This window comes from Brevundimonas aveniformis DSM 17977, assembly GCF_000428765.1.
GTDB classification, from domain to species: Bacteria; Pseudomonadota; Alphaproteobacteria; order Caulobacterales; family Caulobacteraceae; genus Brevundimonas; species Brevundimonas aveniformis.
Genome location: NZ_AUAO01000001.1, coordinates 667149 through 721723, shown reverse-complemented (window position 1 = coordinate 721723; position 54575 = coordinate 667149). Strand labels below are relative to the sequence as shown.

Genomic DNA, 54575 nt, shown 5'->3' with positions numbered 1-54575 from the left:
CGTCTCGGCCCGACCCAGCGCCCAGCGGAGTTCGTTCAGGCTGGCCCCGCCGAACAGGGACCCGATGAACAGGCCATCGGGCCGTAGCGAACGGCGGATCTGGCTGAGCACGCCGGGCAGATCATTGGTCCAGTGTAATGACAGGAGGCTGACAACAAGGTCGGCAGACCCTTCAGCCAGCGCAGGAACCTCGTTGTCCTGAAGAGAATCCAGCCCCTCGCCAGTCTGATCCATCCGCCGCCACTTGCAAACCCGCGCCGCGCCGCCGGCCTCGGCCAATGCCCGCTCAAACATCCGGTCACGCGCCGAAAGATCGACTCCTTCGGGAAAGTCTCGCACGATACCCATCAGGGTCGAGGCCATGTCTTCGGCCACGCGACGACGCAGAAAATCGGCGGTATGGTTTCCGCGCATCGCCCGCTCCAGGCGGCCGCGGCGCAGGGTCCAGTCGAATAGTTGAGGGGGCGCGCTCATGGTCGGCATGGATGGCGGTTTTCTCGCTGGAATGAAACCCGGCCCACGTATGCGGGCGTTCGGACGAGGTTTGCTGGACGTCATCATGCCGCCGGTCACCTTTGATGGTGGGGCACCGCCGCAGGTGTCCGGCCTGTCCGAGCAGGCCTGGGCGCGTGTGACCTTCCTGGAGGAGCCGGTCTGTGACGGCTGCGGTATCGCTTTCGAACATGACCCAGGTGCCTTGGGCGAGCCCCGCTGTCCGGCCTGTCTGGCCCAGCGGCATGTGTTTGGTCGGGCACGGGCGGCCTGCGTCTATGATGAACATTCACGCGACCTGATCCTGGCGTTCAAACATGCAGATCGCCTTGAGTATGCGCCGGTATTCACCCGCTGGCTCAGCCGAGCGGCGGCACCGCTTCTGGAAGACGCCGACGCCCTCGTCCCGGTGCCGCTTCACTGGACCCGACTGATCGGGCGCCGGGCCAATCAGGCCGCCGAGTTGGCCAGACCGCTGGCGCGCCTGTCTGGCCGGGCCTATCTGCCCAGCGCGCTGGTGCGGACGATCCGCACCCCCACCCAGGGCGGCAAGTCAGCCCGCGGACGGCGACTGAACGTAAAGACTGCCTTCGCCGTCGCGCAGGAGGCGGCGAAATCGGTTCGCGGACGTCACATCCTGCTGGTCGACGATGTCCTGACCACGGGGGCCACCGCCGACGCCTGTGCGCGTGTCCTTCTGGACGCAGGTGCCCGCGCCGTCGACCTGGCCGTCATCGCAAGGGTGCGTTCGCGACGCTGACGGCCTATCTTCCTGGAAGGACACGCGTTCGGAGCTTCGCCCTTGGCCAAGGTCGTCATCTATACCAAGCCGTTCTGCCCCTATTGCGCGAGGGCTGAGAGCCTGTTGAAGGCCAAGGGCGTCGACTTTGAAGAGATCATCGCCTCCATGGACCCAGAGAAACGCGAGGAGATGCGTCAGCGGTCTGGTCGCATGACCTATCCCCAGATCTTCATCGGCGAAACGCACGTCGGCGGTTTTGATGACCTCGCCGCACTCGAGCGGGACGGCAAGCTGAACGCGTTGCTGGCCGGCTGATGGACCCACTGCGCGTCGCTCTGATCCAAACCCGAACCCCCGCGACGCCGGGCGCGGCGTTGGCCCATGTGCAGCCGTTGGTCGAGCAGGCGACGGTGGGGGGGGGCAAGCTGATTGTCACCCCCGAGGCGACCAATCTGATGGAGCAGCGATCCAAGAAGAAGGTGGAGCTGATCGCCGACATCGGAGCCGATCTCGTGGTTCAGGGCTTGAAGGCCCAGACCGCCGAGCGAGGCGTTTGGATTCTGATCGGCTCGGCAATGGTGCGGTCGGACGACCCAGACGATCCCCGCGCGGCGAACCGATCAATCTTGATCAATGACCGCGGCGAGATTGAATCCACCTATGACAAGCTGCACGTCTTTGACGTCGATCTGCCCAACGGGGAGCGGCACCGCGAATCCGCCGGCGTTCGTCCGGGCGACCGGGCGGTCGTGGCCCACACGCCGTGGGGCGGCCTGGGCCTGACGGTTTGTTACGACCTGCGCTTCCCCGGCCTGTTCCGCAGCCTGGCTCGCGCCGGAGCGGACATCATCACCGTGCCCGCCGCCTTTACCCGCCCAACCGGTGAGGCGCATTGGGAAACCCTGCTGCGTGCCCGAGCCATCGAGACGGGTTGTTTCGTGCTCGCCCCGGCCCAGGGCGGCGACCACGAAGACGGGCGTGCCACCTGGGGCCGCTCCATGGCCATCGATCCCTGGGGTAAGGTCATCGCTGCGCTGGATCACGACGAACCGGGCGTCCTGTTCGCCGAGCTGGACCTGTCCGCCGTCGCCCGCGCCCGCGCCGCGATCCCGCAGCTGGTTCACGAACGCTCCTTCGCCGATCCGAGGCCACGCGCATGATCCGCTATGCGCTGCAATGTGACCACGATCATGCCTTTGAGGCCTGGTTCGGCTCGTCCGCAGACTACGACACCCAGTTTCAGTCCGGTCGCCTGGAGTGCCCCTTCTGCGCCAGCCGTCAGGTGACCAAACAGATCATGGCCCCGGCGGTGAGCACCTCCGCAAGCGCCCCCGATACGGCCCGACGCGACATGATGCTGGAGGCCGCCGGCGCCATTCGGAAGAAGATCGAAAGCGATTTCGACTATGTCGGCGACGCCTTCGCCCGCGAGGCCCGCGCCATCCACGAAGGCGACAGCGAAAAACGATCCATCTACGGTGAGGCGACCGCCGCCGAGGTCAAGGCCCTGGAGGCCGACGGCGTGCCCTGCACACCGCTTCCGAGTGCCCTGTCGCCCCGGCGCAGGGATACGCTGAACTAGGGCGCGCTTGCCTCGCGGGCGCTCGATGGGCTCAATGCCCCGCATCTGGGAGGACCGCCATGCACAGACGTTCGTTTCTCGCCGCCCTGCCCCTGGGCGTGATGGGGGCCGGCGCGGCCATGGCCCAGCCGTATCCGAACGTCGGCATGGGCGACCGCATCACCGGCGAACGGTTCGCGGGGCGGTCGACAGTGTGGGGGTCGCAGGGCGCGGCGGCGACCGCCCACCCGATCGCCACCCTGATCGGCATCGACACCCTGCGGCGCGGCGGCTCGGCCATCGACGCCGCTATCGCCATCAATGCGGCCCTGGGCTTTCTGGAGCCGGTCGCCAACGGCATCGGCGGCGACGCCTTCGGCCTGTTGTGGGACCCGGCGCTGGGGCGGGTGGTCGGCTTCAACGGCTCTGGCAACTCCCCCATGGGCCTGTCGCTCGAGACCGCACGCAGCCGCGCGGTGGACGGCTATCTGCCGCGCTATGGGGCGGTGACGGTCAATGTGCCCGGGACCGTCGACGCCTGGTGGAGCGTCCACCAGCGCTACGGCAAGCTGCCGTGGGCGGAGGTGCTTTTGCCGGTGGCTGAACTGTGCGAGCGCGGCGCGCCCGTGCCCCAGGTCATCGCCTACTATCTCGAACGAAATATGGCGAACTTTCAACGGCCTAATGCGGGCATCGAAGAGATTGACAACGCACTGTCAGTTTATACCACGAGCGGCCGCACGCCGCGCGAAGGGGAGATGTTCCGCAATCCCAACCTCGGGCGCACCTATCGGATGATCGCCGAGGGCGGCCGCGACGCCTTCTATGACGGGCCGATCGCCGAACACATCGAAAGCTATTTCCGGCGCATCGGCGGCTGGATGACGCGCGCCGATCTGGCGGCGCACCAGACCGAATGGGTCACGCCCCTGATGACCACCTATCGCGGGGTCGAGGTTTACGGTCTGGGTCCGAACACCCAGGGCCTGTCGACGCTCCAGCTTCTGAACGTCGCGGAGCAGTTCGACCTGCGGACCATGGGCTTCCAGTCCGCCGCCTCCATCCACCATCAGGCCGAGGCCAAGCGGCTGGCGTTCGAGGATCGGGCGCGCTGGTTCTCCGATCCGCGCTTCACCGAGATCCCGGTCGAACATCTGTTGTCCAAGGCTTACGCCGCCGAACGCGCCGCCCTGATCCGGCCGGACCGCGTGATGGATCACGTCTTCCCCGGCGATGCCCCGACGCAAGGCGACACCACCTATTTCTCCGTCGCCGACGCCGACGGCATGATGGTCAGCTGGATCCAGTCCAACTATCGCGGCATGGGTTCGGGTCTCGTTCCCGACGGCCCGGACGGGTCCACGCTCGGCTTCATGTTCCAGGACCGGGGCGAGCTGTTCGCGCTCAGGGACGGCCACCCCAACCTCTATCAGCCGGGCAAGCGGCCGTTCCACACCATCATCCCCGGCTTCGCCTGTCGCGACGGCCAGCCGTGGATGGCCTTCGGCGTCATGGGAGGCGGGATGCAACCGCAGGGCCAGGCCCAGATCATCATCAATATGGTCGATTACGGCCTCGGCCCCCAGGAAGCCGGCGACGCCCCGCGCTGGCAGCACTACGGCTCGTCCGAACCGACCGGACAGCCCGCTGAAGGCGTGGGCGTGCTGCATCTGGAATCCGGCGTCCCGGCGGTGAGCCGCGCTGGTCTCGAGGCCATGGGCTGGACCCTGGGGCCGCCCGACGGCGGTTTCGGCGGCTATCAGAACGTCATGCGTCAGATCAACGCCGACGGCGGCTGGACCTATGGCGCGGCCACCGAAATGAGAAAGGACGGGCTGGCGCTCGCCTGGTGATGACGGAGGGGCGGATCGATCTCAGCGGGCGTTGGTCGGGCGTCTACTTCTTTCCGACCGATTCGGAGTTGAATCCGGGCGACGATTGGCCTCCGACGCCCTTTACGGCCTATCTGGTGGATAGGGGAGGTTTCATCGAGGGGCGCACGGAGGAGAACAGCTTCGACGCCGACGGCGTCGCGATCGTTTTCGTTCCCGCCACCTTGGAGGGATCGCACCAGAACGGCGTCCTGACCTTCACCAAATCACCCCAGGGCGGCGGTCACATCCACACCATTGACTATGTCGGGACGATTTCCGGCGACGGAAACAGCATCGCTGGAGACTGGATCATCTATGGCGATTGGTCTGGAACCTTTCGCATGCAGCGCTCCGAGGTCGCCGCGACCGCAGCCGTCGAGCGGGAGGCCGCCATATGACTCCTGACGAGGTCGAGTCCCTGATCCTGTCATTCCCCGAGGTCGAGCGCTCGACGTCATATGGCGAGCCATCGTTCAAGGTTCGGGGCAAGTTCTTCACCTGGCTGCGCCCGCATCTGGATGACAGCGTGGCGGTCCACCTGACCAGCCTCGACGAGCGCGAGCTGCTGATCGAGATGGATCCCGAGGCCTTCCACTTCACCGATCACTACCGGAACTATCCGATCGTCCTCGCCCGGCTGGCTTCGGTCGACCCGGCGTGGCTGAAGACCATGCTGGGCCGCCGCTGGCGCCACGCCGCGCCCAAACGCCTGTCGAAGGCGCATCCCGACATCGGGACGGACTGATCCCAAGGGGAGGAAGATCATGTTGAGCGTTCTCGGCCTCAGCCTGCTGCTGCAGGCCCAACCCGCTCCCATCGACTGTTCGGACGCCGATCATTCGGCCTTCAACTTCTGGGTCGGTGACTGGATCGTCAGTCCGACGGGCACGGAGGTGGATGTCGCCACCAGCCGCATTGTCTCGGTCGCGAACGGCTGCGCCGTCGAGGAGGCCTATCATCAGACGATGAACCGTCAGGGCCAGCCGCTGGACTATCGCGGCCACTCCTATTCGGCGTTCGACGCCGCCGACGGTCGCTGGAAACAGTTCTATATCGACAGCAACGGCGTGGTGACGATGTTCGTCGGCGACGCGGTCGACGGCGCCATCGTGGTGGTCGCCGGCAACGGCGACAATCTGCAGCGCATGACCGTGCGGCCCATCGACGGCGGCAGGGTGCGCCAGAACGGTGAAAGCTCCAGCGACGGCGGCGCGACCTGGAGCGCGACCTACGACTTCACCTATCGGCCTGCTGACTAGGGCTTGCCTGACGCGGCGTCATCCCGACAGACTGGGTTCCGAAACAGGACGGACCCATGACCGAACCCTTCGTTCGCGACTTTATCCAGCCGGCTGAAGACGGCTTTCCCCTGTCGATGCGGATGACCTCGGCGGCAGAGCCGACGCTGGCGGTGCTGATCTCGGCCGGCACCGGCTATCCCAAGGGCTTCTATGACCGGATGGCGCGGCATCTGGCGGGGCGAGGCGCGGCGGTCCTGACCTATGACTATCGCGGCATCGCCGGGTCGCGCCCGGACGATCTGGCCGCGATGCAGATGGACTATTCCGACTGGGGCCGGCTGGATATGCCCGCCGCGCTGGAGGCCCTGATTGCGGCGGCGCCTGGCGTGTCCATCGGCCATATCGGCCACAGCGTCGGCGGGCACTTCGTCGGTTTCATGCCCAACCACGCCCGCATCGACCGGCACGCCTTTCTGTCGGTCGGCATCGGCTACTGGCGCGCGCACCACCTGTCGAACCAGCCGCTCGAGCTGATCTTCTGGCATCTGTTCGGGCCGCTCAGCCTGGCCCGCCACGGCTATGTGAAGGGCGGCGGCCTGTGGGCCGGGGCCGACCTTCCGCGCGGAGCCTTCGAAACCTGGAAGCGCTGGTGCCTCAAGCCCGCCTATTTCCGCGACGAGCTGGCCGACCGCCTGAGGCCCCATGATTTCGAAGGGGTCGCCGCCCCCATCCGGTCCTGGGTCTTCGCTGACGATCCCATCGCCAATGCGGTGACAGCGCCGGAGTTGTTGAAGATCTATCCTGGTGCCTCGACCGAGATCGTCGCACGCCAGGCGTCGGACTACGGCGTCAAGCGCATCGGCCATGACGGCGCCGTGCGCCGCAGCATGGAGGCTCTGTGGGACGAGGTCTTCGACTGGCTGAAGGCTTGATAGAGCGGCCGCACGGAGCCACAGTCGGGTCAGGACATCCCGGAGCCGGGAGGCGCCCATGGGAACGCTGCTGCGATTTGATCCGGTCGACCCGGCCGACGCCGCCATCGGGGCGCGCCTGAAACGCTGGCGCGAAGCGCGCGGCCAGAGCGTCGAGCGCCTGGCTGAGGCGCTGAGCCTGTCGCCTGAAGACGAACGACGGGCCGAGGCGGGGCGCCTGCACCTCGACAGCCTTCAGGTCGGCGCCGCGCTGAAGGCCCTTCGTCTGCCTCTATGGGCGCTGCATTCCGACCAGCGCGCCGGCTAACGGTACAGATCAGCCCTTGGGGCCGGGTCGCCCGTAGGCGTCGGCGGCGTCAGAGCGCGTGAACTCCATCCGGCCGATGTCCCCGCCCTGATTGTGGCTGACCCCGACGAACGACGTCCCGTCCAGCAGGCCGGTAAAGACGGCGAAATAATCATTGGTGTTGAAGGTGACCAGCTGTTCGCGCTGAACCCACCGGCCGTTGTCGTAGGTGGCGCCGTCATAGGCGTAGATCAGCACCCCGTCCGAGCGGAAATAGAGGGTGGCGTCACGGACCTCTCCATTCGACCAGTCAAAGACGCCGCTCCAGCGGGTCTCGGCCACGGACGGGACCGCATCGGCCGACCGGACCTGGGCCTGAACCGGCGCGGCGATCCAGAGCCCGCAGATCAGCGTGAGAACGGCGATGAGGTGGCGCATGGCGAAATCTCCCTGTTGTGACGCTATCCCGCCCGGCGTGCTCCGCCAAGGTGACAGAACCGGTCCATCGGACTAAGCGGTCGTCATGGCCTACAAGTCCCTGCGCGACTTCATCCAGATGCTCGAAGCCGAGGGCGAACTCGTCCGCGTTTCGGAGCCCGTCGCCACCCATCTGGAGATGACCGAGATCCAGACCCGGCTGCTGCGAAACGGCGGCCCGGCGGTGATCTTTGAAAAGCCGGTCATGCCGGATGGCTCGATCAGCCCCATCCCCTGCCTGGCCAATCTGTTCGGCACGGTGAAGCGCGTGGCCATGGGCGTCACCCTGGGCAAGACATCACGCACCACCGCCGCCCAGATGCGCGAGGTCGGCAATATCCTGGCGGACCTGCGCAACCCGACCCCACCACGCGATATGGCTGGTGCCGTCGAGATGCTGCCCATGGTGTCCACCGCCATGACCATGCGGCCCAAGGTGCAGAAGTCGGCCCCAGTGCATGAGGTGGTGCTGAAGGGCGAGGACATCGACCTGACCGCCCTGCCGATCCAGGGCTGCTGGCCCGGAGAGCCCGCGCCGCTGATCACCTGGGGACTGGTGGTGACCAAGGGGCCGTCGGACGCCCGCGAGGACGACTTCAACCTCGGCATCTACCGGATGCAGGTCCTGGGCAAGGACCGCGCCATCATGCGCTGGCTGGCCCACCGAGGCGGGGCACAACACTATGCCCGGCACAAACAGGCCGGAAAGCGCGAGCCCCTGCCCGCCGCCATCGTTCTGGGGGCCGATCCGGGCACCATCCTGGCCGCCGTCACGCCCGTGCCGGACACCCTGTCGGAATACCAGTTCGCCGGCCTGCTGCGTGGGGCCAAGGCCGAGCTGGTGGCCTGCAAGACCGTGCCGCTGATGGTCCCGGCCCAGGCCGAGATCGTCATCGAGGGCCACGTCCTCCTGGACGAACACGCGCCCGAAGGCCCCTACGGCGACCACACCGGCTATTACAACTCGGTCGAGACCTTCCCGGTGTTCGTGGCCACCGCCATCACCATGCGCCGCGACCCCATCTATCTGACCACCTTCACCGGCCGTCCGCCGGACGAACCCAGCGTGCTGGGCGAGGCGCTGAACGAGGTCTTCATCCCCCTGCTCCAGCAGCAGTTCCCTGAGATCTCCGACTTCTGGCTGCCGCCCGAGGGGTGCAGCTATCGCATCGCCGTCGTCTCGATGAAGAAGGCCTACCCCGGCCATGCCAAGCGGGTGATGATGGGCTGCTGGAGCTATCTGCGCCAGTTCATGTACACCAAGTGGATCATCGTCGTGGACCACGACGTGAACGCCCGCGACTGGAAGGATGTCATGTGGGCCATCTCCACCAAGATGGACCCCGCCCGCGACATCACCGTCATCGAAAACACCCCGATCGACTATCTGGATTTCGCGTCCCCTGAGAGCGGCCTCGGCTCCAAAATCGGCCTGGACGCCACCGACAAATGGCCCCCCGAAACCAAGCGCGAATGGGGGGAGGAGATCCGCATGGATGAGGCGGTAGTGGAGCGCGTGTCCGAGATGTGGGAGCGCCTTGGCCTGCCGGGTGACGGAACACCGATCTGGCGGTAGGGTCGCGCCCTGAGCCAACGGGGGCGGCACTATGAGCGGGTTTGAGTTCTTTTTTGGCTTCTTTGGCCTGATCCTGGGGCTGTCGGTGGTGGAGGTGATCACCGGCTTTGGCAAGGTGTTGCGACGGCGCGAGGCGATCCGGCTGGGCTGGGTGACGCCGCTGCTCGCGCTATTCGTGCTGCTGGATGTGGCGTCGTTCTGGTCGGTGTCCTGGACCCGGATGCAGGACGTTGAGCCCGGTTATCTACTGCTACTGATCGGCATGGCCATCGCCGGGATCTATTATCTGGCGTCGTCGCTGGTGTTCCCGGACGATCTGGACACCTGGCCGTCGCTGGATGAGTTCTATGACCGGCACAAGCGTTGGGTCGTCGGCGGGGTGTGGACGGCCAAGACCCTCTCTCACACGGCGCTCTTAGGCGTGGCCGGCGGTTGGGGGGCGGTGCAGACCTACTGGACTTCGCCGTTCATCCTGATCGTGGCGGTGTGGCTGTTCCCGCTGATGCTGGCGATCTGTTTCGTGCGCAACCGGACCGCCAATGCCGTGATGCTGACCCTGATGATCCTGTTCTACCTGTTCTTTATGGGGGGCGTGGCTTTTCTGAACTAGAGACGGGCTGCCGGGTGACGGAACGCCGATCTGGCGGTAGGGTCATCTTCTGAATCGCTCGGGGAGGGGCCGGTTTGAGCGCATTCGAGTTCTATTTCAGCTTCTTCGGCCTGCTGCTGGGGTTGTCGGCGGCGGTGGCGATGACCGGGCTGGCCGATGCCTTGCGGGCGCGCAAGGCGGTCAAACTGGGCTGGCTGACGCCGATGCTGGCGCTGCTGGTGATTATCGACATCTCGACCTTCTGGGTGACCAGCTGGATCGCCTTGCAGGGTGTGACGATCACCTATGCCAGCATCTTTCTCGGCCTGCTGATCGCCCTGCCCTACTTCCTCGCCGCCTCGATGGTTTTTCCGAAAGACGCCACCGAGTGGGAGACGCTGGACGACTATTTCGACACCCACAAACGCTATGTGCTGGGCGGCGTTCTGTTCGCCAACGCGGTCGGTTTTTTCAGCAGCGTGATGGGAGGCTTGGAGATCCCGCCCTTGAGGTGGGCGCTGATCAGTCTGTTCTTCATCCTGCTGATCCTGCCGATGATCATCCGCAACGGGAGGATCAATCTGGGGCTGATGGGGCTGCACTGCCTGGTCAACATCGCCCCCGCCTTCGTGAGTTACGGATAGGTGGCCATGACCCAGTTTGATCTGCTGTTTGCCCTGTATGGGCTGCTGCTTGGCATGGCCACCGCCGCCCTGGCCCCCTGGCGCAAGGTGGCGGTTGCGGCGCTCATTCTGGTTCTGGCCTATACCCTGTGGAGTGTGGGCGAGAGCGCCGTGTTGGTGTTCGGACAAGGCGGCTGGGAAGCGACGCCGGCGAGCTGAGCGAAGGACAGGCCATGGATCCGACGATCGGCATGACCGACGCCTTCGACTTCATGTTCGGTGTCTACGGCCTCTTGCCGGTCGCCCGGGCGCTGAGCGCCTGTTAGGTCTGTACAGCCGCCGATTTTCAGGTGTCCCAATGAGTGCGTTCGAGTTTTTCTTTTCGTTCTACGGCCTGGTTCTGGGCCTGTCGGTGGCGGTCATGGCGACCGGCGCGGCGCGCGCCTTCAAGCATCGGCGGACGGTCCGGGTCGGATGGATGACGCCGCTCCTGGCGCTGTTTGTTGCGCTGGATATCGCCACCTTCTGGGACTCGGCCTGGAACAGCTTTCGCGCGCTTCCTTACAGCTATGGCCTGATCATCGCCGGCCTGGTCATCGCCGCTGTCTATTTCATCGCGGCGTCCCTGATCTTTCCAGAAGCTGAGGACACGCCCTCCAGCCTGGACGACCACTTCTGGGCCAACAAGCGAACCGTGCTGCTGCTGACGGTCCTGGCCAACGCCATGAGCGTGGGCGTGATCCTCGGGGTCAACGCCGCCCACGGCCAGCAGCAGACTCTGGTCTGGCACTATCTGACGACGCTCGGCGTCTATGTCTTCCTGACGGTTCCGGCCGCCCTCACCCGGCGCCGTTGGTTGTTTGCGGTCCTGGTTGGCCTGCAGGTCGCCGTCTATCTGATCCTCGCGACCCTATCGTTGGCCCTCCCGGAGGCATCGGCCGCGACCGAAGCTCTGACGACCGCCGAAGCCCCAGCCGAAGCCGCGCCCTGATCAAACGCCGCGCTTGCCTCGCCCGGCAAACCGAGGAATGAACCCTGATGCGTTTTCTGTCCGCCTTGGTCGCCTCGGCCCTGTTGATTGCGAGCCCCGCCATGTCCCAAGATCGTCCCGCCAACGCCCAGCCGTGGGATCGGGCCTTCCTGCCGCCCGCGCCGGAATGGGACGGGGCCAGCCGGGACCTGCTGCGGCCAGCCAGTGACCCCTGGGTCACGGCGTTCGAAGCCGACCCGGAGCACGATTTCTCTCCCGACTATGCGGAGACGCGCGCCTGGTTCGACCGGCTGGACGCGGCGTCTGACCTGATCCGAATCGAGGAGTTCGGGGTCAGTCCCGAGGGCCGCCCGATCTATGCCGTCATCGCCTCGCGCGACGGCGCCGAGTTCGATCCGTCCAAGCCGGTGCTGCTGGCCCAGGCCGGCATCCATCCTGGCGAGATCGACGGCAAGGACGCCGGCATGATGCTGCTGCGCGACATCGCCTTCTACGGTCGCGACGATCTGCTGGACCGGGTCAATCTCATCCTGATCCCGATCCTGTCGGTGGACGGCCACGAGCGTTCAGGCGCCTATTCGCGGCCGAACCAACGAGGGCCGCGCATCCAGGGCTGGCGCAACACCGCCACCAACCAGAACCTCAACCGCGATTTCATGAAGCTGGACCAGCCGGAGATGCAGGCCCTGATGGGCTTCATCCACCGCTACCGCCCGGACCTCTATGTCGACATCCATGTGACCGACGGGATCGATTACCAGTACGATGTCACCTACGGCTACAATGGCGAGGACGGCATCTACAGTCGCAGCCCCGCGACCGCGCGGTGGCTCGATTCCACTTTCAGACCAACTGTTGACAGCGCCCTGTCTGCTCAGGACCACATCCCAGGCGAACTGGTTTTTGCGCTCGATGACCGCAATCCGCGGGCCGGTCTCTACGACGGCGGCCTGGGCGAGCGGTTCTCCAACGGCTGGGGTTCGGCGGCGCACATTCCGACCATCCTGATCGAGAACCACAGCCTTAAACCGCACGAGCAGCGGGTGCTGGGGACCTATGTGTTTCTGGAGGCGGCGATGCGGTTGCTGGCCGATCGTGGGCTGGAACTCCGGGAGGCCTGGCAGGCCGATGCGGCTCTGCGTCCGGCTGAGATCCCGGCCAACTTCGCGCCGGCGGAAGCACCGATCGGCACCCGTCAGTTTCTCGGCATCCGCTACGAGACCTATGAGAGCCCGGCATCCGGCCGAACCGAAATCCGCTGGCTGGGCGAGCCGGACCCTGAGGTCTGGCAGATGCCCTTCTACGGCTCGCGGTCGACTCTCAGCCTGAACCGCCCCGACGCCTACTGGGTCCCCTCTTACCGGGCCGACGTCATCAGACGGCTGCGTCTTCACGGCGTTCAGATGGAGGCGCTGACGGCACCACGAACCGTGGAAGTCGAGATGCTGACCCTGCCCGACGCAGCCTTTGCGGCGCAACCGAACGAGGGCCATGTGCCGATGACCGCGGGCGAACCGGTCGTCGCGACGCGCGCCTGGACCTTCCCCACCGGTTCGGTGCGCATCCCGACCGACCAGCCTATGGGCGACATCGTGGTCTTGTTGCTGGAGCCACAGTCGTCGGAGAGCTTTTTCGCCTGGGGCTTCTTCCCCGAGATCTTCAACCGGGTCGAATATATCGAGGCCTACGCCATCGCGCCTCTGGCCGAACAGATGCTCGCGGTCGATCCGGCTCTGCGAGCCGAGTTCGAGGCGCGGCTGGCGTCCGATCCGGCCTTCGCGGCTGACGGTGATGCCCGTCTGGCCTGGTTCTATGAACGAACGCCCTTCTACGATGAGCGTTACCGGCTCTATCCAATCGCGAGAGAAAACTGATGGTTACGATGCCGCCGCTGCTCGCTGCCTGCTTCTGGGCCGGCCTGCTGATCGTGTTGATGGTGGTCCTGTCGTTCCGCGTGACCCTTGGGCGGCGCCGCAATCGCGTGTCTCTGGGCGATGGCGACAATGACCAGATGACGGTTCTGTGCCGGACCTTCGCCAATGCGGCGGAGTATGTTCCGGCGGGAATGGCGGCCCTGATCCTGCTGGCGCTGGTTCAGACGCCGGCGCTGTGGATCCATCTGATCGGCGGCGGCCTGCTGCTGGGACGGCTGATCCATCCCTTCGGAATGAACCGCCCCGCCCCGAACGCGCCGCGCGCGCTCGGGATGGTTCTGACCTGGCTGGCGTTGATCGCGGCGGCGGTCCTGTTGATCCGGTCATCGCTGGCCCTGGTCTAGGTCACCAAATCGCCAAAGTCAGACGTTGATCTATGGCCTCAGCAAGGGGCCTGGAGACACCATCATGATGCGTCGCGCCGCTCTCGCCCTGGCCGCAAGCGCCAGTCTCTCCGCCTGCGCAACCACGGGGGGCGAGTATCCAAACGTCCACTACGCGCGCGCCGCCGAATCCGGGGCTGTTGCCATGCAACTGGCCGGCCGACCGACCCGGGACGACATGGTTCTGGCTGAGGAAAGGTGGGGGCGCGCGATCGCGGATTCCTACGCCTGTCAGATTGATGCCGGAGCGGTGAGCGAAGCGGCCCTCGTCGGAGCCATGGAGCTGGCCGCCATGAGCGCCGCCAGCCGGGGCCGACAGAACCCTTTCGAAGGGGTGGTCGGCTATATGTCCGCACTGAGCCGTCATACCACGACGAGAAGGGGTCGGCCGCCGGCCGAGCGGTGCGGACGCTTGCAGCAATGGGTCACGCAAACCCGCACCGACGGTCGTGAGCTGCTTCTGCGCGAGGCCGAGTCGCGTCTGCTTCCGCCCGGCTGATTCAGGGCGGGTTTGCAGTCCAACGTCCGGTCCGCCATATGCGCACCATGACCGAAACGCCCTTCTCCCTCGACGCCGCCCATGACGTTGTCGCGCGTGCGCTTGCCTCTGGCGCTGACGCGGCCGAGGCCGTGCTGGCTCGCCGCAGCGCCCTGTCAGTCGCCGTCAGGCTCGGTGACCTGGAAGAGGTCGAACGCGAGGAATCCAGAGATCTGGGTTTGCGGGTCTTTATTGGTCGCAAACAGGCCGTCGTGTCTGCCTCGGACCTGTCGGAACCCACCCGCGCCCGGCTGGTCGAGCGCGCCGTGGCCATGGCGCGGCTAGCCCCGGAGGACCGGTTTGCCGCTCTGGCCCCGCAGGACCGCCTGGCCGGGATTGATCGGCCCGATCTGGATCTGTTTGACCCGACTGACCTGGGCGCAGAAGCCCTTGAGGCCCGCGCACGCGAAGCCGAAGACGCAGCCCGAGCCGTTCCCGGTGTCACCAAGTCTGACGGCGGGCAGGCCAGCATCACCACCGGCGACTGGGGCCTGGTGACGTCGCATGGCTTCGAGGGCCGCCATCAGGGGTCGGCCTTCTCTCTCGCCGCAGGCGTTATCGCCGAGCGGGACGGGGTTATGGAAATCGGCGGCGAAGGCCGCTCCACGCGCCATTTGAGCGACCTGCTTTCGCCTGGCGCTGTCGGCACGGAGGCCGGAAACCGGGCCGTTGCCCAGCTCGGCGCACGCAAACTATCGAGCCGAACCGCTCCGGTTATCCTCGAAAACAGAATCGCGACCCAGCTGATCGGACCCCTGATAGGCGCCATCGCCGGGCCCGCGGTCGCGCGGGGCGTGTCCTTTCTCAAGGATCGAATGGGGGATCAGGTGATGTCCGACGCCATCTCTCTGGTCGATGATCCGTTGCGCCCGCGCGCTTTGGGCTCAACCCCCTTCGACGACGAAGGTGTCGCGGTTAGACGACGCTCGCTAGTGGACCGGGGCGTCCTGACCAGCTGGCTCCTCAATGCGTCCTCCGCGGCCCAGCTTGGCCTTGAGACGACGGGTCACGCCTCGCGCGGACTGGCCGGGCCCGCTGGCGTATCGGGGCACAACCTCAACATCGAACCGGGATCACGCAGTCTTGCGGAACTCATGGGCGATGCCGGATCAGGCCTTTTGGTGACCTCGATGTTTGGCCCCTCGCTCAATCCCAATACCGGCGACTGGTCTGCCGGCATCAGCGGCCAGTGGTTCGAGAACGGCCAAATTGTCCATGCTGTGAATGAGGTGACCATCGCCGGAAATCTTTTGGCCCTCTATCAGCGCCTGATTCCAGGGTCCGATCTGGAGATGCGCTCATCCAACAACAGTCCGTCCCTGTTGATCGACGCGGTGGCCATCGCAGGCGCATGACCGATGACCTCAAGCTGATGGTCGAAGCGGCCATGGAGGCGGGCCAGATTGCGCGCGCGCGGCGTCGGGGCGGTCTGGAAGTCCAGTCCAAAGCAGGCGGCTCTCCCGTTACCGACGGTGATCTGGCCGTCAATGCCTTCTTGACCGAGCGCCTCCGAAAGGCCCGACCCGACTACGGGTGGCTTTCTGAAGAGACGGCGGATGACCCTGCGCGTCTGGCCAGGGCGCGCATCTTTGTCGTCGATCCCGTCGATGGGACGGTTGCCTATATCAAGGGTCTGCCGTGGTGGACGGTGGCTCTGGCCGTGGTCGAGCACGGCGAGCCGGTCGCCGCCGTGGTCCATGCTCCCGATCTCGACGAGACCTATACAGCAATTCGGGGCAAGGGAGCCTGGTTGAACGGCGAGGCGATCACCGCCTCCCGCACCGAACGCCTGGCTGGTGCGGCCATTCTGGCCGATCCCGCCCTTTTGGCCCGGCCGATCTGGCGACACCCCTGGCCCGAGCTGCGATTGGAACGGAGAAACTCCATCGCCTACCGCCTCGCCCTGGTCGGAGCGGGCGTGTTTGACGCCGCCATCTCCCTGGGGCCGAAATGGGACTGGGACGTCGTGGCCGGCACATTGATCGCGACCGAAGGTGGGGCCTTCGTCTCGGACCATGGCGGCCGACCGCTGCATTTCAATCGGCCGGTTCCCCAGCAGGCGAGCCTCATCTGTGCCACGCCGGGCCTGTACCCGTTGATCCTTGGCCAATGTGGGCCTATTGCCCTGACCGACCCAAACGACGGAATACCATGAGCCATCGCGACCACGACCACGCCGACGACGACCAGCTGCTTCACATTGTGATCGGGGGTGAACTGCGCCATCTGGGCGAGCCGACCTTCCGGGACCTGTCGCAGATCGAGTTCGTGGGTGCCTTCCCGAACTATGCCGAGGCCCGCAAGGCCTGGAAGGCGCGGGCGCAGGCCACCGTCGACAACGCCCATATGCGGTATTTCATCCTGCACGCGCATCGATTGATCGACCCGCGCGGAGACGCCGATTGAACGCTCTCGGGCCAGAGGGAATTGCGGCCCTCGTTGGGTCGTTGTTGGCCTTGGTCATCTGTTTTCGGGCGCTTCGCGGCGCGCGCGCCTGGCAGCGATTCCAGCGGGGTGATCGAAAATCGACCGCAGCCCTGCGGGTTCAGCCGGCCCGACCTGACGATCCGAACCGCCCCCGCGGCCCGTGGGACCGTCCGTCTGGCGACTGACTATTCGCGCCGCAGCAGTTTGTCGGTCAACAGGGTCGCCCACCAGCCGGCCTGGAATTTCGCCTTGATGGCGACGGGGTCGTATTCATCCGACATCACCCAGTCGATAAAGCTGATCCCACGAGGCTCGACCTCGTTGAGATAGACCTCGAACACATAGTCCAGAACGCCGGTCTTGCCCTGTTTGACGTGAAGCGTGCGCAGGCCCAGTTCGCGCACAGCGGCGCGGATCGGCTCGCCCAGATGAAAGTGCCGGTAGAGCACCGCCATGATCCCGGCCCGGTCCGCCCCGGACTTGCAGTGCATGAGGGCTGGATATTCAATTGTTTCGAAGATTTCCTTGGCGTGCAGCACTCGCTCGCGGCTCGGAACTTCGCGAGAGCCCATCGGGGCATCAACCCAGGCCATGCCGAGATGGTCCACAGCATCTTTTTCGAGCTGGTAGTGGGCGCTCTGCGGGCCGCCACGCAGATTGATGACGGTCTTGAGGCCGCGCTTCTTCCACCAGGCCAGCTGAAACGGCCACGGGTGGTTGGTGCGGATCATATCCGGCCCAATCCAGTGGGCATTGGAAAACCCAAGCCTCAGAAAGGCGTGGTCCCCCCACCAGAAGTCCCAATAGGCGCGGGCACGCCCCCAGAAGGTCGAAAGATCATATCCCGGCATGGGTGGCTGACTAGCTTGAAGCGCCCCACATTTGAAGCGCGCTTGACTTAGGCGCTGCAAGGACCGACCGGAAGACCATGAGTGCTTCGCCCGAGGAAATGCCCAGACGGACGATGTTGTCCCGCATCTGGCGGGACTATCTGAAGCCCCGCTGGGGCGTGCTGGCCCTCGCCCTGCTGTCCGCCGCCGCCGCTGCCGGCCTAACCGCCCGGCTTGCCGCCGAATTGGACCCGGCGGTTCAGCATCTTCTGGTCGACCATGATCGACGCGCGATGATCCTTATCCCCTTGACCATCGCCGGGCTGGCTGTGGCCCGCGGGGTATTTCAGGTGATCTCGGCTCTGTTGGTCAACCGAATCGGGCACGGGATCGTCGGAGATGTCCAGGTTCAGCTCTTCGGGCGGATGATTCGGTCGGATCTGGCCCAACTCCGGTCCCAGCACTCCGGGGCCTATGTCGCTTCGGTCCTGTTCGACGCCAATCTGATCCGGGAGGCCTTTACGCAAGGGGTGGTCAACTATGTCCAGCACGGGCTGATCGTGGTTGCCCTGTTGGCCTATCTGGTCTTCCTGGACCCCCTGCTTGCCAGCATCGTGATCGTCGCGGCCCCCGTCGCCGGCGTGGTTTTGCGACGGTTCGCCAAACGGACCCGCAAGGCCGCCCAAGGGGCCATGGAAGAAACGTCTGCCCTGTCGACGGCTGTGATGGAGAACCTCGACGGGGTGAAGGTGGTCCAGATTGACGGCCGCGAAGATGACGAACAGGCGCGTGTCGCCGCCGTTGTCGCCCGGCGCCAGACCCATGTGATCAAGGGAGCCAATGCCCGGGCGGCGGCGGCCCCGGTCACCGAGAGCCTCACCATGATCGTGGTAGCCGCTGTCTTGGCCTATGCGGGCTGGCGGGCGTCGAACGGCGGGCTGACGGTCGGACAGTTCACCGCCTTCATCGCCTCGCTCCTGATCGTGTCCCAGTCCCTGCGACAACTTGCCAACCTCCAGACGGTGATGAGTGAGGGCCTCACGGCAGCGGCACGGCTGTTCGCGGCCCTCGACGTTCAGCCGACGATCACCGATCGCGCCGGGGCAAAGGCCCTCGCCGCCGGCCCCTGTGAGGTCGCGCTCGCCAATGTGTCCTTTGCCTACGGGCCTGGAGAGCCGGTCCTCGAAAATGTCAGCCTGTCGGTACGGCCAGGAGAGTGCGTAGCCCTGGTCGGTCCTTCAGGTGGGGGGAAATCAACGATCCTGAGCCTGATTCCTCGGTTCTATGACGCCGTGACCGGTCAGGTGACGGTAAATGGCATGGATGTGCGTGATCTGACCCTGGCCTCGCTTCGCGACCATATCGGCCTGGTCACCCAGGAACCCTTTCTGTTCGACGATACGATTGCCGCCAACATTGCCTATGCCCAGCCCGGTGCGACGCAAAAGGAGATCGAAACCGCCGCCCGCGATGCTGCGGCGCATGATTTCATCTCGGCCCTGCCTCAAGGGTATCAGACCCGTGTGGGTGAGGCGGGTGGACGGCTATCCGGCGGCCAACGCCAGCGCGTCGCCATCGCTCGGGCCTTCCTCAAGAACGCGCCGATCCTGTTGCTCGATGAGGCCACCTCCGCGCTCGACACCGAAAGCGAAGCCCAGGTCCAGGCCGCGCTGGAACGGTTGATGAAGGGCCGCGCCACAGTGATGATCGCGCACCGGCTCTCGACGGTGAAGTCGGCGGACCGGATCTATGTGATCGAGGCGGGACGGGTCGTCGAAACCGGAACGCACGCGGCGCTCGTCAAGACGGGGGGGCTCTACGCCCGCCTGGCCCGGAGCCAGTCCCTGGAAGGGTCGGCCGCATGAGGCCGCTCCGGCATCCCTGGGTCCAGGCGACCCTGGCATGGCTGTTTTCCTGCTGGCTTCGGCTGTGTTTGTCAACGACCCGCTGGCAACGCGACAATCAGAGCCCCGTTGACGCTCTGTGGCAGGAGGGCGGCGGCGTCATCGTCTGCTTCTGGCATTCGCGCCTTTCGCTGTCGCCCGCCTGCTGGGATCTCAGCCGCGCCCAGGAGCCCCGCGTCATGGTGTCGTTGTCCCCTGACGGAGAGTTCATCACCCAGGCCGTAGACCGACTCGGATTCCCGGCCATCCGAGGCTCTTCATCCAAGAAAAGCGCGCCGGACAAGGCCAAGGGCGGTGCCGAGGCCTTTCGCCAGGGCCTGCGCTGGCTGCGCGCCGGCGGTGCCCTGGCGATAACCCCGGACGGGCCGCGCGGTCCCGTCGAAACCATGGCTGAAGGTGCGGTCATGCTCGCCCGCGCCTCCGGCGCGCCGGTTCTGCTGGTTGGCCTGGCCAGTGCACCGGCGCTGACGGTCGATACCTGGGATCGGGGCAAGGTACCGTTGCCGTTCGGGCGCGGCGCGATTGTCTGGGCTGACCCCATCCGCGCCACCCGCAATGCCGATACGGCAACGCTCCGAGCCGAATGGGCGGCAAGGCTGTCTGAAGTCACACGCCAGGCGGAGGCTCGCCTGTGAGCCTGGCTTTCAGCCTGTATCGCGGCACAACCACCCTGCTGGAGCCCTTGGTGCCCTTGCTGCTGCGCCGTCGGGCCGCGCGCGGCAAGGAAGACCCAGCGCGGCTCAAGGAGCGACTGGGTCATTCAACCGTTGATCGGCCCGAGGGACCTCTCGTGTGGCTTCATGGGGCCAGCGTCGGCGAAACCTTGTCTGCCCTGCCCCTGATCGAGCGACTGGGCCGAGAAAGACCCGATCTGCATGTGCTTGTGACGTCTGGAACGAGGACCTCTGCCGAGCTTCTGGGGTCGCGCCTACCGGCCTTCGCCCTGCATCAGTACGCGCCCGTCGACACGCCGAACGCCGTCCGGCGATTTCTCGACCACTGGCGACCCGACGCGCTCATCCTGCTGGAGGGCGAGCTTTGGCCCAATCTTCTGACCGAGACAAAGGCGCGTGGCGGCGGTCTGGCCCTGGTCAGCGCCCGTTTCACCGAAAAGACCGCAGACGGATGGCGGCGCCTTCGCGGGACCGCGCGCAGAATCCTGGCCGGCTTTGATCTGGTCTTCCCTCAGGATGACGCCTCGGCTCGCCGGTTGTCGGACCTGGGGGCCTCCGTCACCGGGCTGGCCAATCTCAAGCTGGTCGGCGCGCCACTCGGCCACGACCCGGTCGCTCTGGCCGCCCTTCGCGGGGCCGTTTCAGATCGGCGCGTGATTGTCTCGGCCAGCACCCATCCGGGCGAAGAGCGCCTGTCCGATAGCGCCGTCGCTAGCCTGCCCGACAGACCCCTGCACCTCATCGCGCCGCGCCACCCCGCGCGAGCTGACCAGATCGAGGCAGAGCTGATCCTGACGGGGCGCGCGGTCGCACGCCGGTCACGCGGCGATCCCGTCCAGCGCAGCACCGACGTCTATCTGGCCGATACGCTGGGAGAGCTCGGGCTTTTCTTTGAACTGGCGGATCTGATCCTGCTGGGCGGTGGCTGGGCTGAGGGCGTGGGGGGCCACAACCCGCTGGAGCCGGGGCGATCTGGAAAGGCCGTCCTGTCCGGGCCGTCGGTCAGCAACTGGGCTACCGTCTTTGAAGCCCTGGCAGCAGATCAAGCGGTCGAGATCGTTGCGGCCGATGACCTGGCCCCGGCCCTAGCTCGCCTCTACAGCGGCCCTCGCGAGGTTGCGGCAATGGGACAGCGGGCCCGTCGATTTGCGACCAGCCAGACGGATGTGCTGGATAGACTTTGGCATCACCTCAGCCCCCTGATTCCTCAATGAAGCTCAAGACCCCGCGCTGGTGGTACCGTCGACAGGGCGGCGGGGCGCTGGCCGTCCTCCTTCAGCCCTTGGCCGCCTTGTTCGCCGATCAGACGGCCCGACGGATCGCAGGCGATCCCGGATACGACCCCGGCGTTCCCGTCATTTCGATTGGCAACCTCACTGTTGGCGGCTCCGGCAAGACCCCGGTTGTGCGCGAGGTGTTGCACATGCTGGCCCGTAACGGCGTCGATGCCCATGCGGTTTCGCGCGGACACGGGGGCCGGCTGCCCGGGCCGATCCAGGTCGATCCCGATCGACATACCGCTGACGAGGTGGGGGACGAGCCTCTGATGCTCGCCCAGGATCACCCGGTCTGGATCTCTCGTGACCGGGCCGCCGGGGCCCGCGCCGCCGTCGAGGCCGGGGCTCAGGTCGTTGTGCTGGACGACGGCCATCAGAATCCGTCCGTCAGAAAAACGCGCTCCGTCATCGTGGTCGATGGGGAAACCAGAAACGGTGACTGGCCCTTTGGTGACGGTCGTGTGGTCCCCGCCGGGCCAATGCGCGAACCGCTGGAGGCAGGTCTGGCACGGGCCGATTCTGTGATCGTGATGTTGCCGACGGACTTGGCAACGCCAGATCCTGAACTCCTGGCCGTGTTCGGCGACTATCCCGTCCGGGTCGCACGCCTTGAACCCCTCCGTTCGCCTTCGGCTGGACCCAAGGTGGGTTTTGCCGGAATCGCCAAGCCCTGGCGAGTTGAACAGAGTCTGCGCGCCGCTGGCGTCGATCTAAAGGCCTTCCATGGCTTTGCCGATCACGGCACCTACACGGACCGCGAGCTGTCGGCTCTCGCCCGCGGGGCCGAGGCGCTGGGCGCGGGCCTCATCACCACCGAGAAGGACTGGGTGCGCCTGCCACCCGAATGGCGGCGGCGTGTCGAGTCCTGGCCGGTACGGGTCCGCTTCGAAGATGAAGACGTGATCCTCAATCTGCTGCCCCAAGATCCTCGCGACAGGGATTAGCGCCGGTCACGCCCCAACAGCACGATCAGTGCGCCGTAGTGGACCAGCTCGGCCAGGATCAGGATCGCTAGGCCTGCATGGGCAAACAGAATCAGGCCGTTGGTTCCGCTGCGCCCCAGCCAGCCGTTGACTTGATCGGCCAGAGCCGGCCCGGCAAACGCCCCGAGCGCCAGGGCCAGCGCCGTCAGGATCATCAACAGGGTGATGATGACTCCATGCGCCAGTCGCGTGGCCCGTAATCCAGCCCAGGCCTCGCGATCCGCCTGACTTTGTGTGGGCGTGTCTCGACGCACCAGATTGACAACCAGGCTGACGACAAAGGCCGCGACGATCGACAGGATCAGCGCAGCGGCCAGGTGCCCCCCCAGGCTGGAGACGAACCCTTGACGCGCCAGATCCCCCGAAGCCACGCCCTGGCTGAAGTGGACGAAATAGGCCCCCCAGATCAGGACAGTGGTGATCAGATCACCCCAGGCGCGCAGCTCTCGATTGCTCATTTCGACTCCTGTGTGAGATCAACCATGGCGGCGAGCTTACACACCGTATTCCAGTTGCGCGCGGTGCCCATTCCCAGCAGCCGCGGCTGGGCTTTTTCGGCCATTTTCGAAGTGCCGATGCCATGCGGGTGCCAGAACCAGAGCTCTCCGGCAGAGACTTCGACCGCTTCACCTGCGGTGGCGAAGGCCTGAATAGCCTCCAGGCCCCCCGGGCGGATGCCCGCCTTCATCACCATCACCAGAAGGCGGCTGGGATCGGTGCGCGCCACCTCAGCAAATGGGTTTTCCGTCATCATCCGGGCCCACTGCTCGCGGGTTCGCACGATGGCTTCAATGCGACGGCCGAAGCGTCTTTCCGTTTCCACTTCGATCAGCGCCTCCAGGTCAGGTGGCCCTATGTCGCTGTCAACAACCAGATTCCCGGAGGCCAGAAGAGTTCGCGGGTTCTGAAGGCCCATCTCCAGCGCCATCGCCCGCTGCTCGGTCACCGGGGCTCGGACGCCTCCGGTGTTCATGCCGCGAAACAGGATGATCCGCGCCGACATCAGGACTGACAACGGGGGCAATAGAAGGTCGACCGACCGGACTGAACGATGCGTCGAACCGTGCCGGAACATGCCGGCGTGTGGCAAGCCTCTCCCTCGCGCCCATAGACATCGAACCGGTGCTGGAAATAGCCCTGACCGCCCTCGGCATTGGCGAAGTCCTTCAAGGTGGAGCCGCCCGCCTCGACCGCCTCGATCAGGACTGCACGTATCGCCGAGGCCAGAGTTTCCAGCCGGCGGCCTGAGAGGGAGCCGGCGGCGCTCAAAGGCGATATGCGCGAGCGGTAGAGGGCCTCGCAGACATAGATGTTGCCCAGACCCGCCACGACCGCCTGATCCAGCAGGGCCGTTTTGACGGGCGTTCTTCGGCCCGCAAAGCCGTGTTTGAGATCAACGGCACCGAAGACGTTGGAAAGTGGTTCTGGGCCCAGATTTCGAAACCAGGCGTGACCCTCGACGTCCCTGGTCGCGATCAGCCCCATGAAGCCGAAGCGACGGGCATCTGCAAAGCCGAGCCGCGTCAGCCTGTCACCCGAGCGTGCATACAGAGTCACATGCTCGTGCTTTCCGGCAACGGGTGGCGCGTCCTCAAAGGCTCCGATCTCCTCGCCCTCGAGCGTGAAGCGCCCAGTCATCCCGAGATGAGTCACCCAGGTCTCACCGGTTGAGAGGGGAAACAGGAGGTATTTGGCGCGGCGGTCGAGACGCTCGATGACGGCCCCCTCCAGGCGTTCGGCAAACCGCTCGGGAAAAGGGAACCGAAGATCCGGTCGGTTCTTGCGAACGCGCTCCAGGCGGGCACCCAGAAGCACCGGCTCCAGGCCACGGCGGACAGTCTCGACCTCGGGAAGCTCGGGCATGGCTGTCACATAGGCCGCAGACATACGGCCGCCAAGCCTGTTGGAGAGGCCGGCGCGGGGACAATCCCTTGTCGCCGGGGCCTGCTTTGTGACAGGCTGATCCAGGGGGGCGGCTGCCGGGAGGCGCGGCCATGGTCAGAATCTTGGGTTGGCTGACAGGTCTTGTTGTCCTGTCAGCATCGCCGACCCAGGCCCAACCGACCCCGACCACCACCTATCAGGTTCAGCCTGTCGTGGATCACGGTGCCCTTGTCGGCGTCGATGTCACCCTGGCCTTCAGAGGGGATGCGGACGGACGCACCGAGGTCGACCTGCCGCGAAACTGGGCCGGGGCACAGCGACTGGATCAAGGCCTCGGGGATCTGAGGGTCGAGGGAGCGCGGCTTCGTCGCCGGGGGTCCGTTGTGAGCCTTCGGCATGCCCGGAATGCACCGATCCGGCTGACCTACCGCATCGGGTCGAGCGCCTTGAGCCATCGGACCGGGGCCCCGGCGCGGCCATATCTGCCTTCGATCCAGTCACAGGGCTTCACTCTGATCGGACGCACCGTCATGGCGCGGGTCCGTCACCGCCAGAGCGGATACGTGACCTTCGGTTGGGGCCCCACACCGACAGGCTGGCAGCTGTCTTCGGATCTCGACCCGGTCGTCGGATTGTCGATCTCATTTGACGACCTGGCCGACAGCGTCCTGGTCGGTGGGCGCGATCTGCGGATCGTCGAGCGCCAGGGCCCCAGCGGAACGGTCACGCTTGCCCTGCGGGGGGCCTGGCGCTTTTCGGATGCCGAGCTGGCGAACCTCTATCTTAGGGTGGTCGCGGCGTCCGAACGGTTCTGGGGAGAGCCCGCGGCGGGCTACTTCCTGGCGCTTTCTCCGCGTGAAGACCGCCTCCCGGAAACCAGCCAGGCCGGCTTGGGACTGGGCGACGGCCTGGCGATCTGGCTCCCACCGGATCAGTCGCTTGAGGATCTCGGGCACGTCCTTGTCCATGAACAGCAGCACGGTTGGCTGCCCGACCATTTTGGCGGCCTGACGCCGGGCTCCGGCGAAGTGCTGGATTTCTGGTTCTCGGAAGGGTTCACGGACTACTATGCGCTTCGTCTTGAACTCATCCTGGGTTTAATCGAGCCCGAGGCTTTCATCGCCAGCCTCGATCAGGCGCTGGAGCGTCAGGCCAACACGCCGTTCCGGGTAGAGAATTCGGCAATCGCGCGGGCCTTTTTCAGCGATCCGGCCATAGCCGGAATTCCCTACCATCGGGGGCTGTTGCTGGCCCTTATGCTGGATGATCGCCTCTGGGCCATGTCCGGGGACCGACTGGACGACCTGATGCTCAGCCTGCCGTCCGGTCAGGGCGCGGCACCGGACCGGCTGATTGCGGCCTACGGTCTGGCCACGGGGCTGGATCTACGTCCCGACCTGTTTGAACACATTGACCGGGGTGAACCTGTTAGATTTCCGCCCCAGCTCTTCGGCAACTGTGTGAGTGTGGTTGAAACCGCGCACCGCCAGCGTCTGGTTCCGGGACCGGGTCTTGAGAATACCGAACGCGCGGCCTGCGTCGCCCGGCTATCGGGATCCCTCGCATATAAAGATATCCTTATATGATGGTTGCCCCTGGAGGCTGGGGCCGCTATAGGCGCGGTTAAATTCCCCGGACAGTTCGCGCCCCAGGAGGCCTCGTCGTGACCGACTATATCGTCAAGGACATTTCGCTCGCCGATTTCGGCAACAAGGAAATCGCCATCGCCGAGACCGAAATGCCGGGGCTGATGGCGCTTCGGGCCGAATACGGCAAGGCCCAGCCCTTGAAGGGCGCGCGGATCGCCGGCTCGCTGCACATGACCATCCAGACGGCAGTGCTGATCCAGACGCTTGAAGCCCTCGGAGCCGAGGTGCGCTGGGCCTCGTGCAACATCTTTTCGACCCAGGATCATGCCGCCGCCGCGATCGCGGCCAATGGCACGCCGGTCTTCGCCATCAAGGGCGAGACGCTCTACGAGTACTGGGAGTACGCCCACAAGATTTTCGAATGGGCCGACGGCGGCTATCCGAACCTGATCCTCGATGACGGTGGCGACGCCACCCTGCTGTGCGTGCTGGGGCCGAAGGCGGAGAAGGATCCGACCGTGCTCGACAATCCGCAGAACGAGGAAGAAGAAGCCCTCTTTGCGGTGATGAAGCGTTACCTGGCCGAGAAGCCGGGCTTCTATTCGGCCATCCGCGACGCCATCAAGGGCGTGTCGGAGGAAACCACGACCGGCGTGCACCGCCTCTATCAGATGGCGGAACGCGGCGAGCTGCCGTTCCCGGCCATCAACGTCAATGACAGCGTCACCAAGTCGAAGTTCGACAATCTGTACGGTTGCCGCGAAAGCCTGGTGGACGCCATCCGTCGCGGCACTGACGTCATGCTGGCGGGCAAGGTTGCGGTCGTCATGGGTTATGGCGACGTCGGCAAGGGCTCAGCCGCCTCGCTTCGCAGCGGCGGTGCCCGCGTCATCGTCACCGAGATCGATCCGATCTGCGCCCTGCAGGCGGCCATGGAAGGCTATGACGTCAAGACCGTCGAGGATGTCGTCAAGGACGCCGACATCTTCGTCACGGCCACCGGCAACAAGGACGTCCTGACCGTCGACCATATGCGGGCGATGAAGAACAACGCCATCGTCTGCAATATCGGCCATTTTGATTCCGAGATTCAGATCGCCGGCCTGAAGAACTTCAAGTGGGACGAAATCAAGCCCCAGGTCCACCATGTGGAATTCCCCGGGGGCAACAAGATCATCGTTCTGTCCGAAGGTCGCCTGGTGAACCTCGGGAACGCGACCGGTCACCCGTCATTCGTGATGTCGGCATCGTTCACCAACCAGACGCTGGCCCAGATCGAACTGTGGGCCAATACCCAGACACCCAAGTATGAAACGGATGTCTATGTCCTGCCCAAGTACCTGGATGAAAAGGTTGCCGCCCTGCATCTGGATAAGTTGGGGGCCAAGCTGACGGTCCTGTCGGGCGAACAGGCCGCCTATATCGGCGTCAAGCCGCAGGGTCCGTTCAAGCCGGAGCACTACCGCTACTAGGCCACAAACCCGTGTGGCGGCCTTTAGCCGCCGCCTGACTGGCGCGCCACGCTGGCCTGCTGCTCGGCCCAGTAGGCCGCGCCTTCCCGTGGTTTGAACATGGTGCGAGGCGCGCCTTCGCGCGTGGCAACTGCAAAGGTGTTGGACGCCGCGTGGTAGTAGAGGGTGTCGCCATTGCGCCGACGAACGGTTTCGGTACCGGGCGGCGGATTGGCGATAAAGGCGTGAACAGCCTGGACATAGGCGTCCTGGCTCGAGGCCCCAAAATCCGCGCCGTTCCGCTCAAAACTGCGTTGAGCGCCCTCGTCCGCCGTGCGGTTGCGGGTCGTAGACCAGACCGGGCGACCGCGTTCAGCCTCCACCGCCGGGGCCGAAGCCTCCGTTGCGGTATCCTCAGCCGCGACGGTTGATCCGGTCGCATCGCCCAGATCCGCCAGGGCCTGGGTGTCTCCAGGGCGATCACGCGTCTCGACCGCCGAACCGCCGTTGCCGCATCCCCCCGTCAGGGCCAAAATGGCCACCGCTGCAAATGTCAGACTACGCATAAAAGCCTCCCGCTTCAGTTGCAGAACGACGCTATACCACAGCTATGTGTTCTTGCAATGTTCTCCCCGTCAGGCGTACTCGTCAAACCAGCCCGGAAGGACCTCAACGCCGGCGTGATCGGCCGCTAACATAGCGTCGTCGTGAGAGTTGAACGCCTGAGGCCACCGGTGCGTAGGTCCGCCCGGTCTTCGAACCTCAACCAAAAACGAAACGTGGCTGTCCGTCAGGAGGTTGACGCGTCTGACAATGCGCGCTGTCTCGGTCTGCAACCTAGCCTCCCGCTTTCTCGGGACGAAACGTGACTCCGTTAACCGTATGAGTCGAGTCGGATCAGGGAACCGGCTATTTCTGGGTCAGGCTTGGCGACCGTCTCTCGACCGAGCCTCGATCTGGGCCTAAGCCAGGACCGACCCGGGACCGACAAGGAGCGCCCATGACCGTCACCATTCGCCTGACCCGTCTGCCTCACGCCGAGGGCCTGCCGCTCCCTGCCTACGAGACACAAGGGTCAGCCGGGATGGATCTGCGGGCGGCCGTATCCGAAGAAGCCCCCGTGACCCTGCCCCCTGGTGGGCGGGCTCTGATCCCGACCGGCCTGACCATCGCCCTGCCCGATCATCACGAGGCCCAGGTTCGGCCCCGCTCCGGCCTGGCTCTGAAGTTTGGCGTCACCTGCCTGAACAGTCCCGGCACCATCGACGCCGACTATCGCGGTGAGGTTGGTGTCATTCTGGCCAATCTCGGGGCCGAGCCCTTTGTCATCCGCCGAGGGGATCGGATCGCTCAGATGGTCATCGCTCCGTTCCTGCAAGCTGGCTTCCAGCAGGTTGATCAGCTCGACGAAACCGAACGCGGGACCGGGGGCTTCGGGTCAACGGGAGCCTGATCGCCCAAACTGCGTTAAGATGGAGGCGACCAGAGGGGGTCGAAGTAGAGGGGTATTTGTCTCATGGACAGCATTGTCGGATTTTTCCAACAGCTCTGGGAGCTGGCTCAGGCCGGATTTTCGGGCGTCAATCAGGTCACCGGTATCCTGATTGCCCTGGTCGCCGTCCTGACCATGCACAATTGGCCCGACCTGTGGCGGACGGCCGCCGGCGCCGCCGTCATCCACGTCATCATCGGGGCCATTCTGCCGATGTTGAACGGAGGGCAGTTCGAGCTTCCCAATGTGGTCACCCTGACCTTCTGGATGACCCTGCTGGCGCTCTTTCTGGGCTATGCGATCGTCATCGCCCTGTTTTTCATGGTGAAATCCATTTTTGTCCGCAGGGGCGGACACTAGGGGAAGGGTCCAGGTTCTAGGGAATAGGGCGATTACGGATTCGGAGAGGGCGTGGCCTGGAATCTAATCCCCAGTACCCGTTCCCTGAACTAGGCCTGCCGGAAGCCGAGCACGTCCTGCATGCCGTAGAGGCCGGGTGAGCGGCCCCTGACCCAGAGGGCGGCCATGACGGCTCCGCGGGCGAACAGAGCCCGGTCACGGGCAGAATGGGCCAAGGTCAAGATTTCGTCCTGGGCGGCGAAGATGACCTGATGCTCGCCGACGATGCCGCCGGCACGGATAGCGGAGAAGCCGATTTCGCCGGTCGGGCGCTCTTCGCCGATACCGTCGCGCGGAGCCCCTCGAACATTCACCAGATCCTGACCGCGGCCATCCGCAGCCGCTTCGCCCAACATGAGGGCGGTGCCGGAGGGCGCGTCCTTTTTCATGCGGTGATGGGCCTCGATCACCTCGATGTCCCAGTCTGACGCCGGCAGACGGCGCGCCGCCTGGGCCACCAGGCCGATCAACATATTGACGCCGAGCGAAAAGTTGCCGGACTTGACGATGGCCACCTGGGCCGCAGCCTGTTCGATCTTGGCTTCCTGATCAGGCGTGAACCCCGTCGCGCCGATGACCAGGGCCGGGGCCCCGGCTTGGGCACAAACCCGGGCCAGCTCAACCGAAGCCGCCGGTTCGGTGAAGTCGATGACGACATCGCAGACCGACAGGTCGGGGTGATCCGTGCGGTCGAAGCGCGCAGCGACAACCACGTCATTGCGCTTGTCCAGCACCTCTGAAACGGCGCGCCCCATGCGCCCGCGCGCGCCGGCCAGACCGATGTGAACAAGCCCCGCCACTCGTCTGGTCCTAGGTATTCATCGACTGGAAGAAGTCGGCGTTGTTCTTGGACTGACGCAGCTTGTCGAGCAGGAACTCGATGGCGTCCTGCGGGCCCATCGGGTTGAGGATCCGGCGCAGCACATAGGTCTTGGTCAGCTGATCCTTCGGCGTGATCAGGTCTTCCTTGCGGGTGCCGGACTTCAGCACGTCGATGGCCGGGAAGATGCGCTTATCGGCAACCTTGCGGTCCAGCACGATTTCAGAGTTACCGGTGCCTTTGAACTCTTCGAAGATGACCTCGTCCATGCGGCTGCCGGTGTCGATCAGGGCGGTGGCGATGATGGTCAGCGAGCCGCCTTCCTCAATGTTGCGCGCCGCGCCGAAGAAACGCTTGGGGCGCTGCAGCGCATTGGCATCGACACCACCGGTCAACACCTTGCCCGAGGACGGGACGGTCGCATTGTAGGCGCGGCCCAGACGGGTGACCGAATCCAGCAGGATGACGACATCCTTCTTGTGCTCAACCAGGCGCTTGGCCTTTTCGATCACCATTTCGGCGACCGCGACGTGGCGGGTGGACGGCTCATCGAAGGTCGAGGCTACGACCTCGCCCTTCACCGTGCGCTGCATGTCGGTGACTTCTTCCGGGCGCTCGTCGATGAGCAGCACCATCAGGAACACTTCGGGGTGGTTGGCCTCGATCGACTTGGCGATGTTTTGCAGCATCACGGTCTTGCCGACGCGCGGCGGGGCGACAATCAAGCAGCGCTGCCCCTTGCCGAGCGGCGCGACGATGTCGATGACCCGGCCCGAGCGATCCTTCAGCGTCGGATCCTGGATTTCCATGTGCAGCCGCTCATCGGGATAGAGCGGCGTCAGATTGTCGAAATTGACCTTGTGGCGGACGTTCTCAGGGTCTTCGAAGTTGATCGAATCAACCTTGAGCAGGGCGAAATAGCGTTCGCCCTCTCGGGGGCCGCGCACGGTGCCTTCGACCGTATCGCCGGTGCGAAGGCCAAAGCGTTTGATCTGGGACGGCGAGACGTAGATGTCGTCCGGGCCCGAGAGATAGTTGGCGTCCGCTGAACGCAGGAAGCCGAAGCCGTCCTGGAGCACTTCGAGCACGCCGGCGGCCGAGATCTCGACCTCCTCGTCGGCCAGGGTCTTGAGGATGGCGAACAGCAGATCCTGCTTGCGCAGGTTGGAGGCGTTCTCGACCTCCAGGTCCTCGGCGAAGGCGACCAGCTCGGCGGCAGTCTTGTCCTTCAGCTCGGACAGGGCAATCCGCTGGGGCGCGGCGTGTCCGTCTTCCTCGCCATCAGCGACGGTATCGAGGTCGGATTCGATCAGAGAGTCTTCGGTCATGGGGTCTTGGACTTGTGTGGCGACCCGCGGAGCCCGACAGAGTCAGAATCCGGGTGTCGGCAGAAATTCTGGGGCCCATCAGGGCGTTCGTTTTCGGATTCGACCGCGCCGCAAATCAGGGCGATGCAGGTCTGAAGAAGGGTGGGAAAGCGCCGAACCGCCGAAGCAGGACCCGTCGCCTGTTCCTAGCGGAACCACACCGGGCCGCGTCCGTCAAGGTAAAGCCGCTATCCGAAGGTCCATTCGGTCGTCACAGACAGAACCATGACGATGGCCAGCAGGAACGGAACCTCGTTGGTCATGCGCCAGAAGCGACCTGTTCGAACTGAGGTGCCGGCGGCAATGCGCTTCTTCTCCACGGCCAGATAGTGATGCCAGCCGGTCAAGGCCAGAACACCGAGGAGCTTCGTCACCATCCAGGGTTCGTGAAAGACGCCCCAGCCGCGCAACACCGCTCCATCCAGCCAGATCAACCACGCCCCGAAAACCCACGCCGCGATCATGGCCGGGTTGAGAATGATCTTCAGCAGTCGGTGCTGCCAAGTCCTCAGGAGATCCCGCATCTCTGACCTGAGGGGTTCAGGCTTTTCGGCCTGTTCGGCGTCATAGGCGTAAAGGCGAGGCAGGAACAATAGGCCGGCCATCCAGGCGATAACCGCTAGAATATGCAGGCCACGAGCGAGGTCGTAGGCGGTCATGCGACTCTCCGACGGTTCTGACAGGGACAGGCGGAAAAATCGCCGCCGCAACCTGGACCGAAAGGCTGGATCGCCGCCCCGCGGCGGGCTGCGCGCACAGCATCCGCCAGGGCTCGAATAAAGCTCCGGTCTGTTCCAGGGGTCTGGGCCCGCAAGTACGGGCTGACGCCTAGCTGCTCAGCCAGATGGGCATATTCGATGTCCAGCTCAACCAGGGTTTCGATGTGTTCGGAGACAAAGGCGATGGGAACGACCAACACACCCACCTTGTCGGCGGCGGCCTGTTCGATCGCCTCTGGTGTGGACGGGCCCAGCCATTTCATCGGCCCGACCCGACTTTGGTAACAGATGGACCAGTCTGAGAGGCCTGCGGCCTGGGCCACAGCCGCACATCCGGCCTCGACCTGGACCTGATAGGGGTCACCGCGTCCGGTGATGACCTTCTCCGGCACGCCGTGCGCGGAAAAAAGAACGCGGACGGGTTGGTCACCGGCCTTGTTCAGTTCGGCGCGGATAGCCTTGGTCTGAGCCTCGATCCAGCCGGGGGCTTCGGGGTAGCAACAGACCGTATGGACCTGTCCGGGGCCCGCATAGGCCTCCGCCCAGGCCTCGAGGGATGAGGCGGTCGTCGTGGTTGAAAACTGCGGATAGAGCGGGAGGAGGATCACCTCATCGGGGGCGAAGTCGGCAACCTGACGCGCCGTCTCATCCGTGAGCGGTCGCCAGTACCGCATGGCCACAAAGACCCCGACCTCATCGGCGGAATCCGACAGGGCATCCTGGAGCGCCCCGGCCTGTTTGAACGTCCCGGGCAACAGCGGAGAGCCCCCCCCCATCAGGGCATAGTTGGCCTGAGCCGATTTTTCGCGACGATGGGCGATGAAGCGGGCCAGAGGCAAACGCAGGAAGGCCGGCAAACCGATAATCGCCGGGTCCGAGAACAGATTCTGGAGAAAAGGCCGTACATCGGCCGGACCATCAGGCCCCCCCAGATTGAACAGGACGACGGCCAGCCGGCTCATGCACCAATCCGGGCTAGGGCCTGCTCAACGTGGGCGATTGGCGTGTCCGGCAGAATTCCGTGGCCGAGATTGAAGATCCAGGGGCCATCCCCCCAGGCCGCGCGCAGTTCGTCGATGCGCCGGTCAAGGGGGGCGCCGCCGGTCCGAAGCAACATCGGATCAAGCGCGCCCTGAATGGTCTTGCGTTTCTGGACCGCCTGTCCAACCGCCAGAGGGCAGGCCGTATCCAGACCAACCGCCTGAACCGCGCAGCGCGCCGCATAGTCGCCGAGCAGAGCCGCCGAGCCACGGGGAAAGCCGATAAGAGGCACATCCACACCCAGTTCGCGCAACCGCGCGATCAGCATCTGATGTGGATTGACCACCAGCCGTTCGAACAGGTCATCCGGCAGACCCTCGGCCCAGCTTTCAAAGATCTGCAGGGCCTGGGCCCCGTTTTCCGCCTGCATCTTCAGATACCAGGCGCTGGCTTCAACAAGGACGCCCAACAGGGCATCGACCCCCTCTGGATCGGCATAGGCATAGGCCCTGGCGGCCGCTCGTTCTCCCTTGCCGATGGTGCGAGCCATCCCGTCGAGCATGTAGGTGGCAACGGTCCAAGGAGCGCCGCAAAACCCAATAAGGGCGCGGGACGGTTCCAGTTCAGCTCGGACGATGGACAGGGTTTCACCGACCGCCTTCAGGGCCTCTCCGGCCGACGGCGCGAGATCACGCATGGCGGAGAGATCTGGCAACACGCCCAGACGCGGGCCTTCTCCAGCCTCAAACCAGACCGCCTGACCCAGAGCCTTGGGAACAAGCAGGATATCGGCAAAAACGATGGAGGCATCGAACGGATAACGCCGCATCGGCTGCAGGGTCGCCTCAGCGGCCATTGTCGGGTTCAGGCAGAAGTCGACGAAATCGGGGGCCTTGGCCCGTAGCTCACGATACTCCGGCAGATGGCGTCCAGCTTGGCGCATGAACCAGACCGGTGGCCGTGCCAGCGTTTCACCCGCAAGGGCTCTTAGAAAATCCGGTTGATCCGTCATCAGGGCGTCCTAGGCCGTCCCCGCCCATGGCTCAATCCCTCTCAAGAAAAGAGGATTCAAAAGGAATTGAAGAAGGTCGTAGGCGGGCTGAATCGCGGGGGAAGATTCCAATGATCCCGCGGTGACGCGCGCAGGATTCACAGAGATGTCTGCCCGGCCAGCGACTTTTCCACCGGTCTGGGGACAGCGGGGAAGGTTAAGAAAGGGTTAAGGATTCCTTTCCAAATTCCTAACGACGAGTTCGGGATCGGCCTGGGTATGGTTTACGACGTCACTCAGTTTTCCACGTCTGGGGGAATCTGGAAGCCGCCGTCAGGACAGGGCTGGGGACATCCGGCATATTTCTCCACGGCTATCCCAGGTGCGCTGGTCGCCAAGGCGCGCTAGGGTTCTTTTGTCTTGTCGTCACCCCCAGCCGAGGGCCGTTTGTCCACAGACCTCCCACCGCGAACCGCGAACGCTCCCCGGCGGATCTCGACCTATTTCCACGTTCACCTTGTCTCGGATTCGACCGGCGAAACCTTGAACGCCATGGCCAAGGCGGTCGTGGCGCGTTTCGAAGGCGTGATCCCGATCGAGCACATCTATGCGCTGGTGCGGTCCCCCAAACAGCTTGAGCGCGTGCTGGAAGAGATCGAAGCGGCTCCGGGCATCGTTCTACATACGCTGGTCGACCCGGAGCTGAGGGCGATGCTTGAGAAGGGTTGCCGGATTCTGGGGGCCCCTCAACTCGGAGCTCTGGACCCGCTGGTGACGGCGTTGTCCGGTTATCTGGGGGCGTCCCTGTCGAGCCGGGTCGGGGCCCAGCATGCGCTGGATTCGGACTATTTTGAACGCATGGGGGCTCTGGATTTTGCTATCCACCACGATGACGGCCAGGGTCTGGCCGAGCTCGAACGCGCAGATGTTGTTCTGGTCGGGGTCAGCCGGACCTCCAAGACGCCGACCTGCGTGTATCTGGCACACCGCGGCATTCGGGCGGCGAATGTGCCGCTGGTGCCGACCCAGGAACCGCCCGAGCTTCTATCCCGTCTCAAGAATCCATTGGTTGTCGGTCTGGTGGTGTCTCCGGACCGATTGGTGTCGATCCGACGAAACCGACTCCAGCATCTGGGAGTGGACCCGAACACGGACTATGTCGATACCGACCTGGTGCGCGAAGAAACCATCCGTGCACGTCGCCTGTTCGAACGGTTGGGATGGCCGGTGATAGATGTGTCACGCCGATCGGTTGAAGAAACCGCTGCCCAGGTGATCAACCTGGTCAATGAACGCCGATCTGGCCGGTTGGGGGCTTCGCAATGAACCTGATCCTGGCTAGCCGGAGCTCCGCCCGGCAAACGCTACTGGAGGCGGCGGGTGTGACCGTAACCCTTGATCCCGCTGACCTGGATGAGGGGGCCTTCACGGGCCAACTGATTAGCGAAGGGGCCGATGCCCGGGCCGTGGCTCAAGCCTTGGCGGGCGAGAAGGCCATGCGTGTTTCCAGCCGACACCCGGGCACCCTGGTGATCGGAGCCGATCAGACGCTGGAACAGGACGGCACCCTGTACAGCAAGGCCGCCAGCCTGGACGAGGCGAGAGCCCGGTTGCAGCTGTTCTCGGGGTCCATCCACCGGCTGCATTCGGGCGTGGCCTTGGCCCAAGGCGGGCATCTGCTCTGGAGCACCGTGGATACGGCGGTGATGTCCGTTCGTCGCCTATCGTCGGGCTTCATTGATGGATACCTCGACCGCAATCAGACCGCTGCCCTTTCGGCGGTCGGTGGCTACTGGCTGGAAGGCGAGGGGGCGCAGCTGTTCGACCGGGTGGAGGGGGACTATTTCACCGTTCTGGGACTACCCCTGTTGCCGCTTCTGGCAGAATTGCGCGCCCGCAGCGTGTTGGCCTCGTGACCCTCAGCCGCGATGGCGTGGCGGCCGTCATTGGCCGGCCGATCCACCATTCTCTCAGTCCGGTGATCCACGGAGCCTGGCTTGAGGCGGCAGGTCTGAATAATCAGTACATCGCCCTGGCTCCAGAAACGCCGCAGGCGGTCGGGGCGCTGCTGGATTCCGATACACTGCTCGGCTGCAATGTCACCGCACCCTACAAGGAAGTCGTCTTCGACTGGGCGCGGACACGGGGCGTTGTCATTGGACCGGAGGCGGCGGTGACCCGATCGGTCAATCTGGTCCGGCTTGGGGATCGCCCTCGCGCCGAAAGTACCGACGGCACCGGCCTGCTGGCCGCCATCCGGGGGCAGGCGCCTCATCTGGATCTCGCGGCGGCGACGGTCGTGGTCCTCGGGGCGGGGGGAGCGGGTCGCGCCGCGGTTCAGGCGATGACGTCGGGGGGGGCTACGGATATCCGGGTGGTCAACCGGACCCGGGACCGGGCCCTTGTGCTTGCCGAGGAGCAGGGAGCGGGCGTGGCCGGCTTTGGCCTGGACGAGGTTGAGGTCGCCCTGACGGGCAGTCATCTGTTGATCAATGCCGCATCGTCTCTGGAAACATTGGACCTGGCAGGCATGTCAGCGGGGGGCGCTGTCATGGATATGACCTACAGGCCGCTCGAAACCCCGCTTCTGGCCAGGGCCCGAGCCCGTGGCCTGACCCCGATCGATGGACTGGCTATGTTGATCGGTCAGGCTCGGCCAAGTTTCGAGGTTCTGTTCGGGCTGCCGGCCCCAGAGATCGATGTCCGCCGCCTGTGCCTCGAAGCCCTGGAGGCGCAGGGATGATCATCATTGGCCTGACCGGCTCGATCGGCATGGGAAAATCGACAACACTTCGCCTGTTTGAGGACGAGGGATGTTCCGTCTGGGACGCCGATGCAGCGGTGCATCGCCTGTATGCGCCAGGCGGTCGGGCCGTTGCCCGGGTTGAGGTCCTGTTTCCGGGAACCACATCTCTGAAAGGCGGCGTCGACCGATCTCTGCTGGCGGATCGTCTTCGCGCCGATCCGTCAGGGTTTCCGACCCTGGAGGCTGTCGTGCATCCGCTGGTGCGCGAAGATCGTCAGGCCTTTCTGGCAACGGCTCAGAAAGCCGGTTCAACTTTTGCGGTGGTTGATGTGCCGCTCCTGTTTGAAACCGGCGCGGAGACGGAGGTGGACGTTGTGGTCGTCGCCTCGGCACCCGCGGACGTTCAGCGCCGGCGGGTTCTGGACCGGCCAGGCATGACGGTGGCGCGTTTCGAACAGATCCTCGCTCGGCAGATGCCGGATGCGGACAAGCGGTCCCAGGCGGACTTCGTCGTCGATACCGGGCGTTCGATAGCCGTCGCGCGCGATCAGGTACGGGTCATTCTTGAAACCTTGTCCACACCGGGTTGGTTGCCGAAGCGCTCATCGGGCCTTCACAGGCGCTCCGAACGCAGCGAGTAAGAGCCATGCGTGAAATTGTCCTGGATACCGAAACGACCGGCTTCAACGCTCGGGGCGGCGACCGGATGGTCGAAATCGGCTGTATCGAGCTGGAAAATCTTACGCCGACCGGCCGCACGTTTCACAAGCTGATCAACCCCGAGCGGGTCATCGGGCCCGAGGTCGTCCGGGTTCATGGCATTACCAATGAAAAGGTACGGGACGCGCCTCGCTTTGCCGAGATTGCTGATGAGCTGCTGGCCTTTGTCGGCGATGCGCCTGTCGTTGCGCACAATGCCGGATTTGACCGGAGCTTCGTGAATTTTGAACTGGAGACGGCCGGCCGCGCCGTGATTGATGACGCTCAGTGGGTCGATACGTTGCAGTTGGCGCAGAAACGCTTTCCGGGGATGTCGAACTCGCTCGATGCCCTGTGCAAGCGGTTCAAGGTTTCTCTAACCGAACGGACCCTGCACGGGGCCTTGATCGACGCCCGGTTGCTGGCGTCAGTCTATCTGGAGCTGAGAGGGGGGCGCGAGCGGGTTCTGGACCTTTCGGCCCCGGCGTCCGGTCAGGTCCGCGAGACGGTTGGCCAATCGACCTACGGTGAACGGCCCAGACCCCTCGGCCCGGCTTCAACCGAGGACGAGCGCGCCCGTCACGCCGCCTTTCTCAGGGCGACGCTATCGGACCTCAGCTTGTGGACGCGGCTGGAGCCGGGCCTGGCCGACTAGGCTTCGCCGGCGGGAGTCGTCTGATCCAGCTGGGCGGCCTGGGCCTTGCGGGCATTGTAGATGCCGGCGAAATCCAGCGGATCGAGCTGGAACGGCGGATAGAAGCCACCGTCTGCCGAGGCGCGCGAAATGATCTCACGCGCGAACGGGAACAGATAGCGCGGGCATTCGATCAGCAGGAACGGCTCCATATCGGCTTCGGCCACGCCGGCGATCTGGAATACGCCGCCATAGACCAGTTCGATCTGGAACATCGGCTGGTTCTCGACCGTGGCCCCAACGGACAGCTTGAGCTCAACCTCGTAGAGGTCGTCACGACGACCGCGGGCGTTCATCTCGACGGCCATGTCGATTGCCGGCTTACCGTCGATCCTTAGGGAATCCGGCGCGCGCGGGTTCTCGAACGACAGGTCGCGAACATACTGGACCAGGACGCGCATCTGCGGACCCATCGGGGTGCCCTGCGGCGGGCCTTCGGGCGTAGCGCCGGTGTCAGCGGGCGGTTGATCGGTCATGGCGAGCCTCTGGCAGAAGGGAAACTAAGGCGGCGGCGCCTATCATGTGCGGGCGGTGCGCGCAATGTTGCGACCGCGCCGTACCTTGCGAAACGGCATGCGGATGCTTACTCGATAGGCTGTGTATCAAAGGAACTCTGTCTGTTGGATCCTGCCCTTATCCAGATGATTGTCTTCGCAGCCGTGGCCGCAGTGCTGCTGGTGCTGCTCTATAATGTGCTCGGCAAGAAAGTCGGTCGCCAACCCGAGGACCGGCCCGCAGTGGCCGCACCCCCCGGAAACGAGGTCCAGGCAGAGACCAGCCGACCCGATTGGGGCGTCGCGATGGATCCCGCCGCCGCCGAAGGGGCGGCGCAGCTTCGTAGCCGCGATCCGGGCTTTGACCCGGCTCGTTTTCTGGATGGCGCACGTCAGGCCTATGAAACCATTGTTCGGGCCTATGCTGCCGGGGACCGAGAAACCTTGAAGCCGCTGCTGGCGGGCCCCGTGATGACCTCCTTCGAAGAAGGGATCACGCGTCGCGAATCCTCCGGCACGACAGAGGTGGTTGAGCTTCCCCATCCGCCGCGCGCGGATCTCGACCATGCCGAGGTTCACGGAGATCTGGCGCGCGCGCGTGTGCGGTTCCTTGCGGAGATGAAGAGCGAGATCACCCACGAAGGCGTGTCGACGACGGAAGAGCGCCGGACGGCGGAGCTGTGGACGTTCGAGCGCCGCATCGGGTCGGGTGACCCGAACTGGGTCCTGGCCCGCGTGGAGGAGGCCCGCGCGTGAGACGTCTGATGGCCCTGGCTGGCGCGCTCAGCCTGGCCGCTTGTGCAACGCCGGCTCCTGCGCCGGGTCCGATCAACCCGACCCCGCCTCCACCTTCACCCGCGTCGGGTTCAGGGGTTGGCCCGGCCAGCCTGCCGGGGTGGGATCAGCAAGACCATCTGGCGGCCGTCGAGGCCTGGGCGGAGGTCTGTCATGTGGCCCGCGACCAGAGATACGCCGCCGCCTGCCAGGCCGCTCGGGTTCTGCCCGCGGGCCACGCAGGGGCGGCCCGTCAGTTTCTGGAAACCTGGTTCGTCGTTGAGCGAGGGGACCAGGACGGCCTCCTCACCGCCTATTTTGCGCCTGAGTACGCCGCTCGTTCGTACCGGACCGACGCCTTCAGCGCGCCGGTTCTGGCGCGTCCGCTGGATCTGGTGGCGGACGGCAATACGGTTCAGCAGCGGCTCGGCGACGGGCGTCTGGTCCCCTATCCGGCTCGAGCCGAAATTGACGAGACAGACGCTGCCCCGATTGCCTGGATGCGACCGGAAGATCTGTTTTTCATGCAGATTCAGGGGTCGGGCTATCTGACGTTCGAGGACGGGCGGACGGCGCGGGCTGCCTATGCCGCCCACAATGGCCAGACCTTTGTCGGGATCGCCAGGCCTATGGCCGAGCGAGGCCTCTTGCCGGCGAATGGGACTTCGGGGGAAGCGATCCGTGCCTGGCTGGCCTCGCATCGAGGGGTCGAGGCGACCGAGATCATGAATCTCAACCCTCGCTATGTCTTTTTCCGGCTCGAGGATGACGATGGGCGAGGCCCGACGGGAGCCGCGGGTGTGCCCCTGATCGCCGGTCGGTCGGTTGCGGTTGACCCGGCCTATTGGTCCTATGGCGACCTGATCTTTATCGACGCTCCCCAGGGAAATCTTGTGGGGGCTGACCGAGGCTATCGTGGTCTGGTGACAGCACTGGACACCGGTGGAGCCATTCGCGGGGCCGTCCGCGCCGATTTCTACGTCGGGCGCGGTGACGCAGCCGGCCAGCAAGCCGGTCGGGTCCGCCATCCGTTGCGGATGTGGCGTCTGACGCCGCGAAACTAGCGCCGGGTCAGACTGCCCAGGATTCCGCGTACCAGGGCGCGGCCAACCTGGGAGCCGATCGAGCGGGCGACGGATTTTCCGAAGGCCTCGGCTGTTGATTGGCGGTTGGAGCGACGCGGTGCGGCAGGCGTGCGGGTGCGCGGAGCGCCGGATGAGGGTGGTCGGGCGCGGCCGGGGGCTGGGGCGTCGCGCTCTTGCCGGCGGGCTTCTTCGGCCTCGGCAGCCTCGGCGGCGGCAACAGCCTCATTCGCGCGCTTTTGCAGGAGCTCGTGGGCGGATTCGCGGTTAGCCGGGGTGTCATAGAGGCCCTTGACCGGACTGGCGGCCATGACGGCGGCCCGTTCGGTGTCCGTTGCCGGTCCGAGGCGTGAGGACGGGGGCCGGATCAACGTCTTCTGGACGACGGTTGGGGCACCCTTCTCGTCAAGGGTCGACACCAGAGCCTCACCGACACCGAGTTCCTGGATGGCCGTGGCGGTGTCGAAATCGGGATTGGGGCGGAAGCTCTCGGAGGCGGCCTTAAGACCTCTCTGCTCAGACGGCGTATAGGCCCGCAGCGCGTGCTGGATACGGTTGCCGAGCTGAGCCAGGACGGAATCGGGAATGTCGGCAGGATTCTGGGTGACGAAATAGATGCCGACGCCCTTGGAGCGGATCAGGCGCACAACCTGTTCCACCTTTTCCATCAAGGCCTTGGGGGTGTCCCGGAACAGCAGATGGGCTTCGTCGAAGAAGAAGACCAGCTTGGGCTTGTCCGGGTCGCCGACCTCGGGGAGCTGTTCGAACAGTTCCGACATCAGCCACAGCAGGAAGGTGGAATAGAGCCGCGGGCTGTTGACCAGGGTTGTGGCATCCAGAACCGAGATCATACCTCGCCCATCGGTCGAGGTTCGCATCAGGTCCGAAAGCTGGAGCGCAGGCTCCCCGAAGAAGCCGGCCCCCCCCTGATCTTCGACCTGCAATAGGGCGCGTTGGATCGCCGCCACCGTCGCCGGCGCGACATGGCCGTATCGCTTGCCGATTTCCTCAGCGTTTTCGGCCACATGGGCCAGAACCGCGCGCAGGTCTTCGATGTCGAGCAAAAGCAGTCCTTCGTCGTCGGCAACACGGAAGGTCACCGACAGGACCGCTTCCTGAACGTCGTTGAGTTCGAGCATCCGAGCCAGCAACAGCGGGCCGACTTCCGACATGGTGGTGCGGATCGGATGACCCTTGCGGCCAAACAGGTCCCAGAAGATGGTCGGCCCGGCCTCCGGCACGAGATCCAGGCCGATCTGCTCGGCGCGGGCCAGAAGTTTCTCGTTCGGCGTGCCTATCTGGCTGATCCCGGACAGGTCCCCCTTCACATCGGCGGCAAAGACCGGGATTCCGGCGTCGGAGAAACCCTGCGCCATGATCTGCAGAGTGACGGTCTTGCCGGTGCCGGTGGCTCCGGCGACAACGCCGTGCCGGTTGGCCCTCCGAAACAACAGGGTCTCGGCCTTGGTCGATTGTCCGAGATAGACGCCGTCGCCGTCCGTATCGCTCATGTCCGCTGGTCTCCACAGTCGTTGAAGCAGACCTAGCGCGCCACTGGGTCAGAAACCAGCGAGATTGACCGCAAGGCGCGTCGCGGCCAATGCTCCGCCCATGGCGATCAAACTTCCGCAATTGAACCGGGGAAAACGCGCCCCTACCCCCGAGCCCGAGGCGGCTCCTCCGGCGGCGGCTCAGTCCACAGAGGGCTCCACCGTGGTTCGCAACTCCGTAGCGCTGGTGGCGGTCATTCTGGTTGGGGCGGCCCTCTACTTCATGCGCAGCATTGTGGTGCCGCTGGCCATGGCGGTTTTCCTTCTGATCATGATCGAGGGTCTGACCCGATGGGTGGCGAGCCGCTTGCCTGTACCCAAGCGGGCGGTTGGCTGGGTTTCGGCCATCCTGGTTTTTCTCAGCCTGTTCGGCTCGATCTGGGTGATTGTCGACGGTCTGTCCGGGATCGTCGCCCAGGGCCAAGGGATCGGCGAGCGTCTGGACCAGATCATTGCCGATGTGGCGGGCCTGTTCGGAATCCAGACGCCGCCGGCTCTGCGCGACCTTGTCGCGGGGATGGATCTGACGGGCTATGCGGCCAGGGCGGCGTTGACGACACAGTCCGTGTTCAGCGCGGCCTTCTTCACCCTCGTCTATCTCGGCTTCATGATGGCGTCGAAGCGCAGCTTCATAAAGAAGGTCGTCGCCCTGTTTCCGCTCAAGCGGGAACGCTATCGGGCCACTCAGGTCTTCGAGCGGGTACGTGGCGGGGTTGAGGGCTATCTGATGGTCCAGACCGTGACAGGTCTGATGATTTCGGCGACCGCGTGGCTCATCATGGTTGCCGTCGGTCTGGAGAACCCGTTGTTTTGGGCCTTTCTGATCCTGTTGGTCGGCTACATTCCGGTTGTAGGTGGCGCAATCGCGGCCGTCGGCCCGCCGCTCTATGCTCTGGTTCAGTTTGATACCTATTGGCAGGCGATTGTCTTGTTCGCCGGCCTCCAGCTCATTCTTCAGGTGTCAGGCAACTACATCCAGCCGCGTATGCAGGGCGACAATCAGAATATCGATCCGATCACGGTGATGCTGTTCCTGGCCCTGTGGAGCGCATTGTGGGGCATCCCCGGAGCCTTTCTGTCGACGCCGATTGCGGTGATGGTGCTGGCTATCACGGCACAGTTTGCCGGGACGCGCTGGATTGCCGTGCTTCTGTCGGGAGACGGCGACCCCTATCCGGTCCCGCCCGAGCAGCGAAAATTGATTGCCGAGGCCAAGGCGCGACGAAAGCTGGCCTCTCCGATCAAGTTTTCGTGATGACCCCTCTTACATCCGACTGAGGGCTTCCTACATCTAGGCCACACGGCGGCTCACTCCCCCTCCCCTGGAGCCGCCGGCCAGGCGATCTGGACCCGTCCCCCCGATCCAGTCGCCCATTGACGACCCGGACCGCCCCCTTGTCGGTTCGGACCCCCGTCCGGGCCGCCGGTGATCTCAGGATCGCCGGCGGCTCTTGTTTTTCAGCCAGTCCCTTGACCGCATTTCGTGCAGCCGTGAGGCCGTACGCTCGAACTCAAAGGCACCGACGCCTTTGGGATACAGGGCGTCCGGTTCAGCCGCTGCCAGCACGATCAGCCGGGTGTGGGCCTCGTAGAGGGCGTCGATCAGGGTGACGAAGCGTCGCGCCGCTTCGCGCCGGTCCGGCGTCAGCACAGGGACGTCTTCCAGAAACAGGGTGTCGAAGCGGGCGGCCAGCGCCAGATAGTCGGACGGACCCAGCGGACGGTCGCACAGGGCGTCAAAGGTCTCGCGCGCCATCGATCCGGCCGAGCGGGCGATCAGCACCTGACGCCCCGCCACCTCGAGCGTCGCCGGCGCTTCGTGGGCGCGGGCCTTGAGCTCGTCCCACAGGGCGTTGAACGCCGGCCGCTGATCCGGGGTGAACCAGACCTGGGCCGAGCGCAGCCGCTCCAGCCGCCAGTCGTGCGACCCGTTCAGTTCCACCAGGCGGCAGCGCTCCTTGATCAGGTCAATGAAGGGGGTGAACAGCTGGCGATTGATACCGTCCTTGTAGAGATCGTCAGGCGGGCGGTTGGAGGTACAGACCAGCACCACTCCATCCTCGAACAAGGCCTCAAACAACCGGCCCAGGATCATGGCGTCAGCGATGTCGGTGACCTGAAGCTCGTCAAAACACAGAAGCCGGGCCTCCGACGCGATCAGCCGGGCCAGGGGTGCGATCGGATCGTCGCCGCGGTGCGTGCCGAAGACCCGCTTGCGTTCCGCCTTATCGCCGGCGCGCCAGACTTTGATCCGGGCGTGCACCTCGGCCATGAAGGCGTGGAAGTGGGCACGGCGCTTCTTCGGCTCGTCGACGGTCTGGAAGAACAGGTCCATCAACAGCGACTTGCCGCGGCCCGGCGGGCCCCAGAGATAGAGGCCCCGTACCGGCTTGCCGCCGAACAGCCGGATCTTCGGACGTGCCTCGATCTCCGCCTCGACCTCGGCCAGGGCGTCCAGGGCCGGGCGCTGGCTGGGGTCGGGCCTGAGCCGCCCCTGGTCGATCAGCGATTGATAGGCCTCGGCCACGTCGATGGGCATGGGCCGGGATTAACGTCTGTTTTGCATGACGCAAAGCGATTGCGCTTTGGCGGGATCGGCCTAAATGCGAGGGCACGGCGGACTACCACGCTTCCCCGCCGGTTTCAGGAGATGACCATGGGCTATCGCGTCGCCGTCGTAGGCGCCACCGGCAATGTCGGCCGCGAGATGATGGCTATCCTCGAGGAGCTGGCGTTTCCGGTCGACGAGATGCACGCGGTCGCCTCGCGCCGCTCGCAAGGTCTTGAGGTCGCGTTCGGGGATCGGACCCTGAAATGTCAGAATCTCGAAACCTTCGATTTTTCAAAAGTTGACATTGTGCTGATGTCGGCGGGTGGAGAGGTGTCGCGAGAATGGTCCGAGAAGATCGGCAAGGCGGGTCCGATCGTCATCGACAACTCCTCGGCGTTCCGCATGGATCCCGATGTGCCGTTGATCGTGCCGGAGGTGAACCCGGACGCGATCCACCTGGCCAAGCGCAAGAACATCATCGCCAATCCAAACTGCTCAACGGCCCAGCTGGTGGTGGCGCTCAAGCCGCTGCATGACGCGGCGCGGATCAAGCGGGCGGTCGTGGCGACGTATCAATCGGTTTCCGGAACGGGCAAGGCGGCCATGGACGAGCTGTGGAACCAGACCAAGGCCCTCTATGGTCTTGGGGACGCAACGCCCAAGGTCTACCCCAAGCAGATCGCCTTCAACGTCCTGCCCTTTGCCGGCGACCTCAAGGATGAGGGCTACACCTCCGAAGAAGAGAAGATGTGGCGCGAGACGCACAAGATTCTCGATCCCGATATCAAACTGACCGTGACCTGTGCCCGGGTGCCGGTCTTCGTCGGCCATTCCGAAGCGGTCAACCTGGAGTTCGAAGAGCCTCTGGATGCCGAGGACGCCCGCGAGATTCTGCGCGATGCGCCCGGTGTTCTGGTGGTCGACAAGCCCGAGGAAGGCGGCTGGGTGTCACCCGTCGAGGCCGCCGGAGAGTTTGCCGTCTTTGTTTCGCGCATCCGCAACGATCCGACCGTCGAGTATGGTCTGAACCTCTGGGTCGTGGCCGACAATCTGCGCAAAGGCGCGGCGCTGAATGCCGTTCAGATCGCCCAGCTTCTGGACGAGCAAGGCCTTATCACGCCGCAGGCCGGCTACCGCACGATCACCGTCTAGATGGCGGGCCCGGCAGCCGAGCCGAACTCGTCCCGCACGGCGTTGATCGCCGGCGTCAGCTGCTACCTGATCTGGGGATTCGCGCCCCTGGTCTTTCAGCAGATGGGGGCCGTTGGAGCCGACCCGTTCGAGGTCATGGCTCACCGGGCGATCTGGGGCGTCCTCTGGGCCGGATTGCTTGTGGTTCTGGCGCATCAGTCAGGACAGGTCCGCGCCATCCTGGCCGACCGCCGCACCATGGGCTGGCTGGCCCTGTCGACGGCCCTGATCGCAATCAACTGGACGGTCTTTGTCCTGGCGGTGAATACCGGCCGGATGCTGGATGCGTCGCTCGGCTACTACCTCAATCCGCTCTTGAGCATGGCGGCGGGAGCCTGGGTCTTTCAGGAGCGACTGGATCGCTTCGGCATCGCCGCCATCGGCCTGGCGTCGGTCGGGGTGGTTCTTCAGGCCTTTGCCCTGGGCCACCTGCCGTGGATTTCGCTGGTTCTGGCCTTTTCGTTCGCCGCCTATGGGGTGATCCGCAAGCGGGTGTCAGCTGACGCCCAGTCTGGCCTGTTTGTGGAATGTCTGCTGCTGGCCCCCCTGGGCGTGGCGTGGGCCGTATGGCTGGGACTTCAGGGGGCCGACCATTTCATCGACAGCCCGGCCAGTGCCTTCTGGTTGATGGCGGCGGGACCGATTACCGTCCTGCCGCTGGCGCTTTTCGCCTGGGCGGCGCGACGCATGCCGCTGTCAACCATGGGATTTCTTCAATTTATGGCCCCATCCATCGCCTTTGTGATCGGCCTGATTCAGGGCGAGCACTTCAGTTGGCTGCGCGGCATCAGCTTCGCCTTTATCTGGGTGGGGGCGATGGTCTATGCGGCGGGTGCGTTGAAGCGGTCGCGGGCGGCGCGGGTGTTGGCACCCGAACCGGGCCTGATTGATCCACCGGCCGAGCGACCCTAGACTGCAGTGTAGAGCGCCTCGATCAGTGCCACGGGGCGCGGGTCGGCGACCAGATGCACCGACTGTTTGTTCATGACATAGGCGACGGACAGATTCCGTTCCGGGTCGGCCATCGCCATGGAGCCGCCCCATCCATAGTGGCCGACCGCCTGTGCGCCCGGTCCCAGACCATTGACGTGGCTGTTGCGCATGGGGCCGGCGGCCCAGACCAGGTCAAAGGGCAAGACCTTGTCAGGTCCCCGTACCCGTTCGGCCAGCAGGGCCTTGAGCGTTTCGGGTGCCAGAATCGCTTGGCCGTCCAGCGTCCCGTCGCCGGAGACGGCCGACATCAGGCGCGCCAGACCCTGCGCGGTTGCATGGCCGTTGGCGGACGGAATCTCCATCCGTCGCCAGTCCGCCGAGCCGCGTCCCCCCGGTGCCGAGCCCCTGTCGAGGAAGGCGGCGCGCTTGATGTCGTCGATGGTGCCGAGGTCAGGTGCCGCCGGGGGTTTGCGCATTTGGGCCACGCGACCGTGTTCGCTGTCGGGCAGACCGATCCAGATATCGAGGCCGAGCGGTTCGGCGATATCTTGCCGGAACGCCGCGCCGAGCGAGCGCCCCTCAAGCCTGCGAAACACCTCGCCGGCCAGATAGCCGATGGTGATGGGGTGGTAGCCTGACCCGGTCCCGAGCGGCCACAGAGGGGCCTGGGCGGCCAGTTGCTCACAGACCGTGGGTGGATCGAACCAGATGTCCGGTTCCGCCGGCGGGACAAGTCCAGGCAGGCCGGCCTGATGGCTCATCATCTGGCCGAGCGTCACCGGTTCTTTCCCCGCCTGGCCAAATTCAGGCCACACCTCGGCGACGGCGGTGTCATAGGTGATCAATCCCTGATCGACGAGCCGGGCAGTCATCAAGGCGGCAATGAGCTTCGTCGTCGAAAAGATCGGCGTCAGGGTATTTGGACCGAAGGGCGTGGTGCGGGCGGCGTCGGAAAAGCCGCCCATCAGGTCGACGACAAGCTCGCCGTCGATACAGACACTGAAGCGGGCCCCCAACTCCTCTCCGGCATCGAAGTTGGCGGCGAAGCGATCCTGGACGGTGTCAAATCGGGGCGGGCAGATACCGGATATCTCAACCATACGAACCGGCTAGGCCAGGGTGGCGGGCCTGTCCAGTCGAACTAACCGAATGGTGACGCTTGTGCGGTACCCGTTGAGCGAGCCAGGAGAGCCCGCTGCCGTGCCGAACAGTCCTATTCGAAATCTGTCCCGTCTACAGAGCTCGGCTTCGACCTCGCGCGTCCTGAACCTGCTGACGGTTTGGCGGCATCATCGCGACGATCCTGAATGGATCGAGCAGCCGCTCTTTCTGAACGCACACCTGAACCGCGCCCTGATCATCAAGCATCGGTTGCGCAGAGACGAGTTTGATCTGTTCCGAAGCCGCCGCCAGGTGGCGACCAAGGTGATCATCCCGGTCGATCCGAACGATCTCAAGCTCGGTGGTCGCTATGTTTTCGTTGGCCAGTCGAACTTCAAACAGGTGATCAGTCAGGTCTTTGGGGCCTCGATGCCTGAGGAGGACCTCCAGACGCTGCGCATGATTGACGACCTGCCGTCGCTGGATCCGTTCCTTGTGCGCGAACAACTGGCACGGCATGGGCGGACCCCAGGCCGCGTCTATTTCGAGCTGACAGAAGCCGACCGCCGCCGGATGTTTGCCTTTGCCCAGGCCGAAATTTCCCCGCTGGTGGCCATGAGCATGGGATCCGATGCCCGCACCGCAGATCGGGCCGGCGTTCTGGTCGGCAAGATTCTATCAAACGCTGACGGCGAGGAGATGGAGCCCCTGCGGCTGACCTTGCGTCTTGCCAAGGAAGAGTACGCCGAGGGCGTCTTCTGCTGGAAGGGCTTCCTCTATTACAAATGGTCGATCGCCTCGGTCATGAATGACATTGGCCCGGTGCTGGCTGAAATCAGTCGCCTGCGCCCATCGGGCAAGGTAACCCCGGAAGACCAGGCCGAACTGACATCCGCGCGGGAGGTCCTGTGCCGCCGGATTACCAGAACACTTTCAAAGGCCTCCGCGACCCTGAAGGTTTATGATGACGCCTATCGGCAGCTGACCCAGAATGGTCAGCCGACGGCATTTCGGGAGTTTCTTTTGGAAGCGCCCCACCTGTTCACACGGCTGGGCGAGCAAGTCGGTGCTTTGCAGCACATCGTCAGCTTCTGGCGTTACAGGGTGCGCGGCGGCCTGATCTCACCCGAAGAGATGCACGACATCTATGCCGACTTCGTCGGGTCGCTGGCAGAACGTGACGATGTCGCAACCGCCCAGGCGGCCTGACGCCATACGGCAAAATGGGTTTAGAAGCGGAAAATCGTCTCGAGCCGCACGCGCGGCTGATCGCGGTCGGTCGCCTGGGGGCGAGCGGGATCCGGACGGCGCTCTCCCAAGCCTACAGTTCCTTGCAGACGCAAGGATGGCGACAGGCGGTAGGACGCCGACGCATCAACATCGTTCCAGTCGGCCTCGCGGCCAACAGGCTGGTCGACATTGAGGTTCAGGCCCCAACGACCATTCTCGTTCCACTGAAGGCCGCGACGGTTCTGACGTTGGGCGGTGGAATCGACAATCTGAGCGCCGGACAGGGATTCCGACCGGGTCCGGTTTTGGGCGTGCGACATCGTGGCCAGCCCCGAAAGGGCCAGGCCGACAGCCAAGGCTGCGATGATTGTCTTGTGGCGCATCGGCCTCAAATCACTCCCGCGTCGATGAAAACCCACCGACAAACTTCAGATTTCCAAGCTGGATAGAGCCCAGCCGTGACCTGATTATGACAAATAAAGACTCCGCTTGGTTTGAAGGTCAACGCCGATCAGAGGTTGGGTTCGTCCTAGAGGCGAATCTTGCCCGGCCTGTGTCCCCTGCGACACGCGGCCGCAGGTGCCGGGGGCCCGGCCATCGTTCTGCCCCTTTGCGAGCCGCTTGTCAGACCGCTAAGGGCGCGTGCTATAGGAGCCGTTCGGCCCACGGGCACGACATTGAGGCGGAGAATTACCCCATGAAAGTATCGCGCGGCCTTTTCGGCGTGACCCTGGCCCTGGGGCTGGTCGCCGGTCTTTCGGCGTGTGGAACGGTCAGCCGCGTTGTCGGCGGCGGTGATGAACAGCCACAAGCCCAGGCGGTTGGCATCGGGGTCAACGGCTATCTGTGGCGCGCCTCTCTGGACACGCTGGAGTTCCTGCCACTTGAAACGGCGGATCCGTGGGGTGGCATCATCAACTACGGTTGGCACTCGACCGCGACGTCGCCCAATGAGCGGATCAAGGCGACGGTCTACATTCTGGATTCGCGACTTCGGGCCGATGCCCTGAACGTCACCATCAACCGCGAAGTCCGTAACGAGGCTGGCCAGTGGGTCGCTGCCCCGGTGGCAGCTCAAACCGAGACGGACATCGAAAACGCCATCCTGACCCGAGCCCGGCAGCTGCGTCTGGCCGGTGCCGGAGACTGAACGAAGACCCATGTCCCGATATGATCCCAGGGCGGCCGAGCCCCGGCGCCGTGCCCAGTGGGAGTCCGAGAACGTTTTCCGGGCTGACCTCAATTCGGGGCGACCGAAGTACTATGTCCTTGAAATGTTTCCCTATCCCAGTGGAAACATACATATGGGACACGCCCGTAACTATGTGATGGGCGACGTGGTGGCGCGCTACAAGCGGGCCCGCGGTTTCGAAGTTCTGCACCCGATGGGCTGGGACGCCTTTGGCATGCCGGCCGAGAACGCGGCCATGGAACGAGGTGTTCACCCCGGCGAATGGACCTGGTCCAACATCGCCACCATGCGCGATCAGCTCAAACTCCTGGGGCTGTCCCTGGACTGGTCCCGCGAGTTCGCCACCTGTGACCCTGCCTACTACGGCAAGCAGCAGGCCTGGTTCCTGACGCTTTGGCAGCGCGGTCTGGCTTATCAGAAGGAAGGCGTCGTCAACTGGGACCCAGTCGACAACACCGTTCTGGCCAATGAGCAGGTCATCGACGGCCGGGGCTGGCGTTCCGGGGCCGTTGTCGAGAAGCGCAAGCTGAAGCAGTGGTTCTTTCGGATCACCGACTATGCCGATGATCTGATCGACGGTCTGGCGGAGCTCGACCGCTGGCCCGACAAGGTTCGCCTGATGCAGGAAAACTGGATCGGACGCTCCAAAGGCCTGACCATGACCTGGGCCTGGGCCGGGGAAGCTCCGCTGGCATCTCCCGACGGGCTGACCATCTATACGACCCGGCCCGATACCCTGTTCGGGGCCTCGTTCATGGGACTGGCACCGGATCACCCCGTTTCTGTCGCCCTGGCGGCGGACAATCCAGAGATCGCGGCCTTCGTGGCGGAGTGCCGCAAGGGGGGAGCCTCCACCGCCGATATCGAACAGGCCGAGAAGATCGGTTGGGACACGGGTTTGACGGTGATCCATCCGTTCACCGGGGCCGAGGTTCCGGTGTGGATCGCCAACTTCATTCTGTCCGACTACGGAACGGGGGCGATTTTCGCCTGCCCGGCCCATGATCAGCGTGATCTGGATTTTGCGCGCAAATACGATCTGCCGGTGATCCCCGTGGTTCGCCCGGATGGCGCCGGGGATGATTTTGGTGTCGCCGACGAGGCCTATGTCGGGCCTGGCACCCTGTTCAATTCGGACTTCCTGGATGGCTTGGAGATCGAGGCGGCCAAGGCCGAAGCGATCCGCCGGATTGAGGTCGCCGGACAGGGTGAGGGCGCAACAGTCTATCGCCTGCGCGACTGGGGTATCAGCCGACAAAGGTACTGGGGCTGCCCGATCCCGATCATCCACTGTCCCGTTTGCGGGCCCGTCGGGGTGCCCACGACGCAGCTCCCTGTCAAACTGCCTGAGGACGTGACGTTTGACGTTCCGGGTAACCCATTGGCGCGCCAACCGACCTGGAAACATGTCGACTGTCCCCAATGCGGTCGCGCGGCAGAACGGGAAACGGACACCCTGGATACCTTTGTGGATTCCAGTTGGTATTTCGCCCGCTTTGCGGACCCGTGGGCCGAAGCGCCCATAGACAAGGCCGCGGCGGACCACTGGCTGCCGGTCGATCAGTATATCGGCGGGGTCGAGCACGCGGTGCTGCATCTGCTCTACGCCCGCTTCATAAGCCGCGCCCTGACCGATGCCGGACTGATGGCGGTGAAGGAGCCGTTCGCCGGTCTTTTCACGCAAGGCATGGTAGTTCACGAGACGTATCGGTCCGAAGCCGGACAATGGGTCGAGCCCACGGATGTCGAGCTGTTTCACGAGGAAGGGCATCGCCAGGCGCGCCGGATTTCGACGGGCGAGGATCTGGTCATCGGCGACATCGAGAAGATGTCGAAATCCAAGAAGAACGTGGTCGCCCCGCAGGAGATCGTTGACCAGTATGGCGTGGATGCGGGACGTCTGTTCGTTCTGTCTGACAGCCCGCCGGAGCGCGACGTTCAGTGGACCGCCGGCGGGGTCGAGGGAGCCAGCCGTTTCGTCCAGCGGGTCTGGGCCGAGGTCGATGGGTTTGTTGCGACCGAAACCGCGTCGCCGGGTGACGACGCGCAGGCCCTGGCTTTGCGAAGGGCGACCCACAAGGCCATCAAGGCGGTGACGGAGGGCGTGGAAGGTTTCCACTTCAATGCTGCAATCGCCCGCCTGTATGAGTTTTTGAACACCTTGCGTGCCGTAAAGGTCGAGACGGCGTCGCCGGCCCTGCTGGCGGCCAAGCGCGATGGTCTGTTGGCCTTGACCCTGCTGATTCAGCCGTTTGTCCCTCATCTGGCGGAGGAATGCTGGGAGCGTCTGGGTCAGGAAGGCCTGGCGGTGAATGCCCTCTGGCCTGTCTTCGATGCCGTTCTGGCCACAGACGATCAGGTCGTTCTTCCGATTCAGATCAACGGCAAGCGCCGAGGTGAGCTGAGCGTGGCACGGGGTCTTGATCCGTCAGCCGTTGAGAAGATCGTGCTTGCAGACGCTGAGGTTCAGTCCAAACTGGAGGGACAGGCGGTTCGTAAGATTATCGTCGTGCCGGATCGCATCATCAATATCGTGACGGGGTAGATTATGAGCCGTCTGACTGGGTCGATCCTTGCGGCGTTGTCTGTGCTGATGACGGCGTGTGCCGGATTTACGCCGCTTTATGCCGAACCCGGTGTGACGGCGGGGCTGCAGCAGATCGAAGTCCGGGCCCCGGACACGCGGACCGGATTTGTCCTGCGGGGGCATTTGGAAGATGCCCTGGGGTATCGTCGCGAGGACGCATCCACCTATCGTCTGACAACCCAGGTCCGTGAACGGCGCACGCCGCTTGGGAGCCGGGCCGACGATACGGCCACCCGTTATGAGCTGACCCTTACGGTCGCCTATGCCCTGACGGAGATTCGTGGGAATCGTCGTCTTCACGAGGACCTTGTGACCGTATCGACGACTTATGCGGCGGCGGCGCAGCCCTATGCGGGCGTTGTTGCCGCCGAGGATGGGTCTGATCGCGCGGCAGCCCAGGCCGCGAGCCTCATTCGTGAGGATCTGGCGCGATGGTTTGCGGAGCCGGCGGGGAGCCGCCCGGAATGATCCTCAAGCGGCGGCCGGATATCGACCGCTTTCTGGCCCGACCTGACGCATCGGTGCGGGCAACCCTTGTCTACGGGCGCGACCGGGGTGTGGTTCGCGAGCGTGCCGAGCAGCTGGCACGCGCCCTTGTGCCCAATATTGACGATCCGTTCGACACAGCACTCCTGACGGATGGCGACCTGGAGGCCGATCCCGCGCGGCTGGAGGGCGAGTTGTCGGCCCTGTCGATGATGGGGGGCCGACGACTGGTGCGTCTAAGGCTTCACGGCGAAAAATCGACGATCGATCGAGCCGTGGCCGAGGCCCTGGCGGCGCATGTTGAGGGGCGGCTCAACCCGGACGCGGCCTTCGTTATCGAGGCCGGGGCCCTGGGGCGCGAATCTGGTCTTCGCAAGCTGGCCGAGAAGGCTGAGAGTGTCTGCGTCATCCCCTGCTACGAGGATGAGGTCGGCGATGTGGCGCGCATGACCCGCGAGGCTTTGCGTGACGACAATGTCTCTTTGACCTCAGAAGCCCTGGAGATCTTTCTGTCCCGGCTGCCGAAGGAACGTGGGGTGGCGCGGCAGGAGATCGAGCGTCTGGCGCTCTTCATCGGGCCGGGGTCTGGCGCGACGCTCGGCGTCGCCGAATTAGAAGAATTTCTGGGGGTTGAGCCTGACGCCTCGCTGTTTGAGGCGGCGAATGATGCCTTTGGCGGGCGTCCAGGGCCGGCGCGCAGTGGCTTGGTCCGGGCCCTGGAAGAGGGCGAAACGGGGCCGGCGGCGGTTCGTGCCGCGAGTCAGCATCTGGGCAAGCTACGGCGGATCGTCACCCTGGCCCGCAGTGGGGCGGACATGAAGGAGGCCGCCAAGGCCGCCGGTGTATTCTGGAAGCAGGAACGCGAGATGCAACGGCAGGCGCGCTCGTGGTCGTTGTCCGAACTGGACGGTGTTCAGGCCGACCTGCTTGAGGCCGATCGGGCCTGCAAGCGCGCCGGATCTCCAGATGCCCTGATCGCCGAACGCGCGCTGTTGTCGGTGGCGGCTCGGGCGCGTCGGTTGGGTCTTTAGGCGGGCCGAATCAAGCTTGATTCAACCGCGCATCAATCGGCGACAGAGCTCATCCAGCTGCTCCAGGGTGCCGTAGCGCAGGGTCAAAGCCCCCTTGCCACCCTTGTCGGTCAGATCGACCTTCAGGCCGAGGCTGTCAGACAGATCACGCTCCAGGGCGGCGATATCGGGGTTCCGATCCGCTGTGTCGCGGCGCGTGGCGGCGCG

At 64.7% G+C, this 54575-nt stretch carries 62 protein-coding genes (2 of these 62 cut by a window edge); 44 read left to right on the top strand and 18 right to left on the bottom strand.

Annotation, left to right across the window (positions count from 1 at the left end):
- A protein-coding gene (locus tag G391_RS0103815) for a methyltransferase domain-containing protein (protein WP_029086344.1) crosses the window boundary here: on the bottom strand, nucleotides 1-474 show its 5' portion. Its footprint begins 402 nt before the window's first position; only the first 474 of its 876 coding nucleotides appear in the window; it begins with the start codon at nucleotides 472-474; its stop codon lies off the left edge, out of view.
- On the opposite strand from G391_RS0103815, the gene G391_RS0103810 reads away from it, so the two are divergent.
- The 10 genes from G391_RS0103810 to G391_RS0103765 are packed head-to-tail and all read left to right on the top strand — an operon-like array spanning nucleotide 473 to nucleotide 7149.
- A complete protein-coding gene (locus G391_RS0103810; protein ID WP_029086343.1) occupies nucleotides 473-1252 on the top strand; it encodes a ComFC family protein in 780 nt (259 codons plus the stop codon). The genes G391_RS0103815 and G391_RS0103810 overlap by 2 nt on opposite strands.
- Nucleotides 1253-1294: 42 nt before the next feature.
- Nucleotides 1295-1549, top strand: coding sequence for a glutaredoxin 3 (gene grxC, locus G391_RS0103805; RefSeq protein WP_029086342.1), 255 nt, complete (start codon nucleotides 1295-1297; stop codon nucleotides 1547-1549).
- Nucleotides 1549-2394, top strand: a complete 846-nt coding sequence (locus G391_RS0103800) for a carbon-nitrogen hydrolase family protein (protein ID WP_029086341.1) — start codon at nucleotides 1549-1551, stop codon at nucleotides 2392-2394. Before grxC ends, G391_RS0103800 begins: the two co-directional genes overlap by 1 nt.
- Complete coding sequence (locus G391_RS0103795; protein WP_029086340.1) at nucleotides 2391-2816, top strand: DUF1178 family protein; 426 nt, start codon at nucleotides 2391-2393, stop codon at nucleotides 2814-2816. The genes G391_RS0103800 and G391_RS0103795 overlap by 4 nt, the downstream gene beginning before the upstream one ends.
- A gap of 59 nt (nucleotides 2817-2875) precedes the next feature.
- The gene (locus tag G391_RS0103790; protein WP_029086339.1) at nucleotides 2876-4648 is read left to right on the top strand and encodes a gamma-glutamyltransferase family protein; all 1773 of its coding nucleotides are present in this window, start codon (nucleotides 2876-2878) and stop codon (nucleotides 4646-4648) included.
- A complete protein-coding gene (locus G391_RS0103785) occupies nucleotides 4648-5067 on the top strand; it encodes a hypothetical protein (RefSeq protein WP_029086338.1) in 420 nt (139 codons plus the stop codon). Before G391_RS0103790 ends, G391_RS0103785 begins: the two co-directional genes overlap by 1 nt.
- Complete coding sequence (locus G391_RS0103780) at nucleotides 5064-5414, top strand: MmcQ/YjbR family DNA-binding protein (protein WP_029086337.1); 351 nt, start codon at nucleotides 5064-5066, stop codon at nucleotides 5412-5414. The genes G391_RS0103785 and G391_RS0103780 overlap by 4 nt, the downstream gene beginning before the upstream one ends.
- A gap of 19 nt (nucleotides 5415-5433) precedes the next feature.
- A complete protein-coding gene (locus G391_RS15075) occupies nucleotides 5434-5928 on the top strand; it encodes a hypothetical protein (RefSeq protein ID WP_051257095.1) in 495 nt (164 codons plus the stop codon).
- A 56-nt stretch (nucleotides 5929-5984) separates the two neighbouring features.
- On the top strand, nucleotides 5985-6842 hold the full coding sequence (locus tag G391_RS0103770) for an alpha/beta hydrolase family protein (protein ID WP_029086336.1): 858 nt from the start codon (nucleotides 5985-5987) through the stop codon (nucleotides 6840-6842).
- 58 nt (nucleotides 6843-6900) lie between these two features.
- On the top strand, nucleotides 6901-7149 hold the full coding sequence (locus G391_RS0103765; RefSeq protein ID WP_029086335.1) for a helix-turn-helix domain-containing protein: 249 nt from the start codon (nucleotides 6901-6903) through the stop codon (nucleotides 7147-7149).
- 9 nt (nucleotides 7150-7158) lie between these two features.
- On the opposite strand, the gene G391_RS0103760 is transcribed toward G391_RS0103765, so the two are convergent.
- Nucleotides 7159-7566, bottom strand: coding sequence for a hypothetical protein (locus tag G391_RS0103760; RefSeq protein ID WP_029086334.1), 408 nt, complete (start codon nucleotides 7564-7566; stop codon nucleotides 7159-7161).
- 85 nt (nucleotides 7567-7651) lie between these two features.
- On the opposite strand from G391_RS0103760, the gene G391_RS0103755 reads away from it, so the two are divergent.
- The 11 genes from G391_RS0103755 to G391_RS0103700 all read left to right on the top strand — a co-directional run bounded on the left by G391_RS0103755 (nucleotide 7652) and on the right by G391_RS0103700 (nucleotide 16645).
- Complete coding sequence (locus G391_RS0103755) at nucleotides 7652-9181, top strand: UbiD family decarboxylase (RefSeq protein WP_029086333.1); 1530 nt, start codon at nucleotides 7652-7654, stop codon at nucleotides 9179-9181.
- A 31-nt stretch (nucleotides 9182-9212) separates the two neighbouring features.
- Entirely contained in the window at nucleotides 9213-9791 is a 579-nt protein-coding gene (locus G391_RS13725; RefSeq protein WP_035303547.1) for a hypothetical protein, read from the top strand.
- Nucleotides 9792-9865: 74 nt separating this feature from the next.
- Nucleotides 9866-10414 (top strand): hypothetical protein, encoded by a 549-nt coding sequence (locus G391_RS13720; RefSeq protein ID WP_051257094.1) that lies wholly within the window; start codon nucleotides 9866-9868, stop codon nucleotides 10412-10414.
- A 6-nt stretch (nucleotides 10415-10420) separates the two neighbouring features.
- Nucleotides 10421-10612: a hypothetical protein gene (locus G391_RS0103740; RefSeq protein WP_029086332.1), complete on the top strand. Its 192-nt coding sequence runs from the start codon at nucleotides 10421-10423 to the stop codon at nucleotides 10610-10612.
- A gap of 139 nt (nucleotides 10613-10751) precedes the next feature.
- Nucleotides 10752-11384 (top strand): hypothetical protein, encoded by a 633-nt coding sequence (locus tag G391_RS13715; protein ID WP_051257093.1) that lies wholly within the window; start codon nucleotides 10752-10754, stop codon nucleotides 11382-11384.
- Between the two features lie 47 nt (nucleotides 11385-11431).
- Nucleotides 11432-13258, top strand: a complete 1827-nt coding sequence (locus G391_RS0103725; protein WP_029086331.1) for a M14 family metallopeptidase — start codon at nucleotides 11432-11434, stop codon at nucleotides 13256-13258.
- Nucleotides 13258-13662, top strand: a complete 405-nt coding sequence (locus tag G391_RS0103720; RefSeq protein WP_035303531.1) for an MAPEG family protein — start codon at nucleotides 13258-13260, stop codon at nucleotides 13660-13662. Before G391_RS0103725 ends, G391_RS0103720 begins: the two co-directional genes overlap by 1 nt.
- Nucleotides 13663-13726: 64 nt before the next feature.
- Nucleotides 13727-14200, top strand: coding sequence for a hypothetical protein (locus G391_RS0103715; protein ID WP_029086329.1), 474 nt, complete (start codon nucleotides 13727-13729; stop codon nucleotides 14198-14200).
- Nucleotides 14201-14247: 47 nt separating this feature from the next.
- A complete protein-coding gene (locus G391_RS0103710) occupies nucleotides 14248-15594 on the top strand; it encodes a TldD/PmbA family protein (RefSeq protein ID WP_029086328.1) in 1347 nt (448 codons plus the stop codon).
- Entirely contained in the window at nucleotides 15591-16394 is an 804-nt protein-coding gene (locus tag G391_RS0103705; protein WP_029086327.1) for a 3'(2'),5'-bisphosphate nucleotidase CysQ, read from the top strand. The genes G391_RS0103710 and G391_RS0103705 overlap by 4 nt, the downstream gene beginning before the upstream one ends.
- A complete protein-coding gene (locus G391_RS0103700; protein WP_029086326.1) occupies nucleotides 16391-16645 on the top strand; it encodes a DUF4170 domain-containing protein in 255 nt (84 codons plus the stop codon). Before G391_RS0103705 ends, G391_RS0103700 begins: the two co-directional genes overlap by 4 nt.
- A 206-nt stretch (nucleotides 16646-16851) precedes the next feature.
- Here the strand turns inward: G391_RS0103700 and G391_RS0103695 are convergent, their stop codons facing one another.
- A complete protein-coding gene (locus tag G391_RS0103695; protein WP_029086325.1) occupies nucleotides 16852-17517 on the bottom strand; it encodes a fused DSP-PTPase phosphatase/NAD kinase-like protein in 666 nt (221 codons plus the stop codon).
- A gap of 77 nt (nucleotides 17518-17594) precedes the next feature.
- Between G391_RS0103695 and G391_RS0103690 the strand changes: the two genes are divergently transcribed.
- From G391_RS0103690 to lpxK, 4 genes are read left to right on the top strand one after another with little or no spacing between them, the layout of a single operon-like run.
- A complete protein-coding gene (locus G391_RS0103690) occupies nucleotides 17595-19361 on the top strand; it encodes an ABC transporter ATP-binding protein (protein ID WP_029086324.1) in 1767 nt (588 codons plus the stop codon).
- Entirely contained in the window at nucleotides 19358-20035 is a 678-nt protein-coding gene (locus tag G391_RS0103685; protein ID WP_029086323.1) for a lysophospholipid acyltransferase family protein, read from the top strand. Before G391_RS0103690 ends, G391_RS0103685 begins: the two co-directional genes overlap by 4 nt.
- Nucleotides 20032-21288, top strand: coding sequence for a 3-deoxy-D-manno-octulosonic acid transferase (locus G391_RS0103680; protein ID WP_029086322.1), 1257 nt, complete (start codon nucleotides 20032-20034; stop codon nucleotides 21286-21288). The genes G391_RS0103685 and G391_RS0103680 overlap by 4 nt, the downstream gene beginning before the upstream one ends.
- On the top strand, nucleotides 21285-22295 hold the full coding sequence (gene lpxK / locus G391_RS0103675; protein WP_029086321.1) for a tetraacyldisaccharide 4'-kinase: 1011 nt from the start codon (nucleotides 21285-21287) through the stop codon (nucleotides 22293-22295). The genes G391_RS0103680 and lpxK overlap by 4 nt, the downstream gene beginning before the upstream one ends.
- On the opposite strand, the gene G391_RS0103670 is transcribed toward lpxK, so the two are convergent.
- The 3 genes from G391_RS0103670 to mutM are packed head-to-tail and all read right to left on the bottom strand — an operon-like array spanning nucleotide 22292 to nucleotide 24197.
- Nucleotides 22292-22792, bottom strand: coding sequence for a hypothetical protein (locus tag G391_RS0103670; RefSeq protein WP_029086320.1), 501 nt, complete (start codon nucleotides 22790-22792; stop codon nucleotides 22292-22294). The genes lpxK and G391_RS0103670 overlap by 4 nt on opposite strands.
- The gene (locus G391_RS0103665; protein WP_029086319.1) at nucleotides 22789-23337 is read right to left on the bottom strand and encodes a DUF1697 domain-containing protein; all 549 of its coding nucleotides are present in this window, start codon (nucleotides 23335-23337) and stop codon (nucleotides 22789-22791) included. The genes G391_RS0103670 and G391_RS0103665 overlap by 4 nt, the downstream gene beginning before the upstream one ends.
- Entirely contained in the window at nucleotides 23337-24197 is an 861-nt protein-coding gene (gene mutM / locus G391_RS0103660; protein WP_029086318.1) for a bifunctional DNA-formamidopyrimidine glycosylase/DNA-(apurinic or apyrimidinic site) lyase, read from the bottom strand. The genes G391_RS0103665 and mutM overlap by 1 nt, the downstream gene beginning before the upstream one ends.
- 131 nt (nucleotides 24198-24328) lie before the next feature.
- On the opposite strand from mutM, the gene G391_RS0103655 reads away from it, so the two are divergent.
- Nucleotides 24329-25804: a M61 metallopeptidase family protein gene (locus tag G391_RS0103655; protein ID WP_029086317.1), complete on the top strand. Its 1476-nt coding sequence runs from the start codon at nucleotides 24329-24331 to the stop codon at nucleotides 25802-25804.
- Between the two features lie 77 nt (nucleotides 25805-25881).
- Nucleotides 25882-27279, top strand: a complete 1398-nt coding sequence (ahcY, locus tag G391_RS0103650) for an adenosylhomocysteinase (RefSeq protein ID WP_029086316.1) — start codon at nucleotides 25882-25884, stop codon at nucleotides 27277-27279.
- Between the two features lie 23 nt (nucleotides 27280-27302).
- On the opposite strand, the gene G391_RS0103645 is transcribed toward ahcY, so the two are convergent.
- Nucleotides 27303-27824, bottom strand: a complete 522-nt coding sequence (locus tag G391_RS0103645; protein ID WP_035303527.1) for a hypothetical protein — start codon at nucleotides 27822-27824, stop codon at nucleotides 27303-27305.
- Nucleotides 27825-28258: 434 nt separating this feature from the next.
- Here G391_RS0103645 and dut point away from each other — a divergent pair, with 434 nt between their 5' ends.
- Both dut and G391_RS0103630 read left to right on the top strand, forming a co-directional pair.
- Nucleotides 28259-28711, top strand: coding sequence for a dUTP diphosphatase (gene dut / locus G391_RS0103635; protein ID WP_029086313.1), 453 nt, complete (start codon nucleotides 28259-28261; stop codon nucleotides 28709-28711).
- 63 nt (nucleotides 28712-28774) lie between these two features.
- Nucleotides 28775-29110: a hypothetical protein gene (locus tag G391_RS0103630; RefSeq protein WP_029086312.1), complete on the top strand. Its 336-nt coding sequence runs from the start codon at nucleotides 28775-28777 to the stop codon at nucleotides 29108-29110.
- An 89-nt stretch (nucleotides 29111-29199) separates the two neighbouring features.
- On the opposite strand, the gene dapB is transcribed toward G391_RS0103630, so the two are convergent.
- The 5 genes from dapB to hemE all read right to left on the bottom strand — a co-directional run bounded on the left by dapB (nucleotide 29200) and on the right by hemE (nucleotide 34048).
- Entirely contained in the window at nucleotides 29200-29949 is a 750-nt protein-coding gene (dapB, locus tag G391_RS0103625) for a 4-hydroxy-tetrahydrodipicolinate reductase (RefSeq protein WP_029086311.1), read from the bottom strand.
- A gap of 10 nt (nucleotides 29950-29959) precedes the next feature.
- Complete coding sequence (gene rho / locus G391_RS0103620; protein WP_035303525.1) at nucleotides 29960-31297, bottom strand: transcription termination factor Rho; 1338 nt, start codon at nucleotides 31295-31297, stop codon at nucleotides 29960-29962.
- Nucleotides 31298-31524: 227 nt separating this feature from the next.
- The gene (locus tag G391_RS0103615) at nucleotides 31525-31995 is read right to left on the bottom strand and encodes a CopD family protein (protein WP_029086309.1); all 471 of its coding nucleotides are present in this window, start codon (nucleotides 31993-31995) and stop codon (nucleotides 31525-31527) included.
- Nucleotides 31992-33017 (bottom strand): ferrochelatase, encoded by a 1026-nt coding sequence (gene hemH, locus G391_RS0103610; protein ID WP_029086308.1) that lies wholly within the window; start codon nucleotides 33015-33017, stop codon nucleotides 31992-31994. Before hemH ends, G391_RS0103615 begins: the two co-directional genes overlap by 4 nt.
- The gene (hemE, locus tag G391_RS0103605; protein ID WP_029086307.1) at nucleotides 33014-34048 is read right to left on the bottom strand and encodes a uroporphyrinogen decarboxylase; all 1035 of its coding nucleotides are present in this window, start codon (nucleotides 34046-34048) and stop codon (nucleotides 33014-33016) included. The genes hemH and hemE overlap by 4 nt, the downstream gene beginning before the upstream one ends.
- 426 nt (nucleotides 34049-34474) lie before the next feature.
- Here hemE and G391_RS0103600 point away from each other — a divergent pair, with 426 nt between their 5' ends.
- The 5 genes from G391_RS0103600 to dnaQ are packed head-to-tail and all read left to right on the top strand — an operon-like array spanning nucleotide 34475 to nucleotide 38127.
- A complete protein-coding gene (locus G391_RS0103600; protein ID WP_035303523.1) occupies nucleotides 34475-35353 on the top strand; it encodes a pyruvate, water dikinase regulatory protein in 879 nt (292 codons plus the stop codon).
- Nucleotides 35350-35943: a Maf family protein gene (locus G391_RS0103595; protein WP_029086305.1), complete on the top strand. Its 594-nt coding sequence runs from the start codon at nucleotides 35350-35352 to the stop codon at nucleotides 35941-35943. The genes G391_RS0103600 and G391_RS0103595 overlap by 4 nt, the downstream gene beginning before the upstream one ends.
- Nucleotides 35940-36770 (top strand): shikimate dehydrogenase family protein, encoded by an 831-nt coding sequence (locus G391_RS0103590; RefSeq protein ID WP_029086304.1) that lies wholly within the window; start codon nucleotides 35940-35942, stop codon nucleotides 36768-36770. Before G391_RS0103595 ends, G391_RS0103590 begins: the two co-directional genes overlap by 4 nt.
- A complete protein-coding gene (coaE, locus tag G391_RS0103585; RefSeq protein ID WP_029086303.1) occupies nucleotides 36767-37414 on the top strand; it encodes a dephospho-CoA kinase in 648 nt (215 codons plus the stop codon). Before G391_RS0103590 ends, coaE begins: the two co-directional genes overlap by 4 nt.
- Before the next feature lie 5 nt (nucleotides 37415-37419).
- Entirely contained in the window at nucleotides 37420-38127 is a 708-nt protein-coding gene (dnaQ, locus tag G391_RS0103580) for a DNA polymerase III subunit epsilon (protein WP_029086302.1), read from the top strand.
- On the opposite strand, the gene secB is transcribed toward dnaQ, so the two are convergent.
- On the bottom strand, nucleotides 38124-38642 hold the full coding sequence (gene secB, locus G391_RS0103575) for a protein-export chaperone SecB (RefSeq protein ID WP_029086301.1): 519 nt from the start codon (nucleotides 38640-38642) through the stop codon (nucleotides 38124-38126). The genes dnaQ and secB overlap by 4 nt on opposite strands.
- Nucleotides 38643-38786: 144 nt before the next feature.
- Between secB and timA the strand changes: the two genes are divergently transcribed.
- Nucleotides 38787-39416 carry a TIM44-related membrane protein TimA gene (gene timA, locus G391_RS0103570; RefSeq protein ID WP_342663482.1) on the top strand — a complete coding sequence of 210 codons (630 nt, stop codon included), beginning with the start codon at nucleotides 38787-38789 and terminating at the stop codon, nucleotides 39414-39416.
- Nucleotides 39413-40498 carry a murein transglycosylase A gene (gene mltA / locus G391_RS0103565; RefSeq protein ID WP_029086300.1) on the top strand — a complete coding sequence of 362 codons (1086 nt, stop codon included), beginning with the start codon at nucleotides 39413-39415 and terminating at the stop codon, nucleotides 40496-40498. Before timA ends, mltA begins: the two co-directional genes overlap by 4 nt.
- Here mltA and G391_RS0103560 read toward each other — a convergent pair.
- The gene (locus tag G391_RS0103560) at nucleotides 40495-42027 is read right to left on the bottom strand and encodes a helicase HerA-like C-terminal domain-containing protein (protein WP_029086299.1); all 1533 of its coding nucleotides are present in this window, start codon (nucleotides 42025-42027) and stop codon (nucleotides 40495-40497) included. The two genes, mltA and G391_RS0103560, sit on opposite strands and share 4 nt — an antisense overlap.
- A gap of 100 nt (nucleotides 42028-42127) precedes the next feature.
- On the opposite strand from G391_RS0103560, the gene G391_RS0103555 reads away from it, so the two are divergent.
- Nucleotides 42128-43321 carry an AI-2E family transporter gene (locus G391_RS0103555; protein ID WP_084169109.1) on the top strand — a complete coding sequence of 398 codons (1194 nt, stop codon included), beginning with the start codon at nucleotides 42128-42130 and terminating at the stop codon, nucleotides 43319-43321.
- 177 nt (nucleotides 43322-43498) lie between these two features.
- Here the strand turns inward: G391_RS0103555 and zapE are convergent, their stop codons facing one another.
- Nucleotides 43499-44605, bottom strand: a complete 1107-nt coding sequence (zapE, locus tag G391_RS0103550; protein WP_029086297.1) for a cell division protein ZapE — start codon at nucleotides 44603-44605, stop codon at nucleotides 43499-43501.
- A gap of 117 nt (nucleotides 44606-44722) precedes the next feature.
- On the opposite strand from zapE, the gene G391_RS0103545 reads away from it, so the two are divergent.
- Together G391_RS0103545 and rarD are read left to right on the top strand one after the other, a co-directional pair.
- Nucleotides 44723-45769, top strand: coding sequence for an aspartate-semialdehyde dehydrogenase (locus G391_RS0103545; RefSeq protein ID WP_029086296.1), 1047 nt, complete (start codon nucleotides 44723-44725; stop codon nucleotides 45767-45769).
- Complete coding sequence (rarD, locus tag G391_RS13710; RefSeq protein WP_051257092.1) at nucleotides 45770-46720, top strand: EamA family transporter RarD; 951 nt, start codon at nucleotides 45770-45772, stop codon at nucleotides 46718-46720. It begins immediately after the preceding gene.
- Here the strand turns inward: rarD and G391_RS0103535 are convergent.
- On the bottom strand, nucleotides 46717-47841 hold the full coding sequence (locus G391_RS0103535) for a serine hydrolase domain-containing protein (protein WP_029086295.1): 1125 nt from the start codon (nucleotides 47839-47841) through the stop codon (nucleotides 46717-46719). The genes rarD and G391_RS0103535 overlap by 4 nt on opposite strands.
- Before the next feature lie 100 nt (nucleotides 47842-47941).
- Between G391_RS0103535 and G391_RS0103530 the strand changes: the two genes are divergently transcribed.
- Nucleotides 47942-49051, top strand: coding sequence for a hypothetical protein (locus G391_RS0103530; RefSeq protein WP_029086294.1), 1110 nt, complete (start codon nucleotides 47942-47944; stop codon nucleotides 49049-49051).
- Between the two features lie 20 nt (nucleotides 49052-49071).
- On the opposite strand, the gene G391_RS0103525 is transcribed toward G391_RS0103530, so the two are convergent.
- Nucleotides 49072-49455 (bottom strand): NtrZ family periplasmic regulatory protein, encoded by a 384-nt coding sequence (locus G391_RS0103525; RefSeq protein ID WP_029086293.1) that lies wholly within the window; start codon nucleotides 49453-49455, stop codon nucleotides 49072-49074.
- Nucleotides 49456-49769: 314 nt separating this feature from the next.
- Between G391_RS0103525 and G391_RS0103520 the strand changes: the two genes are divergently transcribed.
- Genes G391_RS0103520 through holA form a run of 4 tightly spaced genes read left to right on the top strand, consistent with a single transcriptional unit; the run spans nucleotide 49770 to nucleotide 54368 of the window.
- On the top strand, nucleotides 49770-50222 hold the full coding sequence (locus tag G391_RS0103520; protein ID WP_029086292.1) for a DUF3576 domain-containing protein: 453 nt from the start codon (nucleotides 49770-49772) through the stop codon (nucleotides 50220-50222).
- 10 nt (nucleotides 50223-50232) lie between these two features.
- Entirely contained in the window at nucleotides 50233-52809 is a 2577-nt protein-coding gene (gene leuS / locus G391_RS0103515; protein WP_029086291.1) for a leucine--tRNA ligase, read from the top strand.
- A 3-nt stretch (nucleotides 52810-52812) separates the two neighbouring features.
- Nucleotides 52813-53319 carry an LPS assembly lipoprotein LptE gene (gene lptE, locus G391_RS0103510; RefSeq protein ID WP_029086290.1) on the top strand — a complete coding sequence of 169 codons (507 nt, stop codon included), beginning with the start codon at nucleotides 52813-52815 and terminating at the stop codon, nucleotides 53317-53319.
- A complete protein-coding gene (gene holA, locus G391_RS0103505) occupies nucleotides 53316-54368 on the top strand; it encodes a DNA polymerase III subunit delta (RefSeq protein WP_029086289.1) in 1053 nt (350 codons plus the stop codon). Before lptE ends, holA begins: the two co-directional genes overlap by 4 nt.
- Before the next feature lie 21 nt (nucleotides 54369-54389).
- Here holA and G391_RS0103500 read toward each other — a convergent pair whose 3' ends face one another.
- On the bottom strand, nucleotides 54390-54575 hold the final stretch of the coding sequence (locus G391_RS0103500; protein ID WP_029086288.1) for a ParB/RepB/Spo0J family partition protein. It continues 684 nt past the right edge of the window; 186 of the gene's 870 nt are visible here — the last part of the coding sequence; the start codon falls outside the window, past its right edge; its stop codon occupies nucleotides 54390-54392.

Bases quoted from the DNA above. Each gene is read 5' to 3' on its own strand.
- G391_RS0103765 (WP_029086335.1), top strand. From the start codon at position 6,901: ATGGGAACGCTGCTGCGATTTGATCCGGTCGACCCGGCCGACGCCGCC.
- holA (WP_029086289.1), top strand. From the start codon at position 53,316: ATGATCCTCAAGCGGCGGCCGGATATCGACCGCTTTCTGGCCCGACCT.
- lpxK (WP_029086321.1), top strand. From the start codon at position 21,285: ATGAAGCTCAAGACCCCGCGCTGGTGGTACCGTCGACAGGGCGGCGGG.
- G391_RS0103740 (WP_029086332.1), top strand. From the start codon at position 10,421: ATGACCCAGTTTGATCTGCTGTTTGCCCTGTATGGGCTGCTGCTTGGC.
- leuS (WP_029086291.1), top strand. From the start codon at position 50,233: ATGTCCCGATATGATCCCAGGGCGGCCGAGCCCCGGCGCCGTGCCCAG.
- G391_RS0103720 (WP_035303531.1), top strand. From the start codon at position 13,258: ATGGTTACGATGCCGCCGCTGCTCGCTGCCTGCTTCTGGGCCGGCCTG.
- lptE (WP_029086290.1), top strand. From the start codon at position 52,813: ATGAGCCGTCTGACTGGGTCGATCCTTGCGGCGTTGTCTGTGCTGATG.
- rho (WP_035303525.1), bottom strand. From the start codon at position 31,297: ATGACCGAAGACTCTCTGATCGAATCCGACCTCGATACCGTCGCTGAT.
- G391_RS0103615 (WP_029086309.1), bottom strand. From the start codon at position 31,995: ATGACCGCCTACGACCTCGCTCGTGGCCTGCATATTCTAGCGGTTATC.
- G391_RS0103785 (WP_029086338.1), top strand. From the start codon at position 4,648: ATGACGGAGGGGCGGATCGATCTCAGCGGGCGTTGGTCGGGCGTCTAC.
- G391_RS0103525 (WP_029086293.1), bottom strand. From the start codon at position 49,455: ATGCGCCACAAGACAATCATCGCAGCCTTGGCTGTCGGCCTGGCCCTT.
- dnaQ (WP_029086302.1), top strand. From the start codon at position 37,420: ATGCGTGAAATTGTCCTGGATACCGAAACGACCGGCTTCAACGCTCGG.
- G391_RS0103690 (WP_029086324.1), top strand. From the start codon at position 17,595: ATGAGTGCTTCGCCCGAGGAAATGCCCAGACGGACGATGTTGTCCCGC.
- G391_RS0103725 (WP_029086331.1), top strand. From the start codon at position 11,432: ATGCGTTTTCTGTCCGCCTTGGTCGCCTCGGCCCTGTTGATTGCGAGC.
- G391_RS0103700 (WP_029086326.1), top strand. From the start codon at position 16,391: ATGAGCCATCGCGACCACGACCACGCCGACGACGACCAGCTGCTTCAC.
- rarD (WP_051257092.1), top strand. From the start codon at position 45,770: ATGGCGGGCCCGGCAGCCGAGCCGAACTCGTCCCGCACGGCGTTGATC.
- hemH (WP_029086308.1), bottom strand. From the start codon at position 33,017: ATGAGCCGGCTGGCCGTCGTCCTGTTCAATCTGGGGGGGCCTGATGGT.
- G391_RS0103755 (WP_029086333.1), top strand. From the start codon at position 7,652: ATGGCCTACAAGTCCCTGCGCGACTTCATCCAGATGCTCGAAGCCGAG.
- G391_RS0103770 (WP_029086336.1), top strand. From the start codon at position 5,985: ATGACCGAACCCTTCGTTCGCGACTTTATCCAGCCGGCTGAAGACGGC.
- G391_RS0103795 (WP_029086340.1), top strand. From the start codon at position 2,391: ATGATCCGCTATGCGCTGCAATGTGACCACGATCATGCCTTTGAGGCC.
- secB (WP_029086301.1), bottom strand. From the start codon at position 38,642: ATGACCGATCAACCGCCCGCTGACACCGGCGCTACGCCCGAAGGCCCG.
- dut (WP_029086313.1), top strand. From the start codon at position 28,259: ATGACCGTCACCATTCGCCTGACCCGTCTGCCTCACGCCGAGGGCCTG.
- G391_RS0103670 (WP_029086320.1), bottom strand. From the start codon at position 22,792: ATGAGCAATCGAGAGCTGCGCGCCTGGGGTGATCTGATCACCACTGTC.
- G391_RS0103555 (WP_084169109.1), top strand. From the start codon at position 42,128: ATGGCGATCAAACTTCCGCAATTGAACCGGGGAAAACGCGCCCCTACC.
- G391_RS13715 (WP_051257093.1), top strand. From the start codon at position 10,752: ATGAGTGCGTTCGAGTTTTTCTTTTCGTTCTACGGCCTGGTTCTGGGC.
- G391_RS0103695 (WP_029086325.1), bottom strand. From the start codon at position 17,517: ATGCCGGGATATGATCTTTCGACCTTCTGGGGGCGTGCCCGCGCCTAT.
- G391_RS0103520 (WP_029086292.1), top strand. From the start codon at position 49,770: ATGAAAGTATCGCGCGGCCTTTTCGGCGTGACCCTGGCCCTGGGGCTG.
- G391_RS0103665 (WP_029086319.1), bottom strand. From the start codon at position 23,337: ATGTCGGCGCGGATCATCCTGTTTCGCGGCATGAACACCGGAGGCGTC.
- G391_RS0103760 (WP_029086334.1), bottom strand. From the start codon at position 7,566: ATGCGCCACCTCATCGCCGTTCTCACGCTGATCTGCGGGCTCTGGATC.
- mutM (WP_029086318.1), bottom strand. From the start codon at position 24,197: ATGCCCGAGCTTCCCGAGGTCGAGACTGTCCGCCGTGGCCTGGAGCCG.
- G391_RS15075 (WP_051257095.1), top strand. From the start codon at position 5,434: ATGTTGAGCGTTCTCGGCCTCAGCCTGCTGCTGCAGGCCCAACCCGCT.
- G391_RS0103595 (WP_029086305.1), top strand. From the start codon at position 35,350: ATGAACCTGATCCTGGCTAGCCGGAGCTCCGCCCGGCAAACGCTACTG.
- G391_RS0103780 (WP_029086337.1), top strand. From the start codon at position 5,064: ATGACTCCTGACGAGGTCGAGTCCCTGATCCTGTCATTCCCCGAGGTC.
- G391_RS0103800 (WP_029086341.1), top strand. From the start codon at position 1,549: ATGGACCCACTGCGCGTCGCTCTGATCCAAACCCGAACCCCCGCGACG.
- G391_RS0103685 (WP_029086323.1), top strand. From the start codon at position 19,358: ATGAGGCCGCTCCGGCATCCCTGGGTCCAGGCGACCCTGGCATGGCTG.
- G391_RS0103560 (WP_029086299.1), bottom strand. From the start codon at position 42,027: ATGAGCGATACGGACGGCGACGGCGTCTATCTCGGACAATCGACCAAG.
- coaE (WP_029086303.1), top strand. From the start codon at position 36,767: ATGATCATCATTGGCCTGACCGGCTCGATCGGCATGGGAAAATCGACA.
- G391_RS0103810 (WP_029086343.1), top strand. From the start codon at position 473: ATGGTCGGCATGGATGGCGGTTTTCTCGCTGGAATGAAACCCGGCCCA.
- G391_RS0103545 (WP_029086296.1), top strand. From the start codon at position 44,723: ATGGGCTATCGCGTCGCCGTCGTAGGCGCCACCGGCAATGTCGGCCGC.
- G391_RS0103715 (WP_029086329.1), top strand. From the start codon at position 13,727: ATGATGCGTCGCGCCGCTCTCGCCCTGGCCGCAAGCGCCAGTCTCTCC.
- zapE (WP_029086297.1), bottom strand. From the start codon at position 44,605: ATGCCCATCGACGTGGCCGAGGCCTATCAATCGCTGATCGACCAGGGG.
- G391_RS0103645 (WP_035303527.1), bottom strand. From the start codon at position 27,824: ATGCGTAGTCTGACATTTGCAGCGGTGGCCATTTTGGCCCTGACGGGG.
- G391_RS0103710 (WP_029086328.1), top strand. From the start codon at position 14,248: ATGACCGAAACGCCCTTCTCCCTCGACGCCGCCCATGACGTTGTCGCG.
- G391_RS0103630 (WP_029086312.1), top strand. From the start codon at position 28,775: ATGGACAGCATTGTCGGATTTTTCCAACAGCTCTGGGAGCTGGCTCAG.
- G391_RS0103535 (WP_029086295.1), bottom strand. From the start codon at position 47,841: ATGGTTGAGATATCCGGTATCTGCCCGCCCCGATTTGACACCGTCCAG.
- G391_RS0103705 (WP_029086327.1), top strand. From the start codon at position 15,591: ATGACCGATGACCTCAAGCTGATGGTCGAAGCGGCCATGGAGGCGGGC.
- hemE (WP_029086307.1), bottom strand. From the start codon at position 34,048: ATGACGGATCAACCGGATTTTCTAAGAGCCCTTGCGGGTGAAACGCTG.
- G391_RS0103790 (WP_029086339.1), top strand. From the start codon at position 2,876: ATGCACAGACGTTCGTTTCTCGCCGCCCTGCCCCTGGGCGTGATGGGG.
- G391_RS13725 (WP_035303547.1), top strand. From the start codon at position 9,213: ATGAGCGGGTTTGAGTTCTTTTTTGGCTTCTTTGGCCTGATCCTGGGG.
- G391_RS0103655 (WP_029086317.1), top strand. From the start codon at position 24,329: ATGGTCAGAATCTTGGGTTGGCTGACAGGTCTTGTTGTCCTGTCAGCA.